We start from the raw sequence: 55,404 nt of genomic DNA on the forward strand, positions 1-55,404 counted from the left end.
CCAGGAGCGTGGCCAGCCCGGCGATCGCTGCGTTCGCCAGCGAGGCGCTGTCGATGCCCGCGACGCGCACACCCTGCCCCACAGCAGCGCGCAGCCGGGACAGATAGGACTCGACGGCGGCGGGGTCGCCGCCCAGCAGCAAAGACTCGTCCTGGAACGACACCACGACCTCGTCGGCGTTGGTCGGTGCCAACACGTCGGAGATATCGGATGCGCTCACGCCACCCCTAACGAAACTGAGCAGGTGTTCGTCGGCCAGTGAGCCGAACGTTACACCCATGTTTCGTGCGCACCCGTCGGTTGGCCGCGTGTTCGGGAGGAATTCACATAGGCCGGCAGCGAACGGCGGGCGGCGCCCACCCGTAACCTGCAGGTGTGGCCGCCCGCAAGCCCCCGCGTCTGACCGTCGACGACTGGCTGCAGGCCGGCTACACGCTGCTCGCCGAGCAGGGGGTGCGCGCGCTGAAGATCGAGGGTCTCTGCCGGCAGGCCGGCGTCACGCGCGGCAGCTTCTACTGGCACTTCGCCGACATGGATTCCTATCGGGCCGCGCTGGTCGACTCCTGGAACACCTTCCTGGACAAGGAGCGGCAGTCGCTGGCCGAGCTCGACGCGCTGCCCCCGCGCGAACGGCTGTCCGCCATGATGACCGCGCTCACCAGCCCGGGGCATTGGACGCTGGAACGCGCGATGCGCGAATGGGCGCGCACCGACCCGGCCGCCGCCGCCAACGTCCGCGCGGCCGACCGGCGCCTGCTCAAGACCGTGACGAAGGCCTACAGCGACTACGGCTTCGACCCACAGGACGCGAAGCTGCGCGCCGAGCTGACCTTCGCCGCCGGGATCGGGCTGCTGCATCTGGCCGGCTCGGCCCAGCACGCGCAAAAGGCCGCGCAACGCGAACGGTTCCTCGAGCTGATGCTCAAGGACTAGACCATCGCGATCGGCGAGATCTTGGCCCCAATCGCCAACGCGCCGGCCAACTCTCGGCTCACGTCGTAATCGAACACCACATGCCCGGCCGCGATGTCCACGTCGCGCTTGAAACGCTGCAGCGGGTTCGACAGGAACTGCGCGCTGGCCCCGGAGGCCTCCAGCAGGTCGGCGATGACGGCCCGGCTCTCGTGCACGGTGTGGGCCGCCGCCAGCCGCGCCTCGGCGCGCACCGACCGAGTAACCCGCTCGCCGGCGGCCACCATACGATCGATGCCGCCCGCGGTCTCGTCGACCAGCGCCCGCAGCGCGCGCAACCGCACCCGCGCGCTCGCCAGCCGGATCTGGGCGGCGGGCTGATCCCTTTGCGCCACACGGCTATACGCCAGCACGCGCTCGCCCAGCCGCTCGGCGAACAGCTCGGTCACCCGCTCGGCGGCACCGAGCACCGGCATCGACGCCACCAGCGCCAGCGCGGGCACCATCGGCCAGCGATACGTCGGCACGTCGTGCGCCGCCGCGCCCGGCGCCGTCCCGCCGTAGATGTCGGCCACCACGACCATCCGGTGTTCCGGCACCACAACGTCGGTGACGACGACGTCGTGCGACCCGGTGCCCCGCATGCCCGCGGTGTGCCAGGTGTCGACGACCTCGACCTGCTCGGCGGGCACCACGACGAGCGCCGGGTCGATGCGGTCCGCCCGCTCGATCAGCGCCCCGACCATCACCCAGTCCGCGTCCATCGCGCCGGTGGCCCACGCCCACCGGCCGGTCAGGCGCGCGCCGCCGTCGGCCGGGACGCCGCGGCCGGTCGGGGCCAGGGGAGCGGGCGCCAGCACCGGCCCCGAGGCGAACACCTCCTCCTGCACCCGCATGTCGAACAGCGACAGCAGCCAGTTGTGCAGGGCGTAGAAGCCCAACGTCCACGCGCTGGACGCGCACCCGTGCGCCATCCGCCGAATCGGTTGCAGCAGTTCGGGAAACGGCGCCTGCAGGCCGCCGAAGCGGGCCGGCAGCAGCAGCCGGAACAGGTCGGTCTCGCGGAACTCGCTGACCGTCGATGCGGGCAGCCGGCGCAGCCGCTCGGCCTCCTCGGCGCGCTCGGCCAGGCGGGCGACGAACTCGTCGGTGATCCCGTACGTCGGGCGAGCGTCGACCGCGGACATGGCGCCGACCGTACCATACTATTTTGTACGGTCAGTCTCAGCCGAGGTCGTACGAATCCCGTGACACCCGGAAGTAATGCCCGGTGCTGCCGTCGGTGCACTTCATGCCCGACGGCTCGCTGGCACACGTGATCGTGCCCGCGGACAGGGACCGGCCGTAGTCGAGCGTCTGCTCGCCGGCGACGCGCAGCGTGTCGCCATGGCAATGAATGGCGGCGGGCTCGCCCAGGTTCAACACGAAGCGATTGCCCCACGGAAAATGCTTGCCGCACTCCGGGGGCGGCGGCGGCTGATAGGTGAAGTCACTGATGTCGCACGCGACGCCTTGGCTGTCCAGGACGCAGTAGATGTTCCCGGACGGGGATTGGAAGTCGACGGGGTCCGCGTGTGCGGTCCCGGGCGCGGCGCCGACCGTCGCGGCAACCACCAGCGTGACCCATCGGCGCCCGACCATGAGCCCAGCGTAGGCCCGGGGCGGCGCGCCGAATAGCTTTTAGTTCGCCCGGCCCTTGAGTTGCTCGCGCGCGTGTTTCTCCACGAACAACGGGACGAAATCGCGGATGCGGCTGTGCGTGAACCGGGCGTGCTCTTCACGGATGAGGGCGTCGACGACCTTAGCCGGCACTTGGGGGAACTCGTCGACCAGTTGCCGCTCGATGTCCGCCAACAGCGCCTCCTCGTTGACCTGAGTGACCTTACCCATGAGCACGGGGTTCCCGATCGTCGCGCGCTGTCAAACGGCTTTTCGCGTGCCGGGCGTGTTAAAAGTCCGCTGCGGGCGGGTGACGGTTAGTAACAGAGCGAATGCTCTGTTACTATGTCCGCATGCCCCGCCCCCGCGTGCACGACCAGGATCAGATCCTGGATGCCGTCGAACGGCTGGCGGTGCGGGCGGGGCCGGCGTCGGTCACGATCAGAGCCGTCAGCGACGCGACCGGCGTGTCCAACGGCGCGCTGTACCATTCGTTCGGCTCGCGGGCGGGGCTCGTCGGCCGCGCCTGGCTGCGGGCCGGGCACCGATTCCTCAGCGCGCAAACCGATTTGATCGACGCCACGCCGGCCGGGGACGGCGTCGACGCCGTGGTGGCGGCGGCCGAGGCGCCGGCGGTGTTCGCCCACCAACATCCCGAGTCGTCGCAACTGCTGCTCACGGTGCGCCGCGACGAGCTACTGGGCCCGGAGACGCCGCCCGACATCGCGGCACAGCTGCGCGACCTCGACCGGCTGCTGGTGCAGACCATGATTCGGCTGGCCCGCCTGTTGTGGGACCGCAAGGACGCCGCGGCCGTCGACGTCATCACCACCTGCATCGTCGACCTACCGACCGCGATCCTGTTGCGCCGCAACAGGATCGATGATCGGGGCGCGCGGGAGCGGCTGCGCGCCGCGGTCAAGGCCGTGCTCGACGTCGGGGAGCCCCGGCGCGGGACCAGAGAAAGGGACCAGGCATGACACCAACACTCGGCTGGGACGACAAGATTGCCATTCTGCACCTCGGCGACGACGAAAACCGGTTCTCCCCGGACTTTCTCGACACGATCAACGAGCAGCTCGACGAAATCCAAAGCGCCGCCCAGGGTCTGGTCACGACGGGTGGCGACAAGTTCTACACCAACGGGCTGGACCTGGACTGGCTGGGCGCGCACGGCGACCAGACCCAAGCCTACGTCGGGCGGGTGCAGGCCCTGCTGGCCCGCGTCCTGACCTTCCCCCTGCCGACCGCGGCCGCGGTGACCGGGCACGCGTTCGGCGCCGGCGCCATGCTCGCCATGGCCCACGACGTAAGGGTGATGCGCGCCGACCGCGGGTTCTTCTGCTTCCCCGAGGTCGACATCCGCATCCCGTTCACCGACGGGATGGCCGCCCTGATCCAGGCCAAGCTCACGCCCCGCGCGGCGGTGGCCTCGATGACGACCGGGCGGCGCTTCGGCGGGCAGGAGGCCGCCGAATTCGGCATCGTCGACGCGACCGCGGCCGAGGGCCAGGTGACCGCGGCCGCGACCGACCTGCTGCGCCCGCTGGCCGGCAAGGACCCCGGCACGCTCGGCGCGATCAAGCAGACCATGTTCCGCGCCGCGGCGCGGGCGCTGACCGAGGTCTGAGCAGCCGCGATTGTTACCATCGCGCGGTGGATGACCGCCGCCGGGGATTCGTTTCGCGGCGAGACCTGCTGAGATCCGCGCCGGCGCTGCTCGGCGCCGCACCGCTGATAACCGCCCCCCGCGCGTCAGCCGGTGTCTCCGGGTCGTCCGTCTTTCTCGACCCCGGCCACAACGCGGTCAACGACGCGTCGATCGGCCAGCAGGTGCCGAACGGGCGCGGCGGCACCAAGGAATGCCAGACGTCGGGTGCCGCCGCCGACGACGGCTACCCCGAGCACGCGTTCACCTGGGCCGTCGTCGGGCTGATCAACGACTCGCTGAACCAGATGGGCGTGCGCACCCAACTGTCGCGCGGCAACGACAGCTCGGTCGGCCCCTGCGTCGACCAGCGCGCCGCGGCGGCCAACGCGATGCGCCCCGACGCGATCGTCAGCGTGCACGCCGACGGCGGCCCCGCCTCCGGCCACGGATTCCACGTGAACTATTCGAGCCCGCCCCTGAACGACGTGCAGGCCGGCCCCGCCCTCCAGCTCGCCACCGCGATGCGGGATGCGTTGGTGCAGGCCGGTTTTCAGCCGTCCAACTACGTCGGGTCGGGCGGGCTGTACGGGCGCGCCGACCTGGCGGGGCTGAACCTCGCCCAGTACCCGGCGATCCTCGTCGAACTCGGCAACATGAAAAACGCCGACGACGCCGCGCGGATGGAAAGCCCCGACGGCCGGGCGCGCTACGCCGCGGCCGTCACCCAGGGGATCGTCGCCTACCTCAACAGCAGGTAGCGGCTCAGCCGCCGAAGCTGCCTCTCGACGTCGGCGCGGCCGGCGGCCCGCTCAAGTCGAGGTGGCTGGAGGCGAAGGCGACGCCCTTGTCTATGACGGCGTTGTCGTCGGCGTAGGTGTTGTGCGCGGAGAAGTTCATGCCGTCGGAGCAGACCGGATCCTCGGTGGCGCAGACCTTGATGGTCTTGTCCTGGTAGGCCGGGCCGATGACGACGGGCGGCTCGCCGAGGAAGTTCATCGCGCGGACGTTGGGCATGCCGAACAGCACGACCGAGGACACGTGCTGGGCGACCGAAGGGTCCAAGGGCTTGGGCACGGTATTGGGGTCGACGCCATCGGGCACGGCGGCCGAGGTGACGAAGCCCATGACCGCGGCGCCCTGCGAATAGCCGCCCAGCACCATCTTGGTGTTGGGGCAGTCATGCGCCATCGAGTTGACGTGCGCACCCGCGTCACGGATGCCGTCGAGGCCGGTGTCCCACTGGTCGCTGGCGGGGTAGTTGACGGGGTAGACGTCGAACGACCGGGACCCCATGCGCGAGTGCAGGGCGTCGACGAAGGCCTGTCCGGTGGGGCCGACGCCAGGCGCCTCACCGGTGCCGCGGGCGAACACCACCTGAACGTCGGGACATTGGGCCGACGCGGTCGGGAGGACCGAACCGGCGAGGGCCGACGCGCCGAGGCCCGAGGCCGCGACCAGCGCGGGAGTGAGGGAACGGACGAAGTGACGTGCGATCATGCCGCGACTGATGCCCATACGAACGCCTCCAAAACTGTCACGAGTGCAATATCCGTCGTTTCCTGTATACCGAGCCGCGACGACAAGCGTCGGATGAGGTCCGCGTGTCGACGCAACAAATGAATCCATTCTGATGCGCCCCGGCCGGATCGGCATCTTAGGAAAAAGCTTTCGGGCCGTCGTTTGGCCCCCTATCCCACGGGTAGCCGAACCGCGAGACACACGATCCAGCTAGGGAAAGGTGACGACATGGCTACCGGGGAAACGGGTTTCGACGATGTGGCCTTCGACTTGGTCTCGGTGCAATACCACTCGCTGAAGGCCGGGCATGACTACGGCCAGTACGTGCGCGACGCCAAAAACGCGGGCATGGACGACATCGCGTCCTTCTTCAGCGAGGTCATGGAACAGGACTCCGAGCGCGCGCGGCGCTGCCACGAATTCCTGGGCCGGCTACAGGGAGCGGCCACCGGCGGCTAGCCTCCCGATCCGACTGTTGGACAGGCGCTTTGGCGCGGGCGGCGTAAATCGCGCGTCGTCAAGCGTCAGGCGGCTGTCACTTGTGCCCATTGCCGAGTTCGCGTGATGGTGTCGGCGAGGTCACATGCTGACAAACGTGTGTGCGTCATACCCGGCTCTTTATTAGAGTTACGTAAGGTAAGTCGAAGCATTTGGTAAGTAAGCACGGGGCAATAACACGGAGCATGTTTGTGAACACGGACCGATACGACGCCGTCATCGTGGGGGCGGGCTTCGGCGGCATCGGCGCCGCGATCCAGCTCAAGCGCCTCGGGTATGACAACTTCGTCATCCTCGAACGCGAGGATGACCTGGGCGGCACCTGGCACGTCAACCACTACCCGGGCATCGCCGTCGACATCCCGTCGACCACCTACTCGTACTGGTTCGAGCCCAATCCGGGCTGGTCACGGCTGTTCGCCCCGGGCGGCGAGGTCAAGCAGTACGCCGCCGACGTCGCCGACAAGTACGACGTGCGCCGGCACATGCGGTTCAACACGACCGTCGAGGGCGCCCAGTGGGACGAGGACGCTTCGGTATGGCGGGTGGCGCTGGCCGACGGCCAAACGCTGACGACCCGCATCCTGATCACCGCGACGGGCTTTTTGTCCCAGCCGCGCATGCCGGACATCCCGGGCGTCGCGAGTTTCGCGGGCAAGGTGGTGCACACCACCGCGTGGGACCACGACTACAGCTACCGGGGCCGCCGGATCGCCGTCATCGGGACCGGGGCGTCGGCCGTGCAGGTGATCCCGGAGCTGGCCAAGGAGGCCGGCGAGCTGACCGTGTACCAACGCACCGCCACCCACGTGCTGCCCAAGGTCGATTTCGGGTTCTCGCCCGGCGTGCGGCGCCTGTTCGGGCGGGTGCCGGCGGCGCAGCGCGCGCTGCGGTGGGTGACCGACATCATCCTCGAGATCATCATGGTCGTCGGGGCCCTGCACTTCCGGGAGACCCGGGGCCGGGGCAACATTTCCGCCTCCGACCTGGCGAAGATCAACCGGTTCCGGTGGATCCGGGACAAGGAACTGCGGGCCAAGCTGACCCCTGACTACGACATGGGCTGCAAGCGGCCGACGTTTTCCAACGTGTTCTATCCCGCCTTCAACAAGCCGAACGTGCACCTGGAGACCACCTCGATCGAGCGGATCGAGGCGGACGGCATCGTCACCGCCGACGGGCGCAAGAGGGTCATCGACACCCTGGTCCTGGCGACCGGCTTCGACCTGTGGGAGGCGAACTTCCCGGCGATCGAGGTGGTCGGGCGCAAGGGCCGCAACCTGGGCAAGTGGTGGCGCGACACCCGGTTTCAGGCCTACCAGGGCGTGTCCATGCCGTACTTCCCCAACTACCTGAGCCTGGCCAGCCCGTTCGCCTTCTCCGGCCTGTCCTTCTTTCACACCATCGAGTACCAGATGCGGCACATGGAGCGCCTGCTCGGTGAGGTCAAGCGCCGCGGCGCGACGACCTTCGAGGTGACCGAGGAGGCCAACGAACGGTTCCTCGAGCGGATGACCAAGCGCCTCGACAATTCGGTGTTCTACGCCGGCGACTGCGCCACGTCGCGCTCGTACTACTTCAGCCCGAGCGGTGAGGCGTCGCTGCTGCGACCGACGTCCACGCTGAACGCGGTCCACGAGGGCCGGACGTTCCCGCTCGACGACTACGTGATCGCCTAGTCACACCCGCCACTTGCGCCCCTGGCCGGGGTGGTCGACCGTTTGCCCGCCTCACAGCGACAACGTGCTGCATCCCCCGGTTGTCGCTCTGAGGCGGGCACAACGCCCATTGCCTCTCTTCCCGTGACCGGTGAGGCCCGTGTGACTCGTGGCGATCACCCGAAATCGCCCCGGACCGTTTGCCCGCGCCCGAGCGGGGTAATCAGCCTGAGCGGAACCACGTCCGCAAGCCATGCGAAAGATGGTGGGGCCCAATGGAAACACTGTGCCGTTTCTGCGCTTGTCTGGCGGCGCCCCTCGCCCTCGTGCTGGGGAACATGGACGCGCCCCAGCACTCTGTCGCCGAGGCGTACACGCTCCAGCCGCTGACCAGCGTCGCGCAACCGAACTAAAGCACCGGTTATGCCGGCGGCATGAGCACCGTGTCGATCATGTACACGGTCGCGTTGGCCGTGGGCACCCCACCGCAGACCAGACCCGCGTTGTTGACCCGAAGGCCGTTGCCCTGGCCGGTCACGTTCACGTTCGCGCCCTGAACGGTCTTGTGCGCGCCCGCGACCTTCGCGGGGCTCAGCTGGCCCGGCACCACGTGATAGGTCAGGATGCTGGTCAGCAGGTTGGAATCCGTCTTCAGCTGGTCGATGGTCTGCGCCGGCAGCTTGCCGAACGCGGCGTCGGTCGGCGCGAACACGGTGTACTGCCCGTTGTTCAACGTGTCGACCAGGTTGACGTTCGGGTTGAGCTTGCCCGACAGCGCCGACGTCAGGGTGGTCAGCGCCGGGTTGTTGGACGCCGCCACCGCCACCGGAACCTGCGACATGCCTTCCACCGACGCCGGGCCGCTGGGGTTGGCGGCCGCATAGTCGGAGCAGCCCGGCCCCACCAGATCGGCCGCCGCCGCGGTGGGAGCGGTCACCACACCCAAACCCAGCATCGCCGCTACCGCGAACCCCTTCGCTGCCGTCCTGTGTGCGTTCATCGCGTTTGACTCCTTTGTGGTTGGTCCGACCTTTGCGCAGTGATTCGGAGCGCGGACATGTTCGGATGGGTGGCGGGCAAAAAGTTTTTAGCCGTAGGTGAACGAATACACCTGCAGCCCTTGGTCGGCGCGTACCTCGAGCGTCTCCGACTGCGGGTGATCGGCCGAGACGATCTGGTGCGACGTCGGCGGCCCGCTGATGGGGATCACGACGGATCGTCCGCCGCGGGTGACGGTGAGGGACCCGCTGCCGCCGACGACGATGTAGACGTTCCTGGCGTGGTAATTGAGCTTGATGCCGGACCGATTGCTTGCGGCGGTGGCGCCCTGGTAGTCCAGCGACCACGGACCCTTCAGCGCAAAGCGATCGGCGGCCAGGGTGGGCGGATAGTCGAAAGTGGTTGTGCCCTCGTCGTATACCCCGTTGCCGCCATAGTTGACGACCTTGCCGACGCTGAGGTAGGTCTCGGGCGTGGTCCGCTCCGGCAGGGCCGAGCGGCCGGTGTCTGCCGGCGGTGGCAACTCGAGGCCGGGGTGTGCGGCGACGATCAGCTGCCTGATCAGATCCTCGGTGACGTTGTAGTCGCCCTCGCCGAATTTGATGTGGCGCACCTGGCCGGTGGGGTCGATCAGATACTCGGCGGGCCAGTACCGGTTGCGGTAGTTCGTCCACGTGGAGTACCCGTTGTCCAAGGCGATCGGGTAAGTGATGCTCAGGTCGGCGGCGCCCTTGGCGACGTTGCCGGGCACCTGTTCGAACGCGTACTCCGGGGTGTGGACCCCGACGACCTCGAAACCGTCGCCGTGGTAGGCGTTGTACCAGCTGACGACGTGTTGGATGGCACGCTGGCAGTTGATGCACGAGTACGCCCAGAAATCGATCAGCACGACCTTGCCGCGCAGGGACGCCAGTGGGACCGGTTGGTTGCCGGGCGTGTTCAGCCATCCGGTGATGCCCGTGAGATCGGGTGCGGGGCCGCAGTTTTCGAGGTCCCGGTTGCCGTCGCTGCAGTTCGACAGCTGCGCGTTCTGCTCGTTGACGATGCCGCCGAGGTAGAGCTTCTCCTGGACCCCGGGGTCGGCGGCCAACTTTTCTTGCAGCCCGCTGGTGTAGTCGGGCAGGGCGCGTTGCAGAACCGCGGGGATGTTGAGCACCAGTCCCACCGCGAGCGCGATCATCACGATCCCGGCCGTGACGCGGATATCGCGCTGCCGCCGCCGGAACGCCCCCACCCGCTGGGCCACCCGATGGCCCGCCAACGCGAAGAACAACAGCGGCAGCGCGGCGCCCAGCGCGAAGGCGCCTGTGAGCACCACCGTGCGCGGGCCGAGGGGAGCCGTGGCGCCTGCCACCACGATCGCGGCCAGGATCGGCCCGGCGCACGGGACATACAAAACGCCCAGCGCAAGCCCGAGACCGAAGCCGCCACCGCCAAACCCGAACTGCCTCTGTGGGATACGCGCGAACGGGCGCTCCAGCAGCCGTTCGACCCCCGGGAAGATCAACCCGAAACCGATGGCGACCAGGGCGACCAGGGCGACCCAACGGATGGCGTCCTGCGGCAGGTGGAGCAGCGACAGCAGCGTCGAGCCCGCCAACGTGACCAGGGTGAAACTGAGCACCAGCCCGCCGATGACGAGGTAGGGGCGGGCACTGCGCGATGCGCGTCGCGGTCGTGTCGCGACGTCCACGCCCCCACCCGGAACCGGTTGTCGGGCAGGGGCATCGGCGCGGCCTTGCGCGCCGGCGAAGAAGATGACCGGCAATACCGGCAGGATGCACGGCGATACGCCGGTGATGAGACCCCCGACGAAGCCGATCAGCGCGATGGTCAGCATGAAAGACATTCGCCGCCGAGCGCGCCGCGGATGGGTGCCGCCGCAAAAAAACAGCCCGGCCGAAGCCGGGCTGTTCATCCAGGTGGTTCACTGGGCCGGCGGCATCAGCACCGTGTCGATCATGTACACCGTCGCGTTGGCGGTGTGCACCCCGCCGCACACCAGACCGGCGTTGTTGACTTTGAGGTCGTTGCCCTGACCGGAGACGGTCAGCTTGGCGCCCTGCAGGGTGGTGTGGTCACCGTCGATCTTCATCGGGCTCGCCTGACCCTGCACCACGTGATAGGTCAGGATGCTCTTCAGCAACTGCGAGTCCGTCTTGAGTTTGTCGATGGTGCCCGCCGGGAGCTTGTCGAACGCGGCGTTGGTGGGCGCAAAGACCGTGTACTGGCCGCTGTTCAGCGTGTCGACCAGGTTGACGTTCGGGTTGAGCTTGCCCGACAGCGCCGACGTCAGCGTGGTCAGCATCGGGTTGTTCGACGCCGCGGTAACGACGGGGTCCTGAGCCATCCCCGCGACCGAACCCGGGCCGCTGGGGTTCTGCTTGGCGTAGTCACCGCAGTCGGCCCCGATCAGATCGGCCGCCGGATCGGTGGTGGCCACCGTCGTCATCGGAGCCGTCACAACGCTGACGGCCGTGCTGCTGCCCATCGTCGGCCCAGCGGCCGGCTTGTTGTTCGAACACGCCGAAAAACCCACTACCGCAATCGTCGCGAGCCCCGCCGCCGCGATTGCCCTTCCGCGAACGTTGATCATCGCGTTTGCACCCCTTCTCCTGCGGCGGCCCATAGCGCCGCCTTTCCTACCGGACAGGAGTGATTCGGAGACGAGGGGGCCGCGGACGGATTTTCCGATCAGCTGAGGGGCAGCGCGGCCAGTATCGTGCCGGTGGGCTTCGGTGAGCCGGTGCCGGGTTCGACGGTGAACGCCAGGGTGGTCGACGATCCGAGGTTGGTGAGCGTCGCGGTGGTCGACGGCGCCACCGCAGCGGTGCCCATCGTCCCGGCCGACGTCGGCCCCTTGTCGCCGAGCAACCACATCTGGTAGACCGTCCCGGGTTTCGGCGGCGGGACGTTGTTCATCACCAGCACACCGGCGTTGCGGTCGTGGGAAAAGACCACGGTGGCAGTGCCATTGCCGAGCGGGCCGGAAACGGTGCGCACGTCCGGGGCAGCGAACACCTGCTCGGCGATGGTCGACGGCGGGTGCGGGCGCATCGCTATCCCGACGCCGAACGCGACGGCACCGACCACCACCGCTGCTGCCGCCGCCGAAAGGGCGGCGCGCCAACCGAATGTGCGCCCGTCGCGGGCGGGCAGCGCCGCCAGCGTGGCGGCCCGCAGGTGCTCCGGCGGGTCGACCGCCGTCGTCGCCGAGACGGCCGCCATGGTCTCGCGGACGGCGCGGACTTCGCTTTCGAAGGCCGACGCCACCGACCGCGGGGCGGCCGCCAGCCGCCGCTCGATGTCGGCGCGCTCCTGGTCCGAGACCGCGTCCAACGCGTACGGCGTTGCCAGCTCGAGCAATTCGAATTCGTTCGGTTCCGTCATGGCACTTCCAGGCAGTTACGCAGGGCGCGCAGCGCGTCGCGCATGCGCGACTTGATCGTCGACAGGTTCGCGGCCAGCCGGTCCGAGACCTGGCTGTAGGTCAGTCCGTCGTAGTACGCCAACTGGATACACTCCCGCTGGGTGTCGGTCAACGCGCCCAGGCATTCGACCACCCGGCGACGCTCGTCGCCGGCGATCGCCGAATCGGCGACGACGTCGGTGGCGGGGTCGGCGCTCGCCGCGGCGTAGCGGGCATCCCGCTTGCCGGACGCTTCCTCGGCCCGCACCCGGTCGACGGCCCGCCGGTGCGCGATGGTCAGCAGCCAGGACAGGGCCGAGCCCCTGGCGGAGTCGTAGTCCGGCGCGGTTCGCCACACCTCGCAGTAGACGTCTTGGGTGGTCTCCTCGCTGTAGCCGGAGTCGCGCAGCACCCGCATCACCATGCCGTACACCCGACTCTTAGTGAGGTCGTAAACCGCCGCGAACGCGTCGCGGTCCCCGCGCGCGACCTCGCGCAGCAGTGCGTCCAGGTCCTTGCTGGGCGGCGGCGGTCCGGTCATCGATCGGTAGCCTAGCGCCAGCCCGGCATCGGCACGGCCGGATCGGGGCGCCGGCCGCGCCGAGGTCCCGACATGTATCCACTCCCGGTATTCGTAGCCCGGGCCCGGGCGGACGGTTCCCGTCAACCGCGCGAGCGGCCATGATTGGCGGGTGGTCAAAGCTCTGTTGTTCGACGTGCAAGGCACGGCGACGGACTTTCATTCGACCGTCTGCGACGAGGCGCGGCGGATCAGCGCCGGCCGGCACCCGGACGCCGACTGGCCCGAGGTGGTAAGGCGTTGGCGCGCAGGCTACTTCACGACGTTGGGGCAGTCACGGGCCGACCAAAGCGCGTGGGTGTCGGTGCACTCGGTGTATCGGCGGGCGCTCGACACCGTGCTGGACGAGCGCGGCATCGCGTTCACGGAGGCCGAACGAGACGAGCTGACTCGGGCCTGGCGACGGCTCAAGCCCTGGCCGGACGTGGTGCCCGGGCTCACGCGCCTGAAAGCCGGGTACACGCTGGCCACCCTGTCCAACGCCGACGTGTCAGCCGTCGTCGAGATCTCCAAGCGGGCGGGCCTGCCGTGGGACGCGGTCTTCGCCGCCGAGATGGCCGGGGTGTTCAAGCCCGACCCGGCCATCTATCGGATGGCCGCGACCTATCTCGGCCTCGAGCCCGCCGAGATCATGATGGTGGCCAGCCACAAGTACGACATCCGCGCGGCGGGCCGGCTGGGCTTCGCGACGGCCTTCGTCGCGCGTCCGCTGGAGTTCGGGGTCGACGGCGAGGCCGACGTGGCCTATTCCGACGAGTTCGACGTCAACGCGTCCGACTTCGGCGACCTCGCGGCGCAACTCGGCTGCTGATCAGCGCCGCGCCGACCCGGTCAGAGTCTGCCCGTTCGCGGACTGCAGCAGGCAGATGACCGTGCTCGGGGTGGGATCGGCGCCGGTGCGATCCTGATTCGAGTCGATCAGATAGGTGATCGAGAACGGGCTGCCGTCGACGGGTCGGCCGGTGTACGGCGCGAATCCCGCGTTGCAGTCCTTGTTGGCGACGATGGCGACGGCCTTGTCGACGGCCAGGGGACCACGCAGATACACCTCGGCCAAATGTGGTGTGCCGCAGTCGACGGCGGTGACGGTCACCCGGCTCAGGTCGATCGGCGGGAGGTCGGCCACGCAGTCGCCGACCTGCAGGTCGATCCATTTGACGGTGTGCGAGGTGGTGGGGGCGGCCGTGGCGCCGGCGCAGGCAGCCAGCATCGCCGCGGCGGCCAGGCCGCCTAACGCATAAAGCCCACGCATGCGGAAAGTCTAGGCACCCGTCAGCGCCGGGTCGGGCTTTTCCGACGACATCGACAGGAAGCCGCGCGCGCAGCGCGCGGCCAGCAGCCAGTTCGCCGGCTTCTTGAAGTCCAGCCCGCCGAGGAGCTGTTTGATCATGGTCAGCGTGTCGAAGTAAATGCGTTCGCAGACAAGCGTTTCGGACCCGTCGAACACGAAGTAGGCCGTCATGCGGACCCGGAACCGGCTGCCGGTGGGCGGGACCTTACCCAGATATCCGCGATGGGTGCCCATCAACCAGAACTCGACGATCACCGCGTCGGCGCTGTGCCGCAACGCGATGATCTCGTGGTCCTGATCGGGAAACGCGGTCCGCGTGTAGGTGTAGTACTCGCGCACCGCGGTGTCGCCGTCGTGCACGATCATCTGTGGGATCAGCTCATAGCGCGGATGCGGGAACGTCGCCAGCACGTCGTCCCAGTCCTGACGAACCTCGTCGTGGAAGTGGTCGAGCACCAGCTTCTCGCGGGCGGCCAACACCTCCGGCGAGGGGAACGCGGGAACGGTCATCCGCGGGGTGGGGTCCAGGCGACCGGCAGGGTCTTGATGCCGTGGATGAACTGCGACAGCAGCCGCGCGGGCTCGTCGACCGCGACGATGTCCGGGATTTCGCGGCGCAGCTCGTCGAACACCACCCGGATCTCGCGGCGGGCGAGGTTGGCGCCCAGGCAGAAATGCGCGCCGCCGCCGCCAAAACCGAAGTGCGGGTTAGGCGTACGCGCCAAGTCGAACAGCCAGGGGTTGTCGAACGTCGACTCGTCGCGGTTGGCCGAGTTGTACCACAGCACGGCCTTGTCGCCCTCCGCCAGCTTGGTGCCGCTCAGCTTGAAGTCGCGGGTCAGGGTCCGCCGCATGTACACCACCGGAGAGGCCCACCGCACGATCTCCTCGACCGCCGTGGGCGCCAGCCGGTCGAAGTTGGCAAACCACTTCTCCCGCTCGTCGGGGTAGCGCGACAGGGCCAGCACGCCGTGGCTGATCGCATTGCGGGTGGTCTCGTTGCCGGCGACCACCAGCAGGATGAAGAACGACGCGATCTCGGCCGACGTCAGCCGTTCGCCGTCGACCTCGGCTTCGACCAGGCTGGTGGTCAGGTCGTCGTGGTGATTGAGCCGGCGGTCCTCGGCGAGCGCGCTGGCGTACGCGCCGATGTCCATCGAGATCTTGAGGAATTCGTCGAAGTCGGTCGTCAGGTCGGGATCGCCGAACCCGAGAATCACGTTGGTCCAGTGGAAGATTCGCTGATGGTCCTCCTCGGGGATGCCCATCATGTCGCAGATGATCTGCAGCGGCAGCGGGCCGGCGAGCTCGGTGACCAGATCGGCTTCCCCGTTGGGGTGGTTGGTGATCAGCGCCGAGACCAGCCGGCGCGCCCGCTCGCGCACCGACGCCTCGATGCGCGCCACCACCTTCGGCGTGAACGCCCGGCTGACGATCGAACGCAGCCGCTGGTGTCGCGGGTCGTCGAACACGATCATCGAGCCGAAGTATTCGGCGATCTCGGGCGCGTTGTCGTTGACGGTGATGTTCGGCGTGCTGCTGAAGATCTCCGGGTGACGGCTGGCGAAGTGCACGTCGTCGTGTTTGGTCAGCGACCAATAGCCCTCGCCCGCCTCGAATCCCTCCATCTCGATCGCGGGCCAGAACGACAGCGGCGCCTCGCGCCGCAGGGTGGCGAAGGCGCCGTCGCGGAAGTCGTCGTCCAGGCCCCAGAAGTCGAGCGAATCGAGGTGGATGTCGGCGAGGGGGACCTCGGGCGGGGGCGCCCCGTTGGTTCGCGTCGCGATGCCGGTCTTCAGACTCACCAGAGAACCTCCTGCGGATTAGTGCGTGCAGACGGTCCGGCCGCCCGCCGACTGCGCGTCGGCGACCACGTTGCCGTCGAGCAGAATCCGGCAGCGGATGGGCCCGACGCCCTGCGCGCTGACCACGAACACCTGGCCCCCGAACGAGGTGAACTCCGTCGACCAGGGCAGCGGCGCGTTCACCTGGTGCAGCTGGCCTTGGTCGGTCTGGTACGAGATGTACTGCGCGACGCCGGTACCGGTCACCTCGTAGCGGGCCTGGGGCATCTGCGGGATCGCGTGGGCCACGGGGGCGGCCGCGACGCCGACAGCGAACAGGACCGAGAGCGCTCGCACATGCTTCGTCATGATTTGCATCGTGTCATCACATGCGGTGCTAGGGAAGCTTTCCGGCTAGTCGAAGGTCGGGCCGGTCTAGGGTGAGTCCCACGGGGGCTGGTACGGGAAGGTGAGTATGTCGGAACACGGCACAAAACGTGTGGTGGTTTGGGGCACCGGCTTCGTCGGCAAGATGGTGATCGCCGAGATCGTCAAGCACCCGCTGTTCGAGTTGGTGGGCGTCGGCGTCAGCAACCCCGACAAGGTCGGGCGCGACGTCGGCGACGTCTGCGGGCTGGGAGCGCCGGTGGGCGTCATCGCCACCGACGACGTCGACGCCCTGATCGCGCTGAAGCCCGACGCGCTGGTGCACTACGGCCCGACCGCCATGCACGCCAAGGACAACATCGCGCTGATCACCCGCTTCCTGCGAGCCGGCATCGACGTGTGCTCGACCGCGATGACGCCGTGGGTGTGGCCGACCATGCACCTCAACCCGCCGAACTGGATCGCGCCCATCACCGAGGCCTGCGAGCTGGGGGAGTCGTCCTGCTTCACCACCGGCATCGACCCCGGGTTCGCCAACGATCTGTTCCCCATGACGCTGATGGGCCTGTGCTCGGAGGTGCGCCGGGTGCGGGCGTCGGAATTGCTGGACTACACGAACTACGAAGGCGATTACGAAGTCGAGATGGGCATCGGCCGCGAGCCCGAATACACCCCGCTGCTGGAAGACTCCAACATGCTGATCTTCGCGTGGGGCGCCACCGTCCCGATGATCGCGCACGCGGCCGGCATCATGCTCGACGAGATCACAACCACCTGGGACAAATGGGTGACGCCCACCGAGCGCAACACCGTCAAGGGCGTCATCAAGCCCGGGCACGTCGCCGCCGTCCGCTTCACCATCAACGGAATCTACAAGGGCGAGACCAGGATTCAGCTCGAGCACGTCAACCGCATCGGCCTCGACGCCGCACCGGACTGGCCCTGCGGCCACGACAATGACGTCTACCGGGTGGACATCGAGGGCACGCCGAGCGTCTTCCAGGAAACCGCGTTCCGGTTCACCGACGGCTCGGGCCGCGACGCGGCCACCGCCGGGTGCCTGGCGACGGGGATGCGGGCCCTCAACGCCGTGCCTGCGGTCAACGACCTGCGGCCCGGCTGGGTCACCCCGCTCGACCTGCCGCTGATCGCCGGGGCCGGCAACATCCGCTGACCCCGCACACAGCGGGCACCTAGGTGTCGCTGAGACGCGGTACAGGTTTCGGCGGCACAATAACGGCTAGCCGAGTGCGAGTCGCTGGAGTTGGGGTTTGGGATATATGGCCAATGGAGCTGGGACCGCGCTGGGCCTTTCGATTGGGGCCACCAACCTCGCGGCGGTCGCCGCGGACCAGGCCGTCACCCGCAAACCGGTCCTGACGCTCTACCCCGAGCGCGCCCCGGAGGTCGGCATTCCCGCGGAGAACCCGCGCCATGACCAGCCCGGCCTGGTCATGACGGGTTTCGTGAACCGGGTCGCCGACCCGCGCGGCATCGTGGCGGCTGACGGCTCGGTGCACCGCGGCGAGGAACTGGTCGCCGACGCCATGCGCGCCGTGGCCTACGCCGTGACCGGCGGCCGGCCCCTGCCCGAGAGCGTGGCGGTGACCTATCCCGCCCACTGGGCCTCGCCGACGGTCGACGCCGTGGGCACCGCGCTGAGCGCGGTGGCCGAGTGGTCCAACCGGGCGCGGCCGCTGCTGCTGATTCCCGACGCCGCGGCCACGCTGTTCGCCGTGCGCACCAACCCCGGCATACCGGCTCGCGGCACCGTGGCGGTCTGCGATTTCGGCGGCAGCGGCACCAGCGTCACGTTCATGGCCACCGACGGCGACTACCAGGCGCTGGCCCCAACCCTGCGCCTGAACGACTTCTCCGGCGACTCGATCGACCAGGCGCTGCTGAGCGCCGTCGTTTCCAACATGCCCAGCACCGCGGGCTTCGACCCGGCGGGCACCGTGGCGATCGATTCGCTGAGCCGGCTGCGGACCGCCTGCCGGGCCGCCAAGGAGGAACTGTCGTCGGGCACGACGACCGCGCTGCGCGACGGCCTGACGGGCGACGTGACGGTGACGCGCGCCGACCTCGACGAGGCGATCCGCACACCGCTCGACAGGTTCGTGGCGGTGCTGGAAAACACGTTGGCGCGCAACGGGATCCAAGACTTGGTGGCGATCGTCGCCGCCGGGGGCGGGGCGAATATCCCCGCGATCACCGCCGCGCTGTCGCAGTACTTCCGCGTCCCGGTGATCACCACGCCGCGCCCGCAGCTCACGGCGGCCACCGGCGCCGCGCTGCGGGCGGCGCACGGACCCGGCGAAAACGTGGCCACGGCGTCGGCGCCCGCCGCGCCCGCGACCGCCACGGCGAAGGCCGCGCCCGCCGCGAGCGCCATGCCCGCGCGGGCGTGGTCGCAGACCACGACCGAAGCGAGGGTGACGCCTCCTGCCGAACCATCGAGTGAGCCCGAGAAGCGCAAGCGGCGCCTGTTCCGGCTGCCCGTGCTGGCGGCGGTCGTCGGCGCGGCGGCGGCCGCGCTGCTGGTGGGCACCGCGGTCACGATCGGCCTGCACTCGGCGAACAAATCGGCGATCACGCCGGCACCCGGCGTGACCAGCAGCCCGGCTCCCGCACCGTCGGCCAACACCGCGACCGCTCAGCCACCGCCGCCAACGCAAGAGGTGCCGCCGCCGTCCGTCACGGATACCAATCCACCGGCCAACACCGAGACGCCGTCCACCACCGTCCCGTCAGCCAAACCGCAGCAGGCGCCGCCGCTGGCGGCCGCGCCACTTCCCGCGATCCCACGGATCCCGGAGGTGCCGCCCATTCCGCCGGTGCCCGGCCTCAACGAGCCCATTCCCGGGCTGGACCGGGTCAACCAGATCATTCAAGGGATCGGGGGAGACTTGGGCATTCGCGGCATCCCCCAACTGCCGGCGCTGGGAACGACCCAGTAGGTCAATCCTTTTCGCCCTTGTTCTCCGCCTTCGCGGCCTCTTTGAGCTTCTCGTTGAGCTCTTTGTCCTTCTCGATCTGCTCTTTGAGAGCTTCCTCGTCGCGGGAATCGTCGGACTTGCTCTGCTCGCCGGAATCGGCGCCCTCGGCGACTTCGTGCTTGGGGTTGCCGTCCTCGTCCAGCCAGTCGTTCACCGCGGTGCCCGAAACGCTGCCGCCGGTGCCGGGCAGCACGATGGTGGGCTTCTCCTTGTAGGCCTCCATCATCTCGGCGGCCTTCTCTTTGTCGCTTTCGTCGGGCTCCGGCTTCTCGGTCAGCTTTTGCTCGTCGTCTTGATCCTTGTCCTGATCGTTGGCCTGATCAGTGGACTTGTCATCCTGCACGCTCATGCAAAACCCCCTCGCAGTCGCAGTCGCGATGTGAGGGGGTTACCCGTTGCGGCGTTGTGTCGAAACTCTCACGGGCTGGTTCGCTCGCGCTTGACCAGCTCGACCAGCGCCAGCGGAATCCGCATCGGCTCCGGCGCGGTTGACAGGTGCGCCGCGACCGCCCGCTCCAGCTGGTCGACGAATTCCCCGGCCCGCGCGTCGTGGGCCCCGCCGTCCAGCCCGCGCACCAGGGCGGGGAACAGGGCAGCCCGGGCGAACGCCGCCCACTGGCCGCCGAACGCCTCGGCGTCACGGTCCGCCTGGTAGCGGGCCCAGAATCGGTCCTGCGCGTTGAACATCTCGAGGTGGTCGATCGTCAGGCCCTCGAAGCGCCCGCTCGGCGCGAACGGGGCGCGAAAGTCCTTCTCGCTGCGGGCGAAAGTCGGGATGGTCATGCGCCGTGCCTCGTCCTGGCGGAGCATTCCGTCGCGCACCTGATCGTCCAGCCCGGTCAGCATCGCGTCGAGCAGCGTCGGGAACCCCGACGTGCCGTCCTCGTCCTGGGCGATCGTCATCACCACCAGCCGGCCGTCGGGCGCCAGCTCGCGGCCGCGGAACGCCACGAAGTTGTGCCAGTCCAGGGCGGCCCGCTCGGCGTAGGCGGCGCGCGCCGTCGCGTCGCTGCTGTAGGTCACGTGCACGTGGTCGTGCACCTCGCCGGGCACGGTGCTCAGCCATTGTGTCCCCCACGACGACCAGCCGAGGTTGACCGTCTTGGACGGCACGATCTGGTCGTAGAACGAGCGGCCGATCGACGACGCGAACGTCGCCGCGTCCAGCTGCAGGTAGCTTTCCGGGTCGTCGGACAGCGTGTGAAACAGCGCCGAGAAGTCGTTGTCGGGAATGTCGGTGTGCACCACCAGGATTGCGTGGTCCTGCCGGGTGCGGCGACGCAGCACCGCGATGGCCGCCGACATCGGCTTGAGCGAATTGTGCCCATTGGCGGCGCCGTAATCCGCGATGACGATCGGCTGCGGGGCCTTGGGCAGCGCCACCTGCTCGGCGGCGCGCTCGAACAATGCGATCGCCGGGGCCAACCCGGCGGCCTGCAGGCGCGACGACTGGGTGTAAACCGGCTCGGGCCGGACCACAATGCTCGATTCGGGCATCCGAGGCTCAGGCCGCATGTCCCAACGATAGTCGTCAGCTTGGCTTCGGGTAGCTCACGCCGGTGAGTTGCTCGGAGAGCTCCCAAAGCCGTTGGCAGTCAGCCTCATTGCGCGCCCGCTCGGGCACCTTGGCCGGCCGCACCCCGCCGCCGGCCGCCTCGTAGAAACCGCGGGGCCCGTAGAACGCGCCGCCCTCGGCGTGCGGCGCGGCGGCCGCGTACAGCGCCGGCAGGATGCCCTCGTCGATCTCCTGCCACAAAAACGGGGTGAACCGCCAGGACGCCTTGTACAGCCGCTCCATCAGCGCGGGCTTCTCGCGGCCGTGCGACGGCCCGGCGATCTGCAGGTTGGTCTTGGTCAGGCCCGGGTGCGCGGCGTTGGAGACGATGCCCCAGCCGGCCGCGCGGCTGCGCCGGTCCAGTTCGAGGGCGAACATCAGCACCGCCAGCTTCGACTGGCCGTACGCCGACATCGCCGCGTAGGACTTCTCGAAATTCGGGTCGTCGAAATGGATCTTGCCGCTCTGGCGGGCCGCCAGGCTGCTCAGCGAGACGACGCGCGCCTTGCCGGCGGCGCGCAGCAGCGGCAGCACGTGTCCCGTCAGCGCGAAGTGGCCGAGATGGTTGCTGCCGAACTGCAATTCGAAGCCGTCGGCCGTGGTGTCGCGTTCCGGCGGCGTCATCACGCCGGCGTTGTTGATCAGGATGTCGATCGGTCGGCCCTCGGCGTTGAGTTGTTCACCCAGGGCGGCGACCGAGGCCAGCGACGACAGGTCCAGCGCCTTGATGGTCAGCTTGGCGTCGGGGATCGCGGTGCGGATTTCGGCGATCGCCTTCTCGCCTTTGGCGCGGTTGCGGATCGCCATGACGACGTCGGCGCCGGCGGCCGCGAGGCGCCGGGCCAGGCCGAACCCAAGGCCGCTGTTGGCGCCGGTGACGATTGCCAGCTTGCCCGACAGGTCGGGCACCGTGGCGACAAGATCGTTGGCCATGCGTAACGCTCCTCTCGGTGTAGCCCGGGTCCAGTGTGCGCCGTTTGCCGCCCCGGTGACACACTGCGTGGATGAGCAGCCGACGGCTCGCGAAGATTTCGCTGGCCGCTGCCATCGCGATGATGGTCGTATCGGTGGGCGGTTTCATCACCGCCCTGGTGCTCAACGCCTTCTTCCTGGACAAATACAACGCCTACGGCGAAGTGCCGATCCCCGGGTCGGGCAGCGTCTACCTGCCGGCCGGCGACGTCACCGTCAGCCTGCACACCGTTGTGATCAGTGGTCCCGACCGCGGGCTGCCCGTGCCGCCGCTGGGGGTCACCATCGCGCCGCCCGAGGGGGTGGCGCAGCCGGTGGTGACCGAGAGCATCGGGACCACGACGACGGTCAACAACGACGCGCACGTGCGGGTGTGGGTGGCGCGGATCGCGGCCAACGGCACCTACAACATCACCACCGACGGGCAGGTCAACGGCTTCATCGCCCCGCGACTGGCCTTCGGGCACCAGAGTTCCTATGGCTTCTTGGTGTGGCTGTTCGTCGCCACCTTCGTGGCGGGGCTGGTCGGTGCGCTGTTGGCGGGCTCATGGCTGGCCCGCACCCGGCGCCGGGCGGTCGTGGCGGCGAACCCGTCGTATCACGCTCCCGCCGTTGCGCTGGCCCACGAGCCGACCGACGAGGGTGTGCGGCTGGAGCGCCTCAAAACCCTTGCGGCCCTGCGAGATTCCGGGGCGCTAACCGACACGGAGTTCGAGGCCGAGAAGCGCCGCGTGCTGGAGGGGCGTTAGGGCCGGATTCGGCTGGGGGTGCTAAAAGCCGCTCAGTGGCCGCGGGCCACCCACTCCTCGTAGTGGACGATCTCGTCGCCGATCGTGGTGCTGTCGCCGTGGCCGGTGTGCACCACCGTCTCGCCGGGCAGCTTGCCCAGGCGCTCGGAGATGGACTCCAGGATCGTCGGGAAATCCGAATACGAGCGGCCGGTCGCGCCCGGGCCGCCGGAGAACAAAGTGTCGCCGCTGAACACCACGCCCAGGTCGTGCGAATACCAGCACACCGATCCCGGGGAATGGCCCGGGGTGTGCAGCGCTCGCAACTCAGTCCCGCCCACGCTGATGGTTTCGCCGTCGGACACCGACCGAAAATCGCTGTCCGGGTGCGTCATTCGCCACAACACCTCGTCGGCCGGGTGCAGCAGCACCGGCGCGTCGAGCGTCTTGCCGAGCTCCGGCGCCACGGTCACATGGTCGTTGTGGCCGTGGGTGCACACCACCGCGACCACATGGCGGCCGCCCACCGCCTCGACGATCGGCGCCGCGTCGTGCGCGGCGTCGAACACCACCACGTTGGAGTTGTCGCCGATCAGCCAGATGTTGTTGTCGACTTCCCAACTGCCGCCGTCGAGTTCGAAGGTGCCGTGCGTCACCACCCGGTCGATGGACACCATCAGAGCACCACCACCGACCGCAACACCGAGCCACCATGCATCTTGTGAAACGCCTCCTCGACGTCGTCTAGCCCGATTCGCTCGGAGACAAACTTCTCCAGGGGCAGCCGGCCCTGCAGATAGAGGTCGATCAGGGTGGGGAAGTCCCGTTCCGGCAGGCAATCGCCATACCAGGACGACTTCAGCGAACCGCCGTGGCTGAAGAAATCGATCAGCGGCATCTCCAGCTTCATGTCGGGCGTCGGAACCCCCACCAGCACAACCGTTCCCGCGAGGTCGCGGGCGTAGAAGGCCTGCTTCCAGGTTTCGGGCCGGCCGACGGCGTCGATGGCCACGTTGACCCCGAACCCGTCGGTGAGGTCTCCGATGGCCTCGACGACGTCGGCCTGGCGGGCGTTGATGGTGTGGGTGGCGCCGAACTGGCGGGCCCAGTCCAGCTTGGTGTCGTCGGTGTCCACCGCGATGATGCGCCGGGCGCCCACCAGCGCGGCGCCGGCGATCGCGGCATCGCCGACGCCGCCGCAGCCGATCACCGCGACGGTGTCGTCACGGGTGACGGCGCCGGTGTTGATCGCCGCCCCGATGCCGGCCATCACCCCGCAGCCGAGCAGGCCCGCGACGGCCGGGTCGGCGGCGGGATCGACCTTGGTGCACTGGCCGGCGTGCACGAGCGTCTTATCGGCGAACGCCCCGATGCCCAGCGCGGGCGTCAGTTCCGTGCCGTCGGTGAGCGTCATCTTCTGCGCGGCGTTGAAGGTGTCGAAACACAGGTGCGGGCGGCCGCGCTTGCAGGCGCGGCACTGCCCGCAGACCGCCCGCCAGTTCAGGATCACGAAGTCGCCCGGTTCGACGGCGGTCACCCCGGGGCCGACCGCCTCGACCCGGCCGGCGGCCTCGTGGCCGAGCAGGAAGGGGTACTCGTCGTTGATGCCGCCCTCGCGGTAGGTCAGGTCGGTATGGCACACCCCGCAGGCGATGATGTCGACCAGGGCCTCACCGGGACCCGGGTCGGGGACGACGATGTCCACCAATTCGACGGGCTCGCCCTTCTTTCGCGAAATCACGCCGCGCACTGTCTGACTCATGGCCACCAACCTACGGTGTAGCGTCCCAGGGCGTGACGGCAGCAAGCGAGACCGGGCTCGAAACCACCGAGGAATTCAGCGAACGGATCATCGCGGCCATCGACGGCGCCAGCCTGACGCTGCTGCTGAGCATCGGGCATCAGACCGGCCTGTTCGAGACGATGGCCGGGCTCCCGCCGGCCACCAGCGCCCGGATCGCCGAGGCCGCCGGCCTCAACGAGCGCTACGTGCGCGAGTGGCTGGCCGGCATGACCACCGGGCGCGTCGTCGACTACGACCCCGGCGCCGCCACCTACTCCCTGCCCGCGCAGCGGGCCGCGGTGCTGACCCGCGCGGCCGGCCCGGACAACCTGGCCCTGGTGGCCCTTTTCGTCCCGCTGCTCGCCGAAGTCGAACAACAGATCGTCGGCTGCTTCCGCGCCGGCGGCGGGGTGCACTACAGCGAATTCCCGCGCTTCCACGCGCTGATGGCCGAGCAGAGCGCCGCGGTCTACGACAACGCGCTCGTCGACACGGTGCTGCCGTTGGTCGACGGGCTCGTCGACCGCCTGCGCGCGGGGGCCGACGTGGCGGACTTCGGCTGCGGTAGCGGCCACGCGATCAACGTGATGGCAGGGGCGTTCCCGGCCAGCCGCTTCACCGGCGTCGACTTCTCCGAACACGCCATCGCCGTCGGTGCCCGCGAGGCGGCCGAGCTGGGCCTGGCGAACGCGACCTTCGAGAGCCACGACCTGGCGCTGCTGGACAAGCGGGACGCCTACGACGTCATCACGGTGTTCGACGCCATCCACGATCAGGCCCAGCCGGCGCGGGTGCTGGAGAACATCCATCGCGCCCTGCGGCCCGGCGGTGTCCTGCTGATGGCCGACATCAAGGCGTCGAGCCGGCTCGAGGACAACGTCGGCATTCCGATGAGCACCTACCTGTACACCACGTCGCTGATGCACTGCATGACGGTGTCGCTGGCGCTGGACGGCGCTGGGCTCGGCACGGCATGGGGAACGCAGCTCGCCACCGCAATGCTGGCCGACGCCGGTTTCGGCGACGTGCGGGTGGCGGAGATCGAGTCCGATCCCATCAACAACTACTACATCGCCCGGAAGTGATGTCGGCCCTCGACGCGCTGGACGACTGGCCGGTCGAGGCCGCCGCCGCGGCGGTGATCGGGCCCGACGGCGTGCTGGCCGGCCACGGCGACACCGCGCGGGTGTTCGCGCTGGCGTCGGTGACCAAGCCGCTGGTGGCCCGGGCCGCGCACGTCGCGATCGAAGAGGGTGTCGTGGACCTGGACACCGCTGCGGGGCCGCCGGGCGCCACCATCCGGCACCTGCTGGCGCACGCGTCGGGCCTGGCCCTGGGCAACGATCACGTACTGGCCGCGCCCGGCGCGCGGCGCATCTACTCCAATTACGGCTTCGCCGTGCTGGCCCAGGCCGTCGAGCGCGAATCCGGCATCGAATTCGGCCGCTATCTGGCCGAGGCGGTGTTCCAGCCGCTGGGGATGGCGTCGACCCGGCTGGAGGGCGGCGCGGACGCGGCCGGGTTCGGCGCCACGTCCACGGTGGCTGACCTGGGTAAATTCGCCGTCGACCTGCTGCGGCCGGCGACGGTCTCGGCGCAACTGCACGCCGAGGCCACGACGGTGCAATTTCCCGGCCTGGACGGCGTGCTGCCCGGCTACGGCGTCCAACGACCCAACGACTGGGGGCTGGGTTTCGAGATCAGGGACGCGAAGACGCCGCACTGGACCGGCGCGCGCAACTCGCCGCGAACCTACGGTCATTTCGGCCAGGCGGGCGGCTTCATCTGGGCAGATCCGGACCGTGACCTGGCGCTGGTGGCCCTCACCAACCGCGATTTCGGGGACTGGGCGCTGGCGCCGTGGCCGGCCTTTTCCGACGCCGTGCTCGCCGAATACGGCTAAAGGAAAATGCACACTAGCGCAACATGGGCAACACAAGGCACAATAGACACGCACGACACACAAAATAGTTAGACATCCTGCTCGCCAGGTCCCGCCAGGTCGTTGGGGAAGACGTCCCTCGCGGAACCGAAGGAGCAGGAAATGCGTGCGTCGAATCAATTCGCCGACGTGACGACTGGCGTGGTGTACGTGCACGCCTCGCCGGCGGCGGTATGCCCGCATGTCGAGTGGGCGTTGTCGTCGACCCTTGGGGCGAAGGCGAACCTCACCTGGACGCCCCAGCCGGCCATGCCCGGGCAGCTGCGCGCGGTCACCAACTGGGTCGGGCCGGTGGGCACCGGCGCCAGGCTGGCGAACGCCCTGCGCTCCTGGTCCGTGCTGCGGTTCGAGGTCACCGAGGATCCCAGCCCCGGAGTCGACGGCCAGCGGTTCAGCCACACCCCGCAGCTCGGCCTGTGGAGCGGGGCGATGAGCGCCAACGGCGACGTCATGGTCGGCGAGATGCGGCTGCGGGCGCTGATGGCGCAGGGCGCCGACACCCTTGCCGCCGAGTTGGACACCGTGCTGGGCACGGCGTGGGACGACGCCCTCGAGGCGTACCGCGACGGCGGCGAGGTCGGCGAGGTGACCTGGCTGAGCCGGGGCGTCGGCTAGCTGGGTGTCAGGCGCGGCGCAGGATGCGCAGGGCGCCCGGAACCGCGGTGATCTCGGCGGGCAGCGCGCAGGCGAAGTCGCCGTCGGCGTAGACGTTGATGCCGGAGCATTCGACGTGGATTGTCTTGGCGCGCGCGGTGGTCACCTCGTCGAGGTCGACGTGCGTGCCCTTCATGACGGTGGGGAACAGGCGCACCAGCTTCGTACGCGACGCTGAATGCGCCATCGTGATGTCGAGCAGGCCGTCGGTGGGGTCGGCGTTGGGACAGATCAGCAGGCCCCCGCCGTAGCTGCGGGTGTTGCCGAAGGCCGCCAGCGTGATGTCGGCATCGATCTCCCGCGTCCCGTCGAGCACCAAGCGGAAAGGCAACAGGCGCAGCTGCGACAGCTCGGCGAGCATCGCGAGGTAGTACCGCAACCGCCCGTGCGGCCAGCGCATCCGGTTGGCCCGGTCGGTCACCAGCGAGTCGAATCCGGTGGCCGCCACGGTGCCGAACCACTTGGTGGCCCCGTCGCCGTCGCGAATCCACCCGAGGTCGATGGTTTCGGTGAAGCCGTCGACGATGATATCCGCGGCGTCCTCGGGATCCCTTGTGGGAATGCCGAATTCGCGGGCGTGGTCGTTGCCGGTGCCCGCCGGGATGATGCCCAACGGAACGTCGGTGCCGGCGAGCACCTGCAGCGCGTTGGAAACCACGCCGTCGCCGCCGGTGACCATCACCGCGTCGGCGCCCTTCTCCAGCGCCGCGCTCACCAGGTGCCGCGCGTCTTGCGCGTCGTCGCCGATGATCTCGACGACCTCGACGCCGCGTTGGTGCAGCCGGGCGATCGCGAGCTGGGCCGCCCGGATCGCCGCGCCGTGCCCCGACACGGGATTGGTCAGCGCGATCACCTTGGCGATCTCGGTCATGGAATCAGCTTGCCGGGGTTGAGGATTCTGGCCGGGTCCAGGGTCGCCTTGACCGCGCGCAGGATTTGCACGCCCAGCTCGCCCACCTCGTCGCGCATCCAGGGCCGGTGGTCGGCACCGACCGCGTGGTGGTGGGTGATGGTTCCGCCGGTGGCCATGATGGCGTCGCACGCGGCCTTCTTGGCGGCCAGCCATTGTTCGATCGGGTTGCCGCGTTGCCCGGCGACGACGGTGAAGTACAACGACGCGCCGGTGGGGTAGACGTGCGAGATGTGGCACATCACCAACGCGGGGGTGCCGGACTCGGCGAGCACATCGGTAAGCGCTTGCGTCACAGCGGCTTTGAGCGCCGGAACGTTCGACCAGTCGGTGGCGGTCTCGAGCGTTTCGCAGAGCGCGCCCGCCGACAGCAGCGAGTCGCGCAGGTACGGCGCGCCGAACCGGCCGTGCTCCCAGGCCCGCGCCGGTGCCTCGCCCAGCGATGTCGCGCCGTGGGCGGCCAGCAGGGCGGCGGTTTCGGCGTGCCGGCTTTCGACGTGTTCCTTGGTGCCCTCGAACACGGTGATGGCCAGGCAGCCGCCGGTGATCTGGCTTTCGCCGATCGCGTCCGTGGTGGCCAGGTTGACCCCGGTCTCGGCCTCATCGGAGAGCCGGATGACGGTGGGGCCGGTGCCGGTCTGGGTGACGGCGCGCAGGGCGGCGGCGCCGGTCTCGAAGTCGGGGAAGGACCACGCCTCGTAGCGGACGGTTTCGGGCGCCCGGTGCACCCGCAGCCGCACCTGGGTGATGACGCCGAAGGCGCCCTCCGAGCCGATCATCAGCTGACGCAGGTCGGGACCGGCGGCGGATTCCGGCGCGCGACCCAGGTCGATGGTGCCCGCCGGGGTGACGACGCGCAGCCCGCGCACCATGTCGTTGAATCGGCCGTAACCCGCCGAGTCCTGCCCGGACGAGCGGGTGGCGGCGAATCCGCCGATAGTCGCGTACTCGAAGCTCTGCGGGAAATGGCCGAGCGAAAAGCCCTGGGCGCCAAGCATGCGCTCCGCGTCGGGCCCGGTGACGCCGGCGCCGAACACGGCCAGGCCGGACACCTCGTCGAGGGAGATCAACCGGTCGAGGCGGCGCAGGTCGAGCGACACGACCGCGTGGAACGCCCCGCGGATGGGGTCCAAACCGCCGACCACGCTGGTGCCGCCGCCGAAGGGGACGACGGCGATGCGGTGTTCGGAGCAGTAGCCCAGGACCGCGGCGACGTCGTCGTCATCACCGGGCAGCAGGATAGCGTCGGGCGCGTCCTGCACGCCCGGGTCCTTGCGACGCAGCAGGTCGATCGTCGACTTCCCGCCCGCGTGCAGCAACCGGTCCCGGTCGTCGGTGCGGCAGTACGGCGCGCCGACGATGCCGGCCAGCGCCTCGCGATCCTCATGCGACAGCGCCGACGGGCGCAGGCGCACCTGGTCCGCTTCGAGTTCGGCCCCGGGCGCATCGTCGATGCCGACCGCCTGTTTCAGCAGGCTGCGGATGCCCTCGGAGAGCGGCTTGGCCGCGGCGGGATCCCCCCACGCGTTCCATTTCATCGGGGGGAGGAGACCCTCGGGTTGCGTCATGCGTTACAGTATTACATATGCTGTCAATCAGTAACGCACGCACCCGCGTGGACCCCGGCGAGCGCATCCTCGCGGCGGCGGCCAGCTGTGTGGTCGATTACGGCGTCGAGCGGGTGACGCTGGCCGAGATCGCGCGCCGCGCCGGCGTCAGCAGGCCCACGGTCTACCGGCGCTGGCCGGACACCCAGTCGATAGTCGCGGCGCTGTTGACCCGCCACATCACCGAGGTGATGCGCGACGCCCCGCTGCTCGGCGACGACCGGGAATCGCTTGTGCGACAGATCGTTACGGTGGCCAACCTGCTTCGCGAGGACCGGCTCGTGATGTCGGTGCTGCACTCGGAGCTGGCGCCGATCTACATCACCGAGCGGCTCGGGACCAGCCAGCACATGCTGATCGACGCCCTCGCCGACCGGTTGCGGGTGGCCCAGCGCAAGGGCAGCGTCCGCGCCGGCGACCCGGTTCAGCTGGCGACCATGGTGCTGCTGATCGCCCAGTCGACCATTCAGTCGGCGCAGATCGTCGAGCCGCTGTTGGACGCCGACACGCTGGCCCGCGAACTCGCCTACTCGCTGAACGGATACCTGTCGTGATCGCCGATCCCACCGCGCTGAACGCCGCCCGCCGGGCCGCCGACCTCACCGCGCTCGCCGACGGCGAGCCGCTGGACGTCGTGGTGATCGGCGGCGGCATCACCGGCGCCGGCATCGCCCTGGACGCCGCATCGCGGGGGCTGCGCGTGGCGCTGGTGGAAAAGCACGACCTGGCCTTCGGCACCAGCCGCTGGAGCTCCAAACTGGTCCACGGCGGCCTGCGCTACCTGGCGACCGGCAACGTGGGGATCGCCCGCCGCAGCGCCGTCGAGCGCGGAATCCTGATGAGCCGCAACGCCCCTCACCTCGTTCGTGCCATGCCGCAGCTGGTCCCGCTGCTGCCGTCCATGAGCCGGGGAAAGCGGGCGTTGGTGCGCGCCGGATTCCTGGCCGGCGACGCCCTGCGCATGCTCGCGGGCACGTCGTCGGCGACCCTGCCCCGCTCGCGCCGGATCGGTCCCGATCGCGTCGTGCGGATGGCGCCGACCGTTCGGCGAGACGGCCTGGACGGGGGACTGCTGGCCTACGACGGGCAGTTGATCGACGACGCCCGACTGGTCACCGCGGTCGCGCGCACCGCCGCGCAGCACGGCGCGCGGATCCTGACCTACGTGGCGGCCTCGCACGCCACCGGCACCTCGGTGCGGCTGACCGACCAGCGCACCGGGGAGGCGTTTGACGTTTCCGCCGGTGCGGTCATCAACGCCGCGGGGGTCTGGGCGGCCGAGATCGACGGCTTGCTGCGGCTGCGGCCCAGCCGCGGCACCCACCTCGTCTTCGATGCGGCCGCGTTCGGCAATCCCACTGCCGCGCTGACGATTCCGATACCCGGCGAGCTCAACCGGTTCGTGTTCGCCATGCCCGAGCAGTTGGGCCGGGTGTACCTGGGGCTGACGGACGAAGCCGCTCCCGGACCGATCCCGGACGTGCCCACGCCGTCGGCCGACGAGGTCACCTTCCTGCTGGACACCGTCAACACCGCCCTGGGCGTCGCGCTGGGCCCGTCCGACGTCATCGGCGCCTACGCGGGGCTGCGGCCGCTGATCGACACCGGCGAGGGCCGCACCGCCGACGTCTCGCGCGAGCACGCGGTGGTGGAGTCGGCGTCCGGGGTCATCAGCGTGATCGGCGGCAAGCTGACCGAATACCGCTACATGGCCCAGGACGTGCTGGACCGCGCGGTCAGCCTGCGGCGCCTGCGGGCCGCGAAGTGCCGAACCAACGACCTGGCGCTGATCGGGGCGTCCACCAACCCGGGGACGCCCGCCGCCGGCCCGGCCGTCGAGCTGCCGGCGTCGCTGGTGCAGCGGTACGGGGCGGAGGCGGCCAAGGTCATCGCGACCGCGACCTGCAAGCGCCCGACGGAGCCGATCGCCGAGGGCATCGACGTCACGCGGGCGGAATTCGAGTACGCCATCACCCACGAGGGCGCGCTCGACGCCTCCGACCTGCTGGACCGGCGGACCCGCATCGGGCTGGTGGAGTCCGAGCGGGAGCGCGCGCTGGCGGTCGCCGAGGAGTTCGTGGGGCAGTTCGGCTGAGGCTCCAGCATTTCGATAGTCAATGTTTAATGACATGGACTATCATTTTTTGAATGACAACCACACAGGTGCCCGTCCTCATCGTCGGCGCCGGTGCCGGCGGCCTCGCGACCTCTGCGCTGCTGGCCAAACACGGTGTTCGCTCGCTGGTGGTCGAAAAGCGGCGCGAGGTGTTCATCTACCCGAAAGCCCGCAATCTGAGCTTCCGCAGCCTGGAGATCCTGCGCGGCCTCGGATTGGCCGACGAGGTCCACGCGATCGCCCACGGCGTTTCCGACATGCTGAGCAGGCCGACGCTCAACAGCGCCGAACAGCGACAGGCGCTCGACGTCAACGCGATCTTCGCGCCGTTCAAGGATCTGAGCCCGGAGCCCGGCGGCCAGTACTGCCCGCAGAGCGCCTTCGAACCGATCCTGCTCACCTACATCCGCCGGCACGGTAGCGAGGCGCGCTACAACACGGAGTTGGGCTCGTTCGACCAGGACGAAAGCGGCGTCACCGCGGTCATCCGCGATCGCGAGTCGGGCGCGACCGAGACGGTACGCGCCGACTACCTCGTCGCCGCCGACGGCGTGCACAGCCCGATCCGCGACGCGCTGGGCGTGAGCACCTCCGGCTACGGGGCACTGCCGATCTATGTCGTGTTCGTCTACTTCCGTGCGCCGTGGCGTCAATTCGCCCGCGACCTCGATGCGGGCGACGGCATCCAAGTGAAAAACCCGGACGTGGAGGGCATCTTTCTGCCGGTGCGCGACGACTTCGGCATGTTCATCAACACCTACTTTCCCGCCCGCGGCGAAGCCGCCGAACAGTTCACCGCGCAGCGGTGCCGCGAGATGCTGACGAAAGCGATCGGCGAGCCGATCGACGTGGAGATCATCGACGTCGCGCCGTGGCAGCCGTACGAGCGGGTTGCCGACCAATTCCGCTGCGGCAGAGTGTTTCTCGTCGGCGATTCGGCCCACACCATGCCGCCGTTCAAGGCTGGCGGGGCCAACACCGCCATCCAGAGCGCGCACAACCTGGCCTGGAAGCTGGCCGCGGTCTTGAACGGGAGCGCCGACCCGGTCTTGTTGGGCACCTACCATGCCGAGCGGCACCCGGTCGGGCGGTTCAACGCGCGCCAGTCGCTAACCGGGCCGTCGCTGGCTTTCCTGCGGTTGGACGATAACCGGCCGCTATTGCCACCAGACGAAGAGGCGCCGATGTTTGCGCTGCTGATCGGCTACCAATACCATTCGGCCGCAGTGATTTCCGACGATCCGGGTCCGCCGGATCCCGACGCCGTGTCACTGGTCGAAGAATTGCGCGGCCAGCCCGGCACCCGCGTCCCGCACGTGTGGGTGCGCGACGGCGTTTCGACGCTCGACCTCTTGGGGCCGGGGTTCACCGTGCTCACCGGCGACGAACGCTGGTGTGCCGCCGCGGCTTCGATGTCGGTGGCCGCGCACCGCATCGAGAGCGACGAGTGGACCGCGATCACCGGGCTTGCGCCCGACGGCGCCCTGCTGGTGCGCCCCGACGATTTCGTCGGGTGGCGTGCCGACGCCATGCCCGCGGACCCGGAAGGCGCGCTGCGCCAAGCGGTTACGGAGATCCTCGGCCGCTAGCCCTTACGCCGCGAGCAGAAGGGGACCTACAGCGGGATGTTCTTGTGGCGGCCGCGGCGTGCCGGCGCCTGGGCCAGCGCCTCGGTGAGCTTGCTGCGGGTGTGCGAGGGGTCGATCTTCTCGTCCACCACGCCGATCTCGATGGCGCTGTCCACGCCACCGGCGATCTTCTCGTGCTCGGCGGCCAGCTGGTCGTGCAGCGCTTCGCGCTCGTGATCCGCCGCGGCGGCCAGCTTCTTCTTGTGCAGGATGCCGACGGCGGCCTTGGCGCCCATCACCGCGACCTCGGCGTCCGGCCAGGCGTACACCTTGGTCGCGTTGAGCGACCGCGAGTTCATCGCAATGTAGGCCCCGCCGTAGGTCTTTCGGGTGACCAGCGTGACGCGCGGGACCGTGCACTCGCCGAAGGCGTGCAGCAGCTTGGCGCCGCGGCGCACCACGCCGCCCCACTCCTGGTCAACCCCGGGCAGGTAGCCCGGCACGTCGACGACCACGATCAGCGGGATGCCGAACGCGTCGCACAGCCGCACGAAACGCGCGGCCTTCTCGGCGCTTTCGGAGTTCAGGCAGCCGCCCAGTCGCAACGGGTTGTTCGCCAGGACGCCCACCGTGCGGCCGGACAGCCGGCCCAGGCCGATCACCATCGACGGCGCCCAGTTGGCCTGGAACTCGTCGAACGGGGTCTCGTCGTCCAGGATCGCGGTCACGATCGGACGCACGTCGTAGGCCCGCCGGGACGACTCGGGCAGCAGCGCGTGGATATCGGTGTCACCGGCCTCGGCCTTGGTGCGGTCGAAATGCCCCTGCTGGCAGAACAATCCGACCAGCCGGCGGCCCCGCTCGTAGGCGTCGAGCTCGTCGTCGGCGACGATGTGGCACACGCCGGACTTCTTGTGGTGGGTCTCCGGGCCGCCGAGCGACGCCATGTCGACGTCCTCGCCGGTGACGCTGCGCACCACGTCGGGCCCGGTGACGAACACCCGGCTCTCCGGCGCCATCACGATCACGTCGGTCAGCGCCGGCCCGTAGGCGGCGCCGCCGGCCGCGAAGCCGACGACCACCGAGATCTGCGGGACGTACCCGGACGCGCGGATCATCGCCTCGAAGACGGTGCCGACGGCGTGCAACGCCTTCACACCCTCGGCCAGGCGCGCGCCGCCGGAATGCCAGATGCCCACGATCGGGCTCTGCTCCTCGATGGCGGTGTCGTAGGCGTTCACGATGTGCGCACAGCCCTCGACGCCCATGGCGCCGCCCATCACGGTTCCGTCGGTGCAGAACGCGATGGTGCGCACGCCGTTGACGGTGCCCGACGCAGAAAGCACGCCCGAGCGGTCACGCTCGTGCAGCAGCTCGACGCTGCCCTCGTCGAAGAAGTTGCTCAGACGCAGCAACGGGTCCCTGGGGTCGAGCGACTCGCCGACCGACGCGGGGGCCATGATTGTCATCGCAGGTCTCCTGTTCTCCGGTGTGCTCTCTGCTGGGGCGGCGATGGTCAGTACCGCCCGAAGGCGATCGCGACGTTGTGCCCGCCGAATCCGAACGAGTTGTTGATCGCGTAGTCGTACTTACCCGGCCGCGGCTTACCCGCCACCACGTCCAGGTCGATCTCCGGGTCGAGGTTTTCCAGGTTCAGCGTCGGCGGAACGACCTGATCCCGCAGGGCGAGCACGGTCAGGATCGACTCGACCGCACCCACGGCGCCGACCGAGTGGCCCAGCGCCGCCTTGGGCGCGTAGACGGCCGCGTTGCCGCCATGGGGACCCAACGCGTTGTTGATCGCCTTGCCCTCGGCGACGTCACCCACCGAGGTACCGGTGGCGTGGGCGTTCACATGGTGGATGTCGCCAGGCGTGAGGCCGGCGAGCTGAATCGCCCGGCTCATCGCGTGCCCGGCCCGCAGGCCGTTGGGATCCGGCGCCACCATGTGGTAGCCGTCCGAGGTGATGCTGGCGCCCATGATCCGGGCCAGGATGTTGGCCCCGCGAGCCTTGGCGTGCTCCTCGGTCTCGATCACCATGAGCGCGCCCGCCTCGCCGAACACGAAGCCGGTGCGGTCCCGGTCGAACGGGCGGCAGGCGCCCACCGGGTCGTCGTTCTTCGTCGACATCACGATGCGCATCTGGGCGAACGCCGCGATCGGCACCGCCTCGATCTTGGTCTCGACACCACCGCAGATGGCGATGTCGGCCTCGCCGAACACGATGTTGCGCCAGGCCTGGGCGACACCCTCGGAGCCCGACGCGCACGCCGACACGGGGGTGATCACGCCGGCCTTGGCGTGCCGTTCCAGCCCCACCGCCGCCGCGGCGCCGTTGGGCATGTACTTCTGCACACCGAGCGGAGAGACGGCCCGCATGCCGCGCGAGCGCATGTCGTCGTAGCTGAAAACCATCTCCTCCGACGAACCCAAGCCGGTGCCGATGGACACCAGCAAGCGGTCGGCGTCGACCTCGGGGGAGCCGGCGTTCTCCCAGACCCGCCGGCTCAAGATGGTCGACATGCGCTGCAGGTAACCCGTCCGGCGCAGCTCGACGCGGGTCATCTGGCTGTCGAATTCCTCCAACAGGTGCCCACCGATCTTCACCGGCAGGTCGAACTCCTCGACGAACGGGTCCTCGAGCTTGCGGATACCACTTTGGCTGTCCAGCAACAACTTCCAGGTGTTCTCGGCGTCAGTTGCCAGTGCGGTCGTCATGGCAACGCCAGTGACGACCACGTTCGGGAGCGTTTTCCCGGTAACCAGCTCTGTCATGGGTCTTGCAAACGTTCCTTCCGTACTCGGTGGTGATCGCCAAGCCCGGTGGGCCGGGCGAAGCGATCACCACCATCCAGCCTCAGTACCGCCCGAAGGCGAGCGCCACGTTGTGGCCACCGAATCCGAACGAGTTGTTGATGGCGTAACGGAAATCGCCGTAGCGAGGTTCGCCCGCGACAACATCAAGGTCGATCTCTGGATCTGGGGTTTCGTAATTGAGAGTTGGCGGTATCACGCCGTCCCGAAGGCTCAATACCGTGAGAACAGATTCCAGCGCGCCTACCGCGCCGATGGAGTGGCCCAGCGCCGACTTCGGCGCGTAGACCGCCGCCTGCTCGCAGCCGGCGACCCGGATGGCGTTCGCCTCGGCGGTGTCGCCGATGGGCGTTGCCGTCCCGTGGGCGTTGACGTGGTCAATGTCCTTGGGGGACAAGCCAGCCAACTCGAGCGACCGTTGCATTGCCCGGCCGGCGCGCACGCCGTCCGCCGCGGGCGCCACCATGTGGAACGCGTCCGACGTGATGCCGGCACCCATCAGCCGGGCCAGCGGCTTGGCGCCGCGGGCCTTGGCGTGCTCTTCGGTCTCGATGATCATCAGGGCCCCGGCCTCGCCGAACACGAAGCCGTCGCGGTCCTTGTCGAACGGCCGAGATGCACGCTCGGGCTCGTCGTTGCGAGTGGACATGGCCCGCATCATGGAGAACGCCGCGATGGGCAGCGCCTCGATGGGACCCTCGACACCGCCGCAAACGGCGAAATCGGCGTCACCCATTGCGATCTGGCGCCACGCGTGCGCGATCGCCTCCGACCCGGACGAGCACGCCGACACCGGAGTGATGACCCCGGCGCGGGCGCCCAGCTGCAGGCCCACCACCGCCGCGGCGCCGTTGGGCATGATCATCTGAACGGCGAGCGGCGACACCTTGCGGGGGCCACCCTCGTTCATCAGGTCGTAGCTCTCCACGATCCTCTCGGCGCCACCGAGACCGGTGCCGACCACAACCGAGAACCGGTCGGGGTCGACCTCCGGGCTGCCGGCGGACTCCCACAGCTGCGTGCTGAGCAACTTCGCCAGCCGCTGGACGTACGACATGCGCCGCAAGTCGAGTCTGCTCATGTGCTCGTCGATGGGCTCCTTGAGGTGGCCACCGATCTTGACGGGCAGGTCCCACTTGCTGACGAACTCGTCCTCGAGTACGCGGATGCCGCTTTCGCCGGCCAACAAACTCTTCCACGTGCTCTCGATGTCCGGCGCGATCGATGTCGTCGCCGTGACGGCGGTTACCACAACGCTGGGGTAACCGCCATTAGCAGTGGAAGGCTTGCTCACTGGTCCGCTTCCATCCTCGCCTTGACGTTCGCGACGGCCTCGGGGTTCTCGGTCTCCAGCTTGGCGCGCAGGGCCTCGGCAGCCTCGGGGTTCTCTTCCTCGAGCTTCTGGATGTAGGACACGACGTCACCGACGGTGCGCAGACCGGCGAGGTCCTCGTCCGGGATCTTCACGCCGTACTTGTCCTCGGTCTGCACGGCGATCTCAACCATCGACAGCGAGTCGATGTCCAGGTCGTCGACGAACGACTTCTCCGGGGTGACCTCCGACGGCTCGATACCGGTGACCTCTTCGATGATCTCCGCGATACCGGCGATGATTTCTTCCTGACTTACGGCCACAGCCTCTTCCCTTCGTAATGTGTTGTGTTAATCGAACAGAGCGTTCTTATTCCAGCGGTATGTGGTTGTACTGGATGCGGCTTAGAGTTCGGCCAGTGCGTCCAGGTCTGCGGGTGCCTTGACGGCGCGGGTCGTAACCCCCCGAAGTTCGCGTTTGGCGATACCGGTGAGAGTGCCCGCGGGCGGGAACTCCACGGCCGCCGTGATCTCCCGGTCACGCATCGTTGCCGTGCACAGGTCCCAGCGGACCGGCTGGGTCAGCTGGGCGACCAGCGCCTCCATCGCCGCCGCCGCCGAGGCGACGGGCTGGCCGTCGCGGTTGGACAGCAGCGTGGCGGTGGGTTCGGCGGTCGCGACGGCTGCCGCCGCGGCCGCGTAGCGGTCGAGGGCCGGCGCCATGTACTTGGTGTGGAACGCCCCGGCCACGCCGAGGGCGCGCACCCGGGCCTTTTCCGGCGGGTCCTCGGCCAGCTTCTCCAGCGCCGTCAGCGGGCCGGCGGCGACGATCTGGCCGGCGGCGTTGCGGTTGGCGGGGAACAGGTCGAGCTGCTCGAGGCGGGCCAGCACCTCGGCCTCGTCGCCGCCGAGCACCGCGGACATGCCGGTCGGCTCGATTGCGCAGGCCTTGGCCATCTCGGCGCCGCGGGTGGCGGCCAGCGCGACGGCGTCATCGGCGGCCATCACACCGGCGATCGCGTAGGCCGCGATCTCGCCCACGGAGTGGCCGGCGACGATGAGGTCCGCGTCGGACAGCAGGCCGCGCTTGGTGAGCTCCTGGTGGGCCAGCAGGGTGGCCGCGACGACCAGGGGCTGCGTGACCGCGGTGTCGGTGATCTCTTCGGTCGACGCGGTGGTGCCCAGCCGGACGAGGTCGAGGCCGCTGGCCTTCGACCACAGGTCGAGCTGGTTTGCGGCACCGGGCAGTTCGAGCCACGGCGACAGCATCCCCTCGGTCTGCGAACCCTGTCCGGGCGCAAGCAATGCAATCACGTGTTTAAGAGAACACTGTGGAAACGGTTTTGGCGGGTGTAACAGATTATGAACCTCGTCTTAGGTTTTTGTGCACTCCCAACAAAATAGCTCCGTAAGCTACATGTTCGATACCGTGCCGCGATCTGTTGCCTGGATCACTATCGCTCGGATTGACCCCCAACAGCGGCCCTGACCGGCAGCGGAACCGGGGGCAGCGCGTTGGTGCCGACGCTAGCGGGAGCGGTGGGGTAGTTGAGCTGGCCGACGGTGGCGGCCACTCGCAGCACGTACGCGTCGCGGGGCTGGGTGGGATCGCGTCCGGTGAAGTCGGTGATCCGCTTGAGCCGGTAGCGCACGGTATTTGGATGAACGAACAACTTTCTGGCACAGGCCTCAATCGCGCCGCCGCAATCTAAATACGCGTCCAGGGTTTCGATGAGCGTGGGCCCGGCGTCGGCCATCGGCCCCATCACATCGGTGTGCAGCGCCACGATCGCCGAGGCGTCCCCCATCAGGGCGCGTTCGGGCAGGAGTTCTCGCGCCTGGACCGGCCGCGGCGCCCCGCGCCAGCCGCCAACGGCGTTCATGCCGGAGATCGCCTCGCTCGCACTGTGGTAGGCCGCGGTAAGCATGGGCGCCGTCGGCCCGATGACCACCGGGCCGTCCGAGAAGGCGTCCAGCAGCTCGCCGAGGAATTTGTCAGTAGGTGACAGTTGGCCGGACACGATAGCGACCAGCCAGGTGCCGTGCACGTCTGTCAGGGCGGCGCGGCCGTGGCGCGCGGCGACGTCGCGGACGTGCTGACTGGCCCGCTGGTCGTCGCCCGGGCCGGTCGACCCGTCGGGGCCGGGCGCGGGGACCCCGACCACGACCGTGGCCGGGGCGGTGGTGTCCCAGTTCAGCGCCGCGGCCCGGGACAAAAGCTCGGGACCGGTGTCGCCGCGGACGACCGCGTCGACGACGCTGGCCTCCATGCGGCTGTCCCAGGTGCCGCGCGCCTCGGCGGCGTTCGCGTAGGCCGAGGCGGAGGTGAACGCCAGGTCGCGGCTGTACTTCAGGACGCCGACGGTCAGCGCGGTCAGCTGCTCCTCGGAGCGGGCCACCAGCGGCAGCACCTCTTCGAAGAACTCCATGGTGACGCGGACCATGTCCACGCTGTGTCGCAGCGCGATCCGGCGGGCCAGGTCCTGAGGCACCAGCTCGAACGCCTGGGCGGTGTAGCTGACGTCGCTGTGCGGGTCCTGCATCCACTCGACGAAGTTGTTGATCGCCGTCTGTACCACCAAGGCCACACTGGCCCGCTGCGATGCCTCGAGATCGGCGAAGAACGGCAACCGATCGCCCATGACCGACACCGCCTCGGTGGCCAGCCGGCCGGAGTGCTGCTTCAGCCGGCGCAGGACGGAGTCCGGGACCGTGTCCAGCAGTTCGAGCGGCGACCGCGGCTGCTTCGCGAACGGGCCGGCGAACGGATTGTCATTCACAGCTAAAACCTACGCCATTTTTTAGAAGGAAGTGCCAAAGGGAGCGGGGGTGGCGCGCCTTGCGGGCGTCGAGTGTGCGGCTGGCCGCACACTGGGCGCCCACTGTGCGGCTGGCCGCACACTCGCGGGAAGCAGGTCAGCGTGGGAGGCCCTCAGGCCACCCCGGGGTCGGACGTCTGCTCCGGGGCGGCCTGCACGTCGTCGATCTTGTACTGCCGGGCCGCCGCGACCGGCACCGACGGGTCGATCTCGCCGTCGCGGGCCAGTGCCTCCAGCACCGCGACCACCTGCGACTCGGCGTCGGTGTTGAAGTAGCGCCGCGCGGCGGGCCGGGTGTCGGAGAAGCCGAACCCATCGGTGCCCAGGGTGACGAATGTGCCGGGCACCCACGGACGGATCTGCTCGGGCACCGCGCGCATCCAGTCCGACACGGCGACGACCGGCCCGCTGGCGTTCGCCAGCGCCTGGGTCACGTAGGCGGTCCCGGCCGGGCGGTCGGGGTGCCGCAGCCGCGCCTTCTCGACGGCCAGGCCGTCGCGGTTGAGCTCGCCCCAGCTGGTCACCGACCAGACGTCGGCCGCGACGTCCCACTCGGCGGCCAGCATCTCGGCCGCCTGCAGCGCCGAGGGCATCGCCACGCCGGACGCCAGGAGCTGCGCGGTGTTGGCGCGCTGCTCGGTGGCGGGGCGGTAACGGTAGATGCCCCGCAGCACGCCCTCGGGATCGAAGTTCTCCGGCTCCGGCGGCTGCACGTACGGCTCGTTGTAGACGGTGATGTAGAAGTACACGTCCTCCGGGTTGTCCCCGAACATCCGGGCCAGCCCGCTCTCGACGATGTAGGCGATCTCATAAGCGAACGCCGGGTCGTAGGCCACCACCGCCGGGTTGGTGCTGGCCAGCAGCAGCGAGTGGCCGTCGGCGTGCTGCAGGCCCTCGCCGGTCAGCGTGGTGCGCCCCGCGGTGGCCCCGAGCAGGAAGCCGCGGGCCATCTGGTCCGCGGCGGCCCACAGCCCGTCGCCGGTGCGCTGGAAGCCGAACATCGAATAGAAGATGTAGATCGGGATCATCGGCTCGTTGTGCGTCGCGTACGACGTGCCTGCCGCGATGAACGACCCCACCGACCCGGCCTCGTTGATGCCCTCGTGCAGGATCTGCCCGACTTCGCTTTCCTTGTAGGCCAGCATCAGCTCGGCGTCGACGGCGGTGTACAGCTGGCCGAGGCGGTTGTAGATCTTCAGCGACGGGAACCACGAGTCCATGCCGAACGTGCGCGCCTCGTCGGGAATGATCGGGACGATGCGCGGCCCAATCTCCTTGTCCCGCAACACTTCCTTGAAGGTGCGCACGGTCGCCATGGTGGTGGCGACCTCCTGGGTGCCCGACCCCTTCTTCAGCGCGGCGTAGATGTCGCGGGGCGGCAGCTTGAGCGCCTTGGCCTTGGTGCGGCGCTCGGGCAGGAAGCCGCCGAGCGTGCGGCGACGGTCGAGCATGTAGCGGATCTCCGGGGCGTCCGGCCCGGGGTGGTAGTAGGGCGGCAGGTAGGGGTTCTCGTCCAGCTGGGCGTCGCTGACCGGGATCCGCATGGAGTCCCGGAAGCGCTTAAGGTCTTCCAGCGCAAGCTTTTTCATCTGATGGGTGGCGTTGCGGCCCTGGAAGTGCGCGCCCAGCGAGTAGCCCTTGATGGTCTTGGCCAGGATCACGGTCGGCTGGCCCTTGTGGTCGATCGCGGCCCGGTAGGCGGCGTACACCTTGCGGTAGTCGTGGCCGCCGCGTTTGAGGTTCCAGATCTCGGCGTCGGTCATGTTCTCGACGAGCGCCTTGGTGCGCGGGTCGCGGCCGAAGAAGTGGTCGCGGACGTAGGCGCCGTCGTTGGCCTTGTACGTCTGGTAGTCGCCGTCGGGCGTGGTGTTCATCAGGTTCACCAGCGCGCCGTCGCGGTCGGCGTGCAGCAGGGCGTCCCACTCGCGGCCCCAGACCACCTTGATGACGTTCCAGCCGGCGCCCCGGAAGAACGACTCCAGCTCCTGGATGATCTTGCCGTTGCCGCGCACCGGGCCGTCGAGGCGCTGCAGGTTGCAGTTGATCACGAAGGTCAGGTTGTCCAGCCCCTCGAGCGCGCCGACGTGCGCCAGCCCGCGGCTTTCCGGCTCGTCCATCTCGCCGTCGCCCAGGAAGCACCACACGTGCTGATCGGAGGTGTCCTTGATGCCGCGGTCGTGCAGGTAGTGGTTGAACCGCGCCTGGTAGATGGCGTTGAGCGGCCCCAGTCCCATCGACACGGTGGGGAATTCCCAGAAGTCGGGCATCAGCCGTGGGTGCGGGTAGGACGGCAACCCGCCGCCGGCGTGGCTGTGTTCCTGGCGGAAGCCGTCGAGCCGGTCCTCGCTGAGCCGGCCTTCGAGGAACGCGCGCGCATAGATGCCCGGGGACGCGTGGCCCTGGATGAAGACCTGGTCGCCGCCGCCGGGATGCGATTTGCCGCGGAAGAAGTGGTTGAAGCCGACCTCGTACAGCGCCGCCGACGACGCGTACGTCGAAATGTGGCCCCCCACGCCGACTCCCGGCCGCTGGGCGCGGTGCACCATGATGGCGGCGTTCCACCGGATCCACGCCCGGAAGCGCCGCTCGACGTCCTCGTCGCCGGGGAACCACGGTTCCAGTTCGGTCGGGATCGTGTTGACGTAATCGGTTGACGTGAGCGAGGGGATGGCGACGCGCTGTTCCCCGGCCCGTTCCAGCAGCCGCAGCATCAGGTAGCGCGCCCGCGCCGGGCCGGAGCGCTCGAGGAGTTCGTCGAAGGACTCCAGCCACTCCGACGTCTCTTCGGGGTCGATGTCGGGCAGGTACGACGCGACGCCTTCGCGGATCACCCGAACGCGGTCGGGTTCGCTTGCGCTGCTAGGGGTTTTGGCCAGATCGTGGCGCGCGAACTCGGTTGTCAACGCACTGCTCCTGTAGTTGTCGGGGCTTGCGCCCTCGGGGTGCTGCGCACCGTATCCCTCTATCGTGCCGCACCAGCGTTTGGCAGGGCTAGCCGACGCCTGGTAGCGGGCGCGGGTTCACGCGGCGGACACGAACTCGTGCGTAGCGGGACGATCGGGAAACCCACCCGGTAACGTCTGAGCCGTGCTCAGCGGATCGCGTGCCGCCCTTGCGGGGAGCTTCCCCAGGCGAGGTGCTCTGGCGCTCGGATGTATTGCGGCGACGCTGATGGGGATCGTCGGGTGTACCACCGTCACCAACGGCACGGCCACCCCCGACACCCAGGTGGCCCCGGCGTATCGGCAGTCGGTGTCCGCATCGGCGTCCGCGTCGTCGGCGACGTCGCGGGTGCGCGAGTCCCAGCGCCAACAATCGCTGACCACCCGGGCGGTGCGGACGTCGTGCGACAACCTGGCCACCACGAGCAAGGACGCGATCGACAAGGTCAACATCTTCGTCGGGGCGTTCAACGCGGGGCGCAACACCGGCCCGACGGAGGGCCCGGCGATCGACGCGCTGAACAACAGCGCCGACACGGTCAGCAACAGCTTCAACGACGCGCTGTCCCAGCAGTTGAAGGACGCGTTCAACATGTACATCGACGCGGCGCATGGGGTGGCCAACGCCATCGGCACCCACGCGGCGACGGGCGAATTCAATCGGCGGGTGGACCGGCTCAACGACGCCAAGACGAAGGCGCTGAAACTGTGCCTGGCATCCTTCTAAAGGCGCGGGTGTCGAGCCGGTTGCGGCTGTGCGACGATAATCCCCATCGCACGAGGCGGCACGGTTTAAGGAGGCTCCACGGTGGTCGCGGCGGATCACGCCCCGAGCTACGCTCGCAAACTGGGCATCCAACGGGACCAAGTTGTCCAGGAATGGGGCTGGGACGAGGACACCGACGACGAAATCCGTGCTGACGTCGAGGAAGCATGCGGCGGTGACCTGCTCGACGAGGACACCGACGAGGTCGTCGACGTGGTGCTGTTGTGGTGGCGAGACGGGGACGGCGACCTGGTGGACACCCTGATGGACGCGATCGGCCCGCTGGCCGAGGACGGCGTGATCTGGGTGCTGACGCCCAAGACCGGCAAGCCCGGCCACGTTCTGCCGGCCGAGATCGCCGAGGCGGCCCCCACCGCCGGCCTGATGCCGACGTCGTCGGTCAACCTGGGTGACTGGAGCGCCAGCCGGCTGGTGCAGCCGAAGTCGCGAACCGGGAAGCGTTGATGCTGCCCGTTGGCGCCACCGCCCCGGACTTCACACTGCGCGACCAGAACCAACAGCGGGTCACCCTGAGCTCCTATCGCGGCGCCAAGAACGTGCTGCTGGTGTTCTTCCCACTGGCGTTCACCGGCATCTGCCAGGGCGAGCTGGACCAGTTGCGCGATCACCTGCCCGACTACGAGAACGACGACAGCGCGACGCTGGCCATCTCGGTGGGTCCGCCGCCCACGCACCGGATCTGGTCGCTGGAGAGCGGGTTTACCTTCCCGGTGCTGTCGGATTTCTGGCCGCACGGCGAGGTCAGCCAGGCCTACGGCGTGTTCAATGACGAGGCCGGCTACCCCAATCGCGGCACCTTCGTCATCGACAAGTCCGGCGTCATCCGGTTCGCCGAGATGAAACAGCCCGGCGAATCCCGCAACCAGCGGCTGTGGACCGACGCGCTGGCCGCTTTGCGGGGCTGAAAGTTTTGGGTACTCGGGCGTTGTGCGTGTAGCCTGCCTCGGGCACGGGCGCGTAGCTCAGTGGTAGAGCTCTGGTTTTACACACCAGCGGTCGGCGGTTCGATACCGTCCGCGCCCACCAAATGCACTCAGGGCATTAGTCGCGCGGACGCGTGCCGCGGCGGCGACAAAGTTTGGCCGCTCGGAGCGCGGGTAGGCGAGGACGATGCCAGGGGAACCATCGTCAATCTTGCTTATCGCCGATCCCGGAGCGCCCGCGGCGATTGCCGAGCGTCTGTCTGATCCGCTTGCAAGCGCGCTCACGGACTGGGCCCCCGCGCAGGACAGGTGGGACGTGTCGGTGCGCCGTCAGGCCTATCCGATCGACGAGCATGCCGAAGTCTCAGACGTGGTCGGCGCCATCGACCCGGGTGGGGAGAGCGAAGACATTGTCATCTACCTGACGGACCTACCCCGACGCCGGGGGACAACGCCGGTGATAGCCGAGATCAGCGTGCCCGACCGACTCGGAGTGATTTCCATTCCAGGGGTAGGTGGTGTGTTCATCGATCGTCGGGTGGGGCATTTGGCGCGGACCATCGTCGCCGAGGTCACCGACCAGTCGGACGAGCACACTCCGTCGGTAAAGCGACTGACGCGGCGACAGGAGCATGACGTTGTCCGCTACGTCGCGCCGACAGCCCTGTCCCGGCTGCGGCTTCTGACGGGCATGGTTTACGCCAACCGCCCGTGGCGATTGGTTACCGGCATGTCCAAAGTGATGATGGCGGCATTCGCCACAGGGGCAGTCAGCCTCGCGTATCCGACGATTTGGCAGCTGTCCGCGTCTATGGGCTCGTGGCGATTGAGCACCGCAACGATCTTGGCGAGCGCGGCGATGATCGCCTGGCTCATCATCGAACACAAGCTCTGGGAGCGCCCGCATTCGGCCGACGAACGTGAACGCGCGGTGTTGTACAACGTCTCCACTGTCGTCACCCTGCTGATCGGCGTCATCGTTTTCCATGTTGGGCTGTTCATCCTGTTACTGCTCACTGCGTGGTGGACCCTCCCCCCGCAAATGGTCGCTCATAACATCGGTCACCCCGTCAACCTCTCGACCCTGTTGTTGATGGCCTGGTTGGTTGCGGCAGTCGCAACATTGGGCGGTGCCCTGGGATCCGGGATGGAAGACGACGAGGCCGTTAAAGCGGCGGCATACGGAGTCCGGCAACGCGAGCGATTCGACCAAACGAACTGAGGCTCAACCCAAGGTGAGTCGGCTTGCCGCTTAAAGTCATTGGGCCCGGCGTAGCGGTAATTCGGATTGTCGGATCGGTCAGGCTGCGATTCACTCGCGGGCCTTCCCGGCGATGTGGCAACCTCGGGGGCGTGACCGAGCAATCCGTGGAACCGTTTCGCATCGACGTCCCTGACGCCGTCCTGGAGGACCTGAGCTCGCGGCTGGCTCGCACGCGCTGGCCGGAAGCCGAATGCGTGGACGACTGGAGCCAGGGCATGCCGCTGGCCTACACCCGCGACCTGGCGGCCTATTGGGCCGACGAATACGACTGGCGGTCCCGGGAGGCCGCGCTCAATCGCTTCCACCAGTTCGTCACCGAAATCGACGGGCTGGACATCCATTTCATCCACCAGCGCTCGCCGCATGCCGACGCGTTCCCGCTGCTGATCACCCACGGCTGGCCCGGCTCGATCGTAGAGTTCCACAAGGTGATCGAGCCGCTGACCAATCCGGCGTCCGGGCGCGCCGAGGACGCCTTTCACGTGGTCTGCCCGTCGCTTCCCGGGTACGGGTTCTCCGGCAAGCCCTCCCGCACGGGCTGGGGTGTCGAGAAGATCGCCGAGGCGTGGGAGACGCTGATGCTGCGCCTGGGCTACGACCGTTACGGCGCCCAGGGCGGCGACTGGGGCGCCGCCGTGACCACCCAGATCGGCCGAAACCGCGGCCACTGCGCGGGCATCCACCTCAACATGCCGATCGGGCGACCCACCAAGGAATCGCTGGCCGACCCGACCCCGGAGGAGCAACGGGCGATGGCCGCGATGGCCGAGCACCGCAAGTGGGGCACCGGCTATTCCAAGCAGCAGTCCACCCGGCCGCAGACGCTGGGCTACGGGCTGGCCGATTCACCGGTGGGGCAGCTGGCGTGGATCGTCGAAAAGTTCTGGGCGTGGGCCGATTGCGACGGCCACCCGGAAAACGTATTCACCCGAGACGAGTTGCTCGACAACGTGATGCTCTATTGGGTGACCAACAGCGGCGCGTCCTCGGCCCGCCTGTACTGGGAGAGCTTCAGGGTGTTTGGGCAGCTGGACCGCGTCGAATTGCCCACGGGCGTGGCGGCTTTCCCGCACGAGCTGCTGAAGGCGCCCAGAAGCTGGTGCGAGCCGGTCTACAACATCACGCACTGGACGGACATGGAGCGCGGCGGGCACTTCGCCGCGTTCGAGCAACCGGAGCTGTTCGTCGACGACGTTCGCGCATTCTTCGCGACGGTGCGGTCCTAGACGATCCGCCAACCGCGTCGGGCGCGAAATCGCATGTCCCACAAGTAGATCTGGTACCCGAGCAGCCAGATTCCGTGCGGTAGGAAGAGGTCGGCCACCCGCAGCGCGGACAGCAGCCACCCGAACCGGCGCTGCTGGCCCGGCGACCAGTCCAGGCCCATCAACGCCCGAAACTCCGGGGCCAAGAACCCCGTCGTCGCAAACAGGTTGAACCGACCGGCCAGTACGCGCAGCGGCCACGGCAGGAAGACCAGCGAGGCGACGCCGTGCAGATGCTCGCGCACGGGAGGGTCGATGCGCAGCTCGTCGAGCGAGCGCTTCCAGTACGCGTCGAACGCCGCCCGGTCCACCGGCCACATGCCCTCAGGCACCTGCAGCGTGGTGCCGAGCCGGGCGGCGTCGAGATATACGGCGTCGGCCGCGGCGTCATCGAGCGGGCCGTGCAGGAATTCATGCTGGTCGACGAAATAGCGGTAGAGGCACGCGGCCACCCACAGCTGCAACTTCGGGTCGAACGCGTTGTAGGGCACCGGGCTTGCCGACGTCGAGCGGACCTGCCGGTGCACGGTGTCCACGGCGCCGCGGATCAGCGCGCGGTCGGACTCCGTCCCGATGGTGGCGACCGCCAGGTAGGTGCCGGTGGTGCGGGCCCGTTTGAACGGATGCTTGTAGACGTTGCCGCTGTCCACCGGGCTCTCCAGCACGCCGTACCCGACGCCGGGCAACGACAACTGCATGATCACGTTGGCGGCGGGCAACAACACGGCCGCGGGGTTCAGCAGGTCGGCGACCCGGGCCGCGGGCCGCTTCGTCGCGGACGACGCCATGTCTTCGAGTGAACCATGTGCCGCGGGTTACAACCGCCCGAAAACGGGCACGCCTAGCGGAATGAGCACCCAATTCGGCGTCTCGGCCACCGGGCCGGCGCGGCACCGGGCGGCCGTTGCGACCGGCACGCTCGAACCATCCCTGCTGATCTGGTGGGTAATCGGCCTGCTGATCGCCGTGGTGATCTTCGCGGGCATCCTCGCCATGGCCTAGAGCGTTGGTTGCGCCCGCGTGGGCGGCCCGACCGCGTGTGAGACGCTGCCGAGGTGGTTGCGACGCGGCTTGCCGGCGTGCTGGTGGGTTACCTCGCCGACGTGGCGCTGGGCGACCCGGCACGCGGGCATCCGGTCGCGGCGTTCGGCCGGGCCGCGGCCGCCGTCGAGCGCATGACCTACCGCGATACCCGGGCCGCCGGGGCGCTGCACGTCGGCGTGCTGGTCGGGGGCGTGGCCCTGCTCGGGGCAGCGCTGCAACGAGCCGCCGACCGCCGCGGCCGGCCCTGGTCGATCGCGGCCGTCGCGGCGGCCACCTGGGTGTCGGTGGGCGGAACCTCGTTGGCGCGCACCGGCCTGGCGATGTCGGAGCTGCTGGAACGCGGCGACATCGAGGCCGCGCGCCGGCTGCTGCCGTCGCTGTGCGGGCGGGACCCGGCCTGGCTGGACGGCGCCGGGCTGACGCGGGCGTCGCTGGAATCGATCGCGGAGAACACGTCCGACGCCCAGGTGGCGCCGCTGCTGTGCGCCACCGCGGGCGGGGTGCCCGCGGTGCTGGCGTACCGCGGCGTCAACACGCTCGACTCGATGATCGGCTACCGCTCGGGGCGCTACGCCCGATTCGGCTGGGCCGCAGCGAAATTGGACGATGCCGCCAACTACGTGGGCGCGCGGGCGACCGCGGCCCTGGTGGTGATGTGCGCGCCGTTCGTGAGCGGGTCGCCCTCGGGCGCGGTGCGGGCCTGGCGCCGCGATGCCGCCCGCCACCCCAGCCCCAACGCCGGCGTCGTCGAGGCGGCCTTCGCCGGGGCGCTCGGCGTGCGGCTGGGCGGGCCCACGCAGTACCACCACGAGCTGCAGATCCGCCCCACGCTGGGCGACGGCCACGAGCCGACGGTGGCCGACCTGCGCCGGGCGGTGGCGCTGTCGCGCACGGTGCAGGCGGGCGCCGCGCTGTTCGTCGGGCTGTGCGGGGCATCGAGAGCGCTTGCGAGGCGCCGAGTGTGCGACGGCGGCATCGGAAGTGCATCCAGGGCGGAATAATCGCGAGTTCCTAGCCCTCAGCGCACACTGAAGGCCCTCAGCGCACGATGGAGCTCGCTAGCGCCGGCGGCCGTAGCGATCGGCGAGTTTCGCCTCCACCGTCTTCGGCGCCGCTGACGTAACCGCCTCGGGTCGCTGCTGCTTTTCTCGGCGGCGGACGCGGATCTCGGAATACACGAAGTAGCCCAATCCGAGCGGGGCCACGATGCCGAACGAAATCCACTGGATGCCGTAGGACAGGAACGGGCCCGCGTCCAGATGCGGCACGTCGATCACGCCGAGCCCGCCGGGCTGGTTTTCGGTCAGCTGAAGGTAGGACCCGGCCAGCGGCACCTTGGTCAGTGCCGCGACCTGCCCGGTGTTGATCGAATACACCTGCGGCACACCGTCTTGCGAGAAGGGATCCTTCCCGGCGGCGACGGGCTCGGAATCGCGCAGCCTGGCGGTGATGGTGACCGGATCCTGCGGCGGCGGTGGGATGGGCGGGACCTCGGCCCCCTGCTCGGGCCGCACGTAACCGCGGTCGACGAGGACGGTGGGTCCGTCGTCGACGACGAACGGGGCCAGCACCTCGAATGCCGGCTTGCCCTCGATCACCCGCAGCCGGGCCAGCACCTGGACGCCGGGCAGGTAGCGCCCGGTGGCCGTTACCCGGCGCCACTGCGCGTCCGGGGCAGACGAATCCTGTTGTGGTAGAAGCGTTTTGATGGGAACGGGCGCGGTGTTGAGGGAATGCTCGATCTGACGGTTCTCCCGCGACGTCCGGTTGTGCTTACCCAGCTGCCACGGCGCCAGCACCGTGAAGCACAGGTAGGTGAAGGCGATGACCACCAGCGCCAGGGCTATCCAGCCGGGCCGCAGCAGGAACGCCAGCCGACGCATGTCAGCCGGATCCGTTCCGGCCGAGTCGATCGTCGACCCACGCGTGCAGGCCGGGCAGCGACGCCTCGATGACGGTGAAGACGTCCTCGAAATCTTGGGCGTCGCCGTAGTACGGGTCGTCGACGTCGAGGGCGTGCGCGCCCGACCGCGGGTCGAAGGAGCGCAGCATCCGCACCCGCTCCTCGTCGACGCCCAACTCGCGCAGCATCCGAAGGTGGTTGCGGCCCAAGGCCACCACCAGGTCGGCGCGCAGATGGTCGGCGTCGACCTGCGCGGCGCGATGGTCGGTGGAGTAGCCGTGGGCGCGCAGCACGTCGGTCGCCCGGCGGTCGGCGCATTCGCCGACGTGCCAGTTGCCGGTGCCCGCGCTGGTCACCCGGACCGCGTCGGCGAGGCCGCGGCGCCGCAGCTGGTCGGCGAACATCTTCTCGGCCATCACCGACCGGCAGATGTTTCCGGTGCAGACGAACGTGACGTGCAGCGGCTCGCGCTCAGACACCCAGCACCGCCCGCAGCTCGTCGATGGTGGCGGCGTGCGTCACCGCCGTGGCGCCGGCGACCGCCGCGCCGTCGGGGAAGTCGGCTTGGCCGTAACCCCAGCCGACCACCACCGTGTCGATGCCGTGCGCGGCCGCGCCGTGCACGTCGTGGCTGCGGTCGCCGACCATCAGCACCCTTTCCGGCAGAGGCTGCAGCTGTTCGAGTGCGTGCGTGAGCACGTCGACCTTGGTCTTGCGCGAGCCGTCGGGGCTGGCCCCGGCGATCACCTCGAAATGCCGATCGAGCCCGAAGTGGGCGAGGATGCGCCGCGCCGTCGGTTCCAGCTTCGAGGTGGCCACGGCGAGCCGGACGCCGGCGGCGCTCAGGTCGGCCAGCAGCGGCTCGATGCCGTCGAACAGGGTGTTCATCGCCCAGCCGCGGCTGCCGTATTCGGCGCGGAACGCCGCGATCGCCGGCTCGGCCCCCTCGCCCAGCATGGCGCGGAAGGTGTCGTCCATCGGCGGGCCCACAATCTGGGCCACCAGGTCGCCGTCGGGCACCGCGACGCCGACGTGCTCGAGCGCGTGCAGGAAGCTGGCCACGATGCCCTCGGCGGAATCGGTGAGCGTGCCGTCGAGGTCGAAGATCACCAGTTGCGCCGCAGCCGGCGACGTTGCTTGGTAGCGGGAAGCCGGGCGATCCGCCGACGCTGTGCCTGTCACCTCACCATTGTCCTCGATGGTCCTCGGCGGGTGTGACGGTGTCGGTGCCACGGGGTCGGGCGGCCCACTAGTGTTTCTCGGGTGGCGAGTCTGAACATGAGCCCGCCTGCGGCGCGCTATCACGGTGACCAGGCGGTCGCACCGGGGATGCTGGATTTCGCCGTCAACGTCCGACACACCCACCCGCCCGAGTGGCTGGTGCGCCGGCTGGCCGCGCGACTGCCCGATCTGGCTTCCTACCCGAGCGCGCGGGACGTGCGTTCGGCGCAGCACGCGATCGCCGAGCGGCACGGCCGGGCCCGCGACGAGGTGCTGCCGCTGGCGGGGGCGGCCGAGGGGTTCGCCTTGCTGAGCAACCTGCGCCCGACGCGGGCGGCGATCGTCGCGCCGTCGTTCACCGAGCCGGCCGACGCGCTCACCGCCGCCGGGGTGCCCGTGCACCACGTCGTGCTCGAGCCGCCCTTCGCCCTGGACGGGGTGAGCATTCCCGACGACGCCGACCTGGTCGTCGTGGGCAATCCCACCAACCCCACCTCGGTGGTGCACACCCGCGAGCAGCTGTTCGCGCTGCGCCGGCCCGGCCGCATCCTGGTGGTCGACGAGGCGTTCGCCGATTCGATCCCCGGCGAGCCCGAGTCGCTGGCCGCTGAGTCGCTGCCCGACGTGCTGGTGCTGCGCAGCCTGACCAAGACGTGGGCGCTGGCGGGGCTGCGGGTGGGCTACGCCCTTGGGTCACCGGAGGTGTTGGCCCGGTTGACCGCTCGGCGCGCGCACTGGCCGGTGGGCACGCTGCAGCTTTCGGCCATCGCGGCGTGTTGCGGCCGGCAGTCCGTCGCCGAGGCGGCGGCCGGTGCCGCGCGGCTGGCGGAGGTGCGCGCCGAGATGGTCGCCGGCCTGACGTCGGTGGGCGCCGAGGTGGTCGCCGGCCGGGCCCCGTTCGTGCTGTTCCGCTTGCCGGGGGCCGATAAGGTCCGAAAGAGCCTGCAGGACAAGGGGATCGCCATTCGCCGCTGCGATACGTTCGTCGGCCTCGACGAGCGCTACCTGCGGGCCGCGGTGCGCAGGGAGTGGCCGCTGCTGGTTCGGGCGATCTCGGAGGTGCGGCGATGAGCGTGCGGCTGGCCGACATCATCGACGCGCTGGACGAGGCCTACCCACCGCGGCTCGCCGAGCCGTGGGACTCGGTGGGACTGGTGTGCGGCGACCCCGACGATGCCACCGAGTCGGTGACCGTTGCGGTCGACGCGACGCCCGCGGTCGTCGACGAAGTTCCCGAGGGCGGCCTGCTGCTGGCCCATCACCCGTTGCTGCTGCGCGGAGTGGACACGGTGGCGGCGAGCACGCCCAAGGGCGCGCTGGTGCACCGCCTGATCCGAACGGGCCGTTCGCTGTTCACCGCGCACACCAACGCCGACTCGGCTTCGCCCGGCGTGTCCGACGCGCTGGCCCACGCCCTCGGCCTCACCGTCGAAGCGGCCCTCGAGCCGCGAACCGCCGCGCCAGACCTGGACAAGTGGGTCGTCTACGTGCCTCGCGAAAACTCCGAAGCCGTGCAGGCGGCCATGTTCGAGGCCGGCGCCGGGCACATCGGCGACTACTCGCAGTGCAGCTGGAGCATCACCGGCATCGGTCAGTTCCTGCCGCACGAGGGCGCGTCCCCCGCGATCGGCAGCGTCGGGACCGTCGAGCGAGTGACCGAGGACCGGTTCGAGGTCGTCGCGCCGGCGCGGATCCGGGCGGCCGTGCTGACCGCGATGCGCGCCGCCCACCCCTACGAGGAGCCCGCGTTCGACGTGTTCGCGTTGCTGCCCCTGCCCGGCGACGCCGGGCTGGGCCGCATCGGCACCCTGGCGCGCCCGGAACCGCTGCGCGACTTCGTGTCCCGCGTGGACGCCGCGCTGCCGCCAACGGTGTGGGGCGTCCGCGCGGCCGGCGACCCCGACGCGCCGGTGTCGCGGGTCGCGGTCTGCGGCGGGGCCGGGGACTCGCTGCTGGCGACCGCGGCCGGCGCGGGCGTGCAGGCCTACGTTACGGCCGACCTGCGGCACCATCCGGCCGACGAGCATCGCCGGTCCTCTAGTGTCGCGCTGGTGGACGTGGCGCACTGGGCGAGCGAATTTCCCTGGTGCGAGCAGGCCGCCGAACTGCTGCGGTCCCGTTTCGGTGCGGCGCTGACGGTGCGGGTGTGCGGCATCCGCACCGACCCGTGGAACATGGGGCAGATGGAAGGTGACCAGCGATGAAGGCTGAAGTCGCTCAGCAGCGTTCGCTCCTCGAGCTGTCGAAGCTGGATGCGGAGCTGTCCCGCATCACGCACCGGGCCGGCCATCTGGCGGAGCAGCAGGCCTGCGAGCGGCTGCAGGAGGAACTCACCGCCGCCGGCGACCGCGTGGGTGCCATCCGAATCGCGTTGGAGGACATCGACACTCAGGTGTCGCGGTTCGAGTCCGAGATCGAGGCGGTGCGCCAGCGCGAAGACCGCGACCGATCCTTGCTGCAGTCCGGGGCGGCCGACGCCAAGCAGTTGTCGGACCTCCAGCACGAGCTGGAGACCCTGACGCGCCGCCAGGCCAGCCTGGAAGATTCGCTGCTGGACGTGCTGGAGCGGCGCGAGGAGCTGCAGACCCAACTGGACGACGCACAGGGCAGGGTCGAGGCGCTGGAGGCCGAATTGGCCGGCGCCCGGCAGGCTCTCGACGCCGCGCTCGCCGAAATCAGCGAGGCACGCCGGGCGCATTCGTCACGCCGCGAGACCCTGAGCGCCGCGCTGGATCCCGCCCTGTCGGCGCTCTACGAACGCCAGCGAGCCGGGGGAGGTCCGGGCGCCGGGCCGCTGCTGGGGCGCCGCTGCGGTGCCTGCCGCCTGGAGATCGACCGCGGCGAGATGTCCCGCATCTCCGCGGCCGCCGAGGACGACGTGGTGCGCTGCCCGGAGTGCGGCGCGATCCTGTTGCGGGTCAACGGGAGCGACCAGTGAAGGTCGTGATCGAGGCCGACGGCGGGTCGCGCGGAAACCCCGGCCCCGCCGGGTACGGCGCCGTGGTGTGGACCGAGGACCGCTCGACGGCGCTGGCGGAGAACAAGCGGGCGATCGGCCGGGCCACCAACAACGTGGCCGAATATCGGGGACTGCTGGCCGGTTTGGACGACGCCCTGCAACTCGGCGCCACCGAAGCCGCGGTCTACCTGGATTCCAAGCTGTTGGTGGAGCAGATGTCGGGACGGTGGAAGGTCAAGCACCCCGACCTGATCGAACTGCACGGCAAGGCGAAAGCGCTGGCGTCGCGGTTCGACCGGATCAGCTACACGTGGATTCCGCGCGAGCGCAACTCCTACGCCGACCGGTTGGCGAACGAGGCGATGGACGCGGCCGCCGAAAGCGACCTGGCCAACGAACCCGACGAGCGCGCGGCCGAATCCGCGAAACCCGCTGCGGCGCAATCCCCACAGGCGCCCGGCTGGACCGGCGCCAGCGGCACGCCGACCAGGCTGCTGTTGCTGCGGCACGGACAGACCGAGCTGTCGGCCCAGCGCCGCTACTCGGGCCGCGGCAACCCGGCCCTGACCGAAGTGGGCCGGAGTCAGGCCGACGCCGCGGCGCGTTATCTCGCGCAGCGCGGCGGGATTTCGGCGGTGTTCTCCTCGCCGCTGCAGCGGGCCTACGACACGGCGGCCCGGGCCGCCAAGGCGCTCGGCCTGGACGTGACCGTCGACGACGACTTGATCGAAACCGATTTCGGCGCCTGGGAGGGCCTGACCTTCGTGGAGGCCGCCGAGCGCGACCCGGAGCTGCACGGCCGCTGGCTGCGTGACACCGGCACCACCCCACCGGGCGGCGAGAGCTTTGATGCCGTGCTCGATCGGGTCGTCCGGGCCCGGGAACGGATCATCGCCGCGCATCAGGGCAGCACGGTGCTGGTGGTCTCGCACGTGACGCCGATCAAAATGCTGCTGCGGCTCGCGCTGGAG

58 protein-coding genes, 1 tRNA gene and 1 pseudogene (1 of these 60 only partly in view) are annotated in these 55,404 nt (G+C 69.2%); 28 read left to right on the forward strand and 32 right to left on the reverse strand.

The window, feature by feature from the left end:
• A pseudogene (locus A5680_RS12885) lies at positions 1-220 on the reverse strand (hypothetical protein); the annotation flags it as partial.
• A gap of 155 nt (positions 221-375) precedes the next feature.
• Between A5680_RS12885 and A5680_RS12890 the strand changes: the two are divergent.
• A complete protein-coding gene (locus tag A5680_RS12890) occupies positions 376-933 on the forward strand; it encodes a TetR/AcrR family transcriptional regulator (protein ID WP_067819866.1) in 558 nt (185 codons plus the stop codon).
• Here the strand turns inward: A5680_RS12890 and A5680_RS12895 are convergent.
• From A5680_RS12895 to A5680_RS12905, 3 genes are read right to left on the reverse strand one after another with little or no spacing between them, the layout of a single operon-like run.
• The gene (locus A5680_RS12895) at positions 930-2,099 is read right to left on the reverse strand and encodes an acyl-CoA dehydrogenase (RefSeq protein ID WP_067819869.1); all 1,170 of its coding nucleotides are present in this window, start codon (positions 2,097-2,099) and stop codon (positions 930-932) included. The two genes, A5680_RS12890 and A5680_RS12895, sit on opposite strands and share 4 nt — an antisense overlap.
• A gap of 37 nt (positions 2,100-2,136) precedes the next feature.
• On the reverse strand, positions 2,137-2,553 hold the full coding sequence (locus tag A5680_RS12900; RefSeq protein ID WP_067819871.1) for a DUF6636 domain-containing protein: 417 nt from the start codon (positions 2,551-2,553) through the stop codon (positions 2,137-2,139).
• Positions 2,554-2,592: 39 nt separating this feature from the next.
• Positions 2,593-2,802: a three-helix bundle dimerization domain-containing protein gene (locus tag A5680_RS12905; RefSeq protein WP_067819874.1), complete on the reverse strand. Its 210-nt coding sequence runs from the start codon at positions 2,800-2,802 to the stop codon at positions 2,593-2,595.
• Positions 2,803-2,924: 122 nt separating this feature from the next.
• On the opposite strand from A5680_RS12905, the gene A5680_RS12910 reads away from it, so the two are divergent.
• From A5680_RS12910 to A5680_RS12920, 3 genes are read left to right on the forward strand one after another with little or no spacing between them, the layout of a single operon-like run.
• Positions 2,925-3,551: a TetR/AcrR family transcriptional regulator gene (locus A5680_RS12910; protein ID WP_067819877.1), complete on the forward strand. Its 627-nt coding sequence runs from the start codon at positions 2,925-2,927 to the stop codon at positions 3,549-3,551.
• Complete coding sequence (locus A5680_RS12915) at positions 3,548-4,201, forward strand: enoyl-CoA hydratase-related protein (RefSeq protein ID WP_067819881.1); 654 nt, start codon at positions 3,548-3,550, stop codon at positions 4,199-4,201. Before A5680_RS12910 ends, A5680_RS12915 begins: the two co-directional genes overlap by 4 nt.
• A gap of 26 nt (positions 4,202-4,227) precedes the next feature.
• Positions 4,228-4,980, forward strand: a complete 753-nt coding sequence (locus tag A5680_RS12920) for an Rv3717 family N-acetylmuramoyl-L-alanine amidase (protein WP_067819884.1) — start codon at positions 4,228-4,230, stop codon at positions 4,978-4,980.
• Positions 4,981-4,984: 4 nt separating this feature from the next.
• Here A5680_RS12920 and A5680_RS12925 read toward each other — a convergent pair whose 3' ends face one another.
• The gene (locus A5680_RS12925; protein WP_067819887.1) at positions 4,985-5,737 is read right to left on the reverse strand and encodes a cutinase family protein; all 753 of its coding nucleotides are present in this window, start codon (positions 5,735-5,737) and stop codon (positions 4,985-4,987) included.
• Positions 5,738-5,968: 231 nt separating this feature from the next.
• Here A5680_RS12925 and A5680_RS12930 point away from each other — a divergent pair, with 231 nt between their 5' ends.
• Both A5680_RS12930 and A5680_RS12935 read left to right on the forward strand, forming a co-directional pair.
• Positions 5,969-6,199, forward strand: a complete 231-nt coding sequence (locus A5680_RS12930; RefSeq protein ID WP_055405078.1) for a hypothetical protein — start codon at positions 5,969-5,971, stop codon at positions 6,197-6,199.
• Between the two features lie 230 nt (positions 6,200-6,429).
• A complete protein-coding gene (locus A5680_RS12935) occupies positions 6,430-7,917 on the forward strand; it encodes an NAD(P)/FAD-dependent oxidoreductase (RefSeq protein WP_067820035.1) in 1,488 nt (495 codons plus the stop codon).
• Between the two features lie 400 nt (positions 7,918-8,317).
• On the opposite strand, the gene A5680_RS12940 is transcribed toward A5680_RS12935, so the two are convergent.
• The 5 genes from A5680_RS12940 to A5680_RS12960 form a co-directional block, all read right to left on the reverse strand.
• The gene (locus A5680_RS12940) at positions 8,318-8,896 is read right to left on the reverse strand and encodes a fasciclin domain-containing protein (RefSeq protein WP_067819889.1); all 579 of its coding nucleotides are present in this window, start codon (positions 8,894-8,896) and stop codon (positions 8,318-8,320) included.
• An 87-nt stretch (positions 8,897-8,983) separates the two neighbouring features.
• Entirely contained in the window at positions 8,984-10,735 is a 1,752-nt protein-coding gene (locus A5680_RS12945) for a cytochrome c biogenesis protein DipZ (protein WP_067820038.1), read from the reverse strand.
• Between the two features lie 87 nt (positions 10,736-10,822).
• Entirely contained in the window at positions 10,823-11,386 is a 564-nt protein-coding gene (locus tag A5680_RS12950; RefSeq protein WP_369827659.1) for a fasciclin domain-containing protein, read from the reverse strand.
• 203 nt (positions 11,387-11,589) lie between these two features.
• Positions 11,590-12,285, reverse strand: coding sequence for an anti-sigma factor domain-containing protein (locus A5680_RS12955; RefSeq protein ID WP_067819894.1), 696 nt, complete (start codon positions 12,283-12,285; stop codon positions 11,590-11,592).
• Entirely contained in the window at positions 12,282-12,845 is a 564-nt protein-coding gene (locus A5680_RS12960) for a sigma-70 family RNA polymerase sigma factor (protein WP_067819897.1), read from the reverse strand. Before A5680_RS12960 ends, A5680_RS12955 begins: the two co-directional genes overlap by 4 nt.
• A 151-nt stretch (positions 12,846-12,996) precedes the next feature.
• Between A5680_RS12960 and A5680_RS12965 the strand changes: the two genes are divergently transcribed.
• The gene (locus tag A5680_RS12965; RefSeq protein WP_067819900.1) at positions 12,997-13,695 is read left to right on the forward strand and encodes a haloacid dehalogenase type II; all 699 of its coding nucleotides are present in this window, start codon (positions 12,997-12,999) and stop codon (positions 13,693-13,695) included.
• Here the strand turns inward: A5680_RS12965 and A5680_RS12970 are convergent, their stop codons facing one another.
• The 4 genes from A5680_RS12970 to A5680_RS12985 are packed head-to-tail and all read right to left on the reverse strand — an operon-like array spanning position 13,696 to position 16,328.
• Positions 13,696-14,136, reverse strand: coding sequence for a hypothetical protein (locus A5680_RS12970; protein ID WP_067819903.1), 441 nt, complete (start codon positions 14,134-14,136; stop codon positions 13,696-13,698).
• Positions 14,137-14,145: 9 nt separating this feature from the next.
• A complete protein-coding gene (locus A5680_RS12975; protein ID WP_067819906.1) occupies positions 14,146-14,685 on the reverse strand; it encodes an ester cyclase in 540 nt (179 codons plus the stop codon).
• Positions 14,682-15,980: a cytochrome P450 gene (locus A5680_RS12980; protein ID WP_067819909.1), complete on the reverse strand. Its 1,299-nt coding sequence runs from the start codon at positions 15,978-15,980 to the stop codon at positions 14,682-14,684. Before A5680_RS12980 ends, A5680_RS12975 begins: the two co-directional genes overlap by 4 nt.
• An 18-nt stretch (positions 15,981-15,998) precedes the next feature.
• Positions 15,999-16,328: an MmpS family transport accessory protein gene (locus A5680_RS12985; protein WP_197281321.1), complete on the reverse strand. Its 330-nt coding sequence runs from the start codon at positions 16,326-16,328 to the stop codon at positions 15,999-16,001.
• Between the two features lie 106 nt (positions 16,329-16,434).
• On the opposite strand from A5680_RS12985, the gene A5680_RS12990 reads away from it, so the two are divergent.
• Entirely contained in the window at positions 16,435-17,520 is a 1,086-nt protein-coding gene (locus A5680_RS12990; RefSeq protein ID WP_055405146.1) for a dihydrodipicolinate reductase, read from the forward strand.
• Positions 17,521-17,626: 106 nt separating this feature from the next.
• Positions 17,627-19,306, forward strand: coding sequence for an Hsp70 family protein (locus A5680_RS12995; RefSeq protein WP_067819912.1), 1,680 nt, complete (start codon positions 17,627-17,629; stop codon positions 19,304-19,306).
• A 1-nt stretch (position 19,307) separates the two neighbouring features.
• On the opposite strand, the gene A5680_RS13000 is transcribed toward A5680_RS12995, so the two are convergent.
• The 3 genes from A5680_RS13000 to A5680_RS13010 all read right to left on the reverse strand — a co-directional run bounded on the left by A5680_RS13000 (position 19,308) and on the right by A5680_RS13010 (position 21,833).
• Positions 19,308-19,694, reverse strand: a complete 387-nt coding sequence (locus A5680_RS13000; protein WP_055405148.1) for a hypothetical protein — start codon at positions 19,692-19,694, stop codon at positions 19,308-19,310.
• A gap of 68 nt (positions 19,695-19,762) precedes the next feature.
• Positions 19,763-20,860, reverse strand: a complete 1,098-nt coding sequence (locus A5680_RS13005; protein WP_067819914.1) for an SAM-dependent methyltransferase — start codon at positions 20,858-20,860, stop codon at positions 19,763-19,765.
• 16 nt (positions 20,861-20,876) lie between these two features.
• Positions 20,877-21,833: an SDR family oxidoreductase gene (locus A5680_RS13010; protein WP_067819917.1), complete on the reverse strand. Its 957-nt coding sequence runs from the start codon at positions 21,831-21,833 to the stop codon at positions 20,877-20,879.
• 71 nt (positions 21,834-21,904) lie between these two features.
• Here A5680_RS13010 and A5680_RS13015 point away from each other — a divergent pair, with 71 nt between their 5' ends.
• On the forward strand, positions 21,905-22,621 hold the full coding sequence (locus A5680_RS13015; protein WP_067819920.1) for an SHOCT domain-containing protein: 717 nt from the start codon (positions 21,905-21,907) through the stop codon (positions 22,619-22,621).
• A 32-nt stretch (positions 22,622-22,653) separates the two neighbouring features.
• Here A5680_RS13015 and A5680_RS13020 read toward each other — a convergent pair whose 3' ends face one another.
• On the reverse strand, positions 22,654-23,277 hold the full coding sequence (locus tag A5680_RS13020) for an MBL fold metallo-hydrolase (protein WP_067819923.1): 624 nt from the start codon (positions 23,275-23,277) through the stop codon (positions 22,654-22,656).
• Positions 23,277-24,362 carry an S-(hydroxymethyl)mycothiol dehydrogenase gene (locus A5680_RS13025; protein WP_055405153.1) on the reverse strand — a complete coding sequence of 362 codons (1,086 nt, stop codon included), beginning with the start codon at positions 24,360-24,362 and terminating at the stop codon, positions 23,277-23,279. The genes A5680_RS13020 and A5680_RS13025 overlap by 1 nt, the downstream gene beginning before the upstream one ends.
• Positions 24,363-24,394: 32 nt before the next feature.
• Between A5680_RS13025 and A5680_RS13030 the strand changes: the two genes are divergently transcribed.
• From A5680_RS13030 to A5680_RS13040, 3 genes are all read left to right on the forward strand, one after another.
• A complete protein-coding gene (locus A5680_RS13030) occupies positions 24,395-25,468 on the forward strand; it encodes a class I SAM-dependent methyltransferase (protein ID WP_067819927.1) in 1,074 nt (357 codons plus the stop codon).
• Positions 25,468-26,286, forward strand: coding sequence for a serine hydrolase (locus A5680_RS13035; protein ID WP_067819930.1), 819 nt, complete (start codon positions 25,468-25,470; stop codon positions 26,284-26,286). The genes A5680_RS13030 and A5680_RS13035 overlap by 1 nt, the downstream gene beginning before the upstream one ends.
• A gap of 141 nt (positions 26,287-26,427) precedes the next feature.
• Entirely contained in the window at positions 26,428-26,940 is a 513-nt protein-coding gene (locus A5680_RS13040; RefSeq protein WP_055405156.1) for a DUF3145 domain-containing protein, read from the forward strand.
• 7 nt (positions 26,941-26,947) lie between these two features.
• Here the strand turns inward: A5680_RS13040 and A5680_RS13045 are convergent, their stop codons facing one another.
• Positions 26,948-27,850 carry a diacylglycerol kinase gene (locus tag A5680_RS13045; protein ID WP_067819933.1) on the reverse strand — a complete coding sequence of 301 codons (903 nt, stop codon included), beginning with the start codon at positions 27,848-27,850 and terminating at the stop codon, positions 26,948-26,950.
• Positions 27,847-29,427: an FAD-binding oxidoreductase gene (locus tag A5680_RS13050; RefSeq protein ID WP_369827660.1), complete on the reverse strand. Its 1,581-nt coding sequence runs from the start codon at positions 29,425-29,427 to the stop codon at positions 27,847-27,849. The genes A5680_RS13045 and A5680_RS13050 overlap by 4 nt, the downstream gene beginning before the upstream one ends.
• Before the next feature lie 47 nt (positions 29,428-29,474).
• Between A5680_RS13050 and A5680_RS13055 the strand changes: the two genes are divergently transcribed.
• Genes A5680_RS13055 through A5680_RS13065 form a run of 3 tightly spaced genes read left to right on the forward strand, consistent with a single transcriptional unit; the run spans position 29,475 to position 33,201 of the window.
• Positions 29,475-30,050, forward strand: a complete 576-nt coding sequence (locus tag A5680_RS13055; protein ID WP_067819939.1) for a TetR/AcrR family transcriptional regulator — start codon at positions 29,475-29,477, stop codon at positions 30,048-30,050.
• Complete coding sequence (locus tag A5680_RS13060) at positions 30,047-31,591, forward strand: glycerol-3-phosphate dehydrogenase/oxidase (protein ID WP_067819941.1); 1,545 nt, start codon at positions 30,047-30,049, stop codon at positions 31,589-31,591. The genes A5680_RS13055 and A5680_RS13060 overlap by 4 nt, the downstream gene beginning before the upstream one ends.
• A 53-nt stretch (positions 31,592-31,644) precedes the next feature.
• Positions 31,645-33,201 (forward strand): FAD-dependent monooxygenase, encoded by a 1,557-nt coding sequence (locus A5680_RS13065; protein WP_067819944.1) that lies wholly within the window; start codon positions 31,645-31,647, stop codon positions 33,199-33,201.
• A gap of 26 nt (positions 33,202-33,227) precedes the next feature.
• On the opposite strand, the gene A5680_RS13070 is transcribed toward A5680_RS13065, so the two are convergent.
• The 7 genes from A5680_RS13070 to aceE form a co-directional block, all read right to left on the reverse strand.
• The gene (locus tag A5680_RS13070) at positions 33,228-34,649 is read right to left on the reverse strand and encodes an acyl-CoA carboxylase subunit beta (protein ID WP_055405270.1); all 1,422 of its coding nucleotides are present in this window, start codon (positions 34,647-34,649) and stop codon (positions 33,228-33,230) included.
• A gap of 47 nt (positions 34,650-34,696) precedes the next feature.
• Positions 34,697-35,956 carry a 3-oxoacyl-ACP synthase KasB gene (gene kasB, locus A5680_RS13075; RefSeq protein ID WP_067819946.1) on the reverse strand — a complete coding sequence of 420 codons (1,260 nt, stop codon included), beginning with the start codon at positions 35,954-35,956 and terminating at the stop codon, positions 34,697-34,699.
• Positions 35,957-36,038: 82 nt separating this feature from the next.
• A complete protein-coding gene (gene kasA / locus A5680_RS13080) occupies positions 36,039-37,289 on the reverse strand; it encodes a 3-oxoacyl-ACP synthase KasA (RefSeq protein ID WP_055405268.1) in 1,251 nt (416 codons plus the stop codon).
• Positions 37,286-37,630: a meromycolate extension acyl carrier protein AcpM gene (gene acpM / locus A5680_RS13085; RefSeq protein ID WP_055405267.1), complete on the reverse strand. Its 345-nt coding sequence runs from the start codon at positions 37,628-37,630 to the stop codon at positions 37,286-37,288. Before acpM ends, kasA begins: the two co-directional genes overlap by 4 nt.
• An 81-nt stretch (positions 37,631-37,711) precedes the next feature.
• A complete protein-coding gene (locus A5680_RS13090; protein ID WP_055405266.1) occupies positions 37,712-38,620 on the reverse strand; it encodes an ACP S-malonyltransferase in 909 nt (302 codons plus the stop codon).
• 140 nt (positions 38,621-38,760) lie between these two features.
• Positions 38,761-40,086 carry a CdaR family transcriptional regulator gene (locus A5680_RS13095; RefSeq protein WP_067819949.1) on the reverse strand — a complete coding sequence of 442 codons (1,326 nt, stop codon included), beginning with the start codon at positions 40,084-40,086 and terminating at the stop codon, positions 38,761-38,763.
• Positions 40,087-40,238: 152 nt separating this feature from the next.
• A complete protein-coding gene (gene aceE, locus A5680_RS13100; protein ID WP_067819952.1) occupies positions 40,239-43,028 on the reverse strand; it encodes a pyruvate dehydrogenase (acetyl-transferring), homodimeric type in 2,790 nt (929 codons plus the stop codon).
• 184 nt (positions 43,029-43,212) lie between these two features.
• Here aceE and A5680_RS13105 point away from each other — a divergent pair, with 184 nt between their 5' ends.
• The 6 genes from A5680_RS13105 to A5680_RS13130 all read left to right on the forward strand — a co-directional run bounded on the left by A5680_RS13105 (position 43,213) and on the right by A5680_RS13130 (position 47,267).
• Entirely contained in the window at positions 43,213-43,794 is a 582-nt protein-coding gene (locus A5680_RS13105; RefSeq protein ID WP_082459927.1) for a hypothetical protein, read from the forward strand.
• Positions 43,795-43,875: 81 nt separating this feature from the next.
• Positions 43,876-44,298, forward strand: a complete 423-nt coding sequence (locus tag A5680_RS13110) for a DUF3052 domain-containing protein (protein ID WP_055404358.1) — start codon at positions 43,876-43,878, stop codon at positions 44,296-44,298.
• Entirely contained in the window at positions 44,298-44,759 is a 462-nt protein-coding gene (locus A5680_RS13115; protein WP_055404361.1) for a peroxiredoxin, read from the forward strand. Before A5680_RS13110 ends, A5680_RS13115 begins: the two co-directional genes overlap by 1 nt.
• A 46-nt stretch (positions 44,760-44,805) precedes the next feature.
• Positions 44,806-44,880: transfer RNA gene (locus tag A5680_RS13120), tRNA-Val, on the forward strand.
• Between the two features lie 84 nt (positions 44,881-44,964).
• On the forward strand, positions 44,965-45,999 hold the full coding sequence (locus A5680_RS13125) for a hypothetical protein (RefSeq protein WP_067819956.1): 1,035 nt from the start codon (positions 44,965-44,967) through the stop codon (positions 45,997-45,999).
• Positions 46,000-46,145: 146 nt separating this feature from the next.
• On the forward strand, positions 46,146-47,267 hold the full coding sequence (locus A5680_RS13130; protein ID WP_067820041.1) for an epoxide hydrolase family protein: 1,122 nt from the start codon (positions 46,146-46,148) through the stop codon (positions 47,265-47,267).
• Here the strand turns inward: A5680_RS13130 and A5680_RS13135 are convergent.
• Positions 47,264-48,094, reverse strand: coding sequence for an oxygenase MpaB family protein (locus A5680_RS13135; protein WP_067819958.1), 831 nt, complete (start codon positions 48,092-48,094; stop codon positions 47,264-47,266). The two genes, A5680_RS13130 and A5680_RS13135, sit on opposite strands and share 4 nt — an antisense overlap.
• Before the next feature lie 61 nt (positions 48,095-48,155).
• Between A5680_RS13135 and A5680_RS25740 the strand changes: the two genes are divergently transcribed.
• Complete coding sequence (locus tag A5680_RS25740; protein WP_156669581.1) at positions 48,156-48,308, forward strand: hypothetical protein; 153 nt, start codon at positions 48,156-48,158, stop codon at positions 48,306-48,308.
• Positions 48,309-48,361: 53 nt separating this feature from the next.
• Positions 48,362-49,351 (forward strand): cobalamin biosynthesis protein, encoded by a 990-nt coding sequence (locus A5680_RS13140; RefSeq protein ID WP_055404366.1) that lies wholly within the window; start codon positions 48,362-48,364, stop codon positions 49,349-49,351.
• Between the two features lie 57 nt (positions 49,352-49,408).
• On the opposite strand, the gene A5680_RS13145 is transcribed toward A5680_RS13140, so the two are convergent.
• Genes A5680_RS13145 through A5680_RS13155 form a run of 3 tightly spaced genes read right to left on the reverse strand, consistent with a single transcriptional unit; the run spans position 49,409 to position 51,435 of the window.
• Positions 49,409-50,233 (reverse strand): SURF1 family protein, encoded by an 825-nt coding sequence (locus A5680_RS13145; RefSeq protein WP_055404368.1) that lies wholly within the window; start codon positions 50,231-50,233, stop codon positions 49,409-49,411.
• Position 50,234: 1 nt separating this feature from the next.
• Positions 50,235-50,732, reverse strand: coding sequence for a low molecular weight protein-tyrosine-phosphatase (locus A5680_RS13150; RefSeq protein WP_055404370.1), 498 nt, complete (start codon positions 50,730-50,732; stop codon positions 50,235-50,237).
• A complete protein-coding gene (locus A5680_RS13155; protein ID WP_197281286.1) occupies positions 50,725-51,435 on the reverse strand; it encodes an HAD-IA family hydrolase in 711 nt (236 codons plus the stop codon). The genes A5680_RS13150 and A5680_RS13155 overlap by 8 nt, the downstream gene beginning before the upstream one ends.
• An 81-nt stretch (positions 51,436-51,516) precedes the next feature.
• Between A5680_RS13155 and cobC the strand changes: the two genes are divergently transcribed.
• The 4 genes in view from cobC to A5680_RS13175 are tightly spaced (each overlapping or abutting the next) and all read left to right on the forward strand, a layout consistent with a single transcriptional unit that may run on beyond the window.
• Positions 51,517-52,545, forward strand: a complete 1,029-nt coding sequence (gene cobC / locus A5680_RS13160; RefSeq protein WP_055404374.1) for an Rv2231c family pyridoxal phosphate-dependent protein CobC — start codon at positions 51,517-51,519, stop codon at positions 52,543-52,545.
• Positions 52,542-53,678: a Nif3-like dinuclear metal center hexameric protein gene (locus A5680_RS13165; protein ID WP_055404376.1), complete on the forward strand. Its 1,137-nt coding sequence runs from the start codon at positions 52,542-52,544 to the stop codon at positions 53,676-53,678. Before cobC ends, A5680_RS13165 begins: the two co-directional genes overlap by 4 nt.
• Positions 53,675-54,412 (forward strand): zinc ribbon domain-containing protein, encoded by a 738-nt coding sequence (locus A5680_RS13170; RefSeq protein ID WP_067819961.1) that lies wholly within the window; start codon positions 53,675-53,677, stop codon positions 54,410-54,412. Before A5680_RS13165 ends, A5680_RS13170 begins: the two co-directional genes overlap by 4 nt.
• Positions 54,409-55,404: the 5' portion of a bifunctional RNase H/acid phosphatase gene (locus A5680_RS13175; RefSeq protein WP_067819964.1), read on the forward strand. The gene runs 117 nt beyond the window's last position; 996 of the gene's 1,113 nt are visible here — the first part of the coding sequence; its start codon is at positions 54,409-54,411; its stop codon lies beyond the right edge, outside the window. The genes A5680_RS13170 and A5680_RS13175 overlap by 4 nt, the downstream gene beginning before the upstream one ends.

Source organism: Mycobacterium sp. E2989 (genome assembly GCF_001667595.1).
Classification (GTDB): Bacteria; Actinomycetota; Actinomycetes; order Mycobacteriales; family Mycobacteriaceae; genus Mycobacterium.

What these genes read in the sequence shown, in the direction of transcription:
- A5680_RS12895 (WP_067819869.1), bottom strand. Translation starts at nt 2,099, where the DNA reads ATGTCCGCGGTCGACGCTCGCCCGACGTACGGGATCACCGACGAGTTC.
- A5680_RS12900 (WP_067819871.1), bottom strand. Translation starts at nt 2,553, where the DNA reads ATGGTCGGGCGCCGATGGGTCACGCTGGTGGTTGCCGCGACGGTCGGC.
- A5680_RS12905 (WP_067819874.1), bottom strand. Translation starts at nt 2,802, where the DNA reads ATGGGTAAGGTCACTCAGGTCAACGAGGAGGCGCTGTTGGCGGACATC.
- A5680_RS12910 (WP_067819877.1), top strand. Translation starts at nt 2,925, where the DNA reads ATGCCCCGCCCCCGCGTGCACGACCAGGATCAGATCCTGGATGCCGTC.
- A5680_RS12915 (WP_067819881.1), top strand. Translation starts at nt 3,548, where the DNA reads ATGACACCAACACTCGGCTGGGACGACAAGATTGCCATTCTGCACCTC.
- A5680_RS12925 (WP_067819887.1), bottom strand. Translation starts at nt 5,737, where the DNA reads ATGGGCATCAGTCGCGGCATGATCGCACGTCACTTCGTCCGTTCCCTC.
- A5680_RS12930 (WP_055405078.1), top strand. Translation starts at nt 5,969, where the DNA reads ATGGCTACCGGGGAAACGGGTTTCGACGATGTGGCCTTCGACTTGGTC.
- A5680_RS12940 (WP_067819889.1), bottom strand. Translation starts at nt 8,896, where the DNA reads ATGAACGCACACAGGACGGCAGCGAAGGGGTTCGCGGTAGCGGCGATG.
- A5680_RS12945 (WP_067820038.1), bottom strand. Translation starts at nt 10,735, where the DNA reads ATGCTGACCATCGCGCTGATCGGCTTCGTCGGGGGTCTCATCACCGGC.
- A5680_RS12950 (WP_369827659.1), bottom strand. Translation starts at nt 11,386, where the DNA reads ATGGGCAGCAGCACGGCCGTCAGCGTTGTGACGGCTCCGATGACGACG.
- A5680_RS12955 (WP_067819894.1), bottom strand. Translation starts at nt 12,285, where the DNA reads ATGACGGAACCGAACGAATTCGAATTGCTCGAGCTGGCAACGCCGTAC.
- A5680_RS12960 (WP_067819897.1), bottom strand. Translation starts at nt 12,845, where the DNA reads ATGACCGGACCGCCGCCGCCCAGCAAGGACCTGGACGCACTGCTGCGC.
- A5680_RS12970 (WP_067819903.1), bottom strand. Translation starts at nt 14,136, where the DNA reads ATGCGTGGGCTTTATGCGTTAGGCGGCCTGGCCGCCGCGGCGATGCTG.
- A5680_RS12975 (WP_067819906.1), bottom strand. Translation starts at nt 14,685, where the DNA reads ATGACCGTTCCCGCGTTCCCCTCGCCGGAGGTGTTGGCCGCCCGCGAG.
- A5680_RS12985 (WP_197281321.1), bottom strand. Translation starts at nt 16,328, where the DNA reads ATGACGAAGCATGTGCGAGCGCTCTCGGTCCTGTTCGCTGTCGGCGTC.
- A5680_RS12990 (WP_055405146.1), top strand. Translation starts at nt 16,435, where the DNA reads ATGTCGGAACACGGCACAAAACGTGTGGTGGTTTGGGGCACCGGCTTC.
- A5680_RS12995 (WP_067819912.1), top strand. Translation starts at nt 17,627, where the DNA reads ATGGCCAATGGAGCTGGGACCGCGCTGGGCCTTTCGATTGGGGCCACC.
- A5680_RS13000 (WP_055405148.1), bottom strand. Translation starts at nt 19,694, where the DNA reads ATGAGCGTGCAGGATGACAAGTCCACTGATCAGGCCAACGATCAGGAC.
- A5680_RS13005 (WP_067819914.1), bottom strand. Translation starts at nt 20,860, where the DNA reads ATGCGGCCTGAGCCTCGGATGCCCGAATCGAGCATTGTGGTCCGGCCC.
- A5680_RS13010 (WP_067819917.1), bottom strand. Translation starts at nt 21,833, where the DNA reads ATGGCCAACGATCTTGTCGCCACGGTGCCCGACCTGTCGGGCAAGCTG.
- A5680_RS13015 (WP_067819920.1), top strand. Translation starts at nt 21,905, where the DNA reads ATGAGCAGCCGACGGCTCGCGAAGATTTCGCTGGCCGCTGCCATCGCG.
- A5680_RS13020 (WP_067819923.1), bottom strand. Translation starts at nt 23,277, where the DNA reads ATGGTGTCCATCGACCGGGTGGTGACGCACGGCACCTTCGAACTCGAC.
- A5680_RS13025 (WP_055405153.1), bottom strand. Translation starts at nt 24,362, where the DNA reads ATGAGTCAGACAGTGCGCGGCGTGATTTCGCGAAAGAAGGGCGAGCCC.
- A5680_RS13035 (WP_067819930.1), top strand. Translation starts at nt 25,468, where the DNA reads ATGTCGGCCCTCGACGCGCTGGACGACTGGCCGGTCGAGGCCGCCGCC.
- A5680_RS13040 (WP_055405156.1), top strand. Translation starts at nt 26,428, where the DNA reads ATGCGTGCGTCGAATCAATTCGCCGACGTGACGACTGGCGTGGTGTAC.
- A5680_RS13045 (WP_067819933.1), bottom strand. Translation starts at nt 27,850, where the DNA reads ATGACCGAGATCGCCAAGGTGATCGCGCTGACCAATCCCGTGTCGGGG.
- A5680_RS13050 (WP_369827660.1), bottom strand. Translation starts at nt 29,427, where the DNA reads ATGAAATGGAACGCGTGGGGGGATCCCGCCGCGGCCAAGCCGCTCTCC.
- A5680_RS13055 (WP_067819939.1), top strand. Translation starts at nt 29,475, where the DNA reads ATGCTGTCAATCAGTAACGCACGCACCCGCGTGGACCCCGGCGAGCGC.
- A5680_RS13065 (WP_067819944.1), top strand. Translation starts at nt 31,645, where the DNA reads ATGACAACCACACAGGTGCCCGTCCTCATCGTCGGCGCCGGTGCCGGC.
- A5680_RS13070 (WP_055405270.1), bottom strand. Translation starts at nt 34,649, where the DNA reads ATGACAATCATGGCCCCCGCGTCGGTCGGCGAGTCGCTCGACCCCAGG.
- kasB (WP_067819946.1), bottom strand. Translation starts at nt 35,956, where the DNA reads ATGACAGAGCTGGTTACCGGGAAAACGCTCCCGAACGTGGTCGTCACT.
- A5680_RS13115 (WP_055404361.1), top strand. Translation starts at nt 44,298, where the DNA reads ATGCTGCCCGTTGGCGCCACCGCCCCGGACTTCACACTGCGCGACCAG.
- A5680_RS13125 (WP_067819956.1), top strand. Translation starts at nt 44,965, where the DNA reads ATGCCAGGGGAACCATCGTCAATCTTGCTTATCGCCGATCCCGGAGCG.
- A5680_RS13135 (WP_067819958.1), bottom strand. Translation starts at nt 48,094, where the DNA reads ATGGCGTCGTCCGCGACGAAGCGGCCCGCGGCCCGGGTCGCCGACCTG.
- A5680_RS25740 (WP_156669581.1), top strand. Translation starts at nt 48,156, where the DNA reads ATGAGCACCCAATTCGGCGTCTCGGCCACCGGGCCGGCGCGGCACCGG.
- A5680_RS13145 (WP_055404368.1), bottom strand. Translation starts at nt 50,233, where the DNA reads ATGCGTCGGCTGGCGTTCCTGCTGCGGCCCGGCTGGATAGCCCTGGCG.
- A5680_RS13165 (WP_055404376.1), top strand. Translation starts at nt 52,542, where the DNA reads ATGAGCGTGCGGCTGGCCGACATCATCGACGCGCTGGACGAGGCCTAC.
- A5680_RS13170 (WP_067819961.1), top strand. Translation starts at nt 53,675, where the DNA reads ATGAAGGCTGAAGTCGCTCAGCAGCGTTCGCTCCTCGAGCTGTCGAAG.